General features: G+C 53.5%; 57 protein-coding genes (2 of these 57 cut by a window edge). 18 read left to right on the top strand and 39 right to left on the bottom strand.

Annotation, left to right across the window (positions count from 1 at the left end):
* A protein-coding gene (locus BQ5456_RS04160) for a phage tail protein (protein WP_071128887.1) crosses the window boundary here: on the bottom strand, positions 1-169 show its 5' end (the start). The gene continues 2513 nt to the left of window position 1, outside the view; 169 of the gene's 2682 nt are visible here — the first part of the coding sequence; its start codon is at positions 167-169; the stop codon falls past the left edge of the window.
* A gap of 47 nt (positions 170-216) precedes the next feature.
* On the opposite strand from BQ5456_RS04160, the gene BQ5456_RS04155 reads away from it, so the two are divergent.
* Entirely contained in the window at positions 217-744 is a 528-nt protein-coding gene (locus BQ5456_RS04155; protein ID WP_071128886.1) for a hypothetical protein, read from the top strand.
* 162 nt (positions 745-906) lie between these two features.
* On the opposite strand, the gene BQ5456_RS04150 is transcribed toward BQ5456_RS04155, so the two are convergent.
* Genes BQ5456_RS04150 through BQ5456_RS04110 form a run of 9 tightly spaced genes read right to left on the bottom strand, consistent with a single transcriptional unit; the run spans position 907 to position 6813 of the window.
* The gene (locus BQ5456_RS04150) at positions 907-1335 is read right to left on the bottom strand and encodes a polysaccharide deacetylase family protein (RefSeq protein WP_071128885.1); all 429 of its coding nucleotides are present in this window, start codon (positions 1333-1335) and stop codon (positions 907-909) included.
* Positions 1336-1350: 15 nt separating this feature from the next.
* The gene (locus BQ5456_RS04145) at positions 1351-1959 is read right to left on the bottom strand and encodes a major tail protein (protein WP_071128884.1); all 609 of its coding nucleotides are present in this window, start codon (positions 1957-1959) and stop codon (positions 1351-1353) included.
* Positions 1960-1971: 12 nt separating this feature from the next.
* Positions 1972-2319: a hypothetical protein gene (locus BQ5456_RS04140; protein WP_071128883.1), complete on the bottom strand. Its 348-nt coding sequence runs from the start codon at positions 2317-2319 to the stop codon at positions 1972-1974.
* Positions 2316-2753, bottom strand: coding sequence for an HK97-gp10 family putative phage morphogenesis protein (locus tag BQ5456_RS04135; protein WP_071128882.1), 438 nt, complete (start codon positions 2751-2753; stop codon positions 2316-2318). Before BQ5456_RS04135 ends, BQ5456_RS04140 begins: the two co-directional genes overlap by 4 nt.
* Positions 2753-3085, bottom strand: a complete 333-nt coding sequence (locus BQ5456_RS04130) for a phage head completion protein (protein WP_071128881.1) — start codon at positions 3083-3085, stop codon at positions 2753-2755. The genes BQ5456_RS04135 and BQ5456_RS04130 overlap by 1 nt, the downstream gene beginning before the upstream one ends.
* A gap of 15 nt (positions 3086-3100) precedes the next feature.
* Positions 3101-3418 carry a head-tail connector protein gene (locus BQ5456_RS04125; protein WP_071128429.1) on the bottom strand — a complete coding sequence of 106 codons (318 nt, stop codon included), beginning with the start codon at positions 3416-3418 and terminating at the stop codon, positions 3101-3103.
* Positions 3419-3447: 29 nt separating this feature from the next.
* Positions 3448-4668 (bottom strand): phage major capsid protein, encoded by a 1221-nt coding sequence (locus BQ5456_RS04120; protein WP_071128880.1) that lies wholly within the window; start codon positions 4666-4668, stop codon positions 3448-3450.
* A gap of 25 nt (positions 4669-4693) precedes the next feature.
* Positions 4694-5578, bottom strand: coding sequence for a head maturation protease, ClpP-related (locus BQ5456_RS04115; RefSeq protein ID WP_048707979.1), 885 nt, complete (start codon positions 5576-5578; stop codon positions 4694-4696).
* Complete coding sequence (locus BQ5456_RS04110; RefSeq protein WP_456243172.1) at positions 5575-6813, bottom strand: phage portal protein; 1239 nt, start codon at positions 6811-6813, stop codon at positions 5575-5577. The genes BQ5456_RS04115 and BQ5456_RS04110 overlap by 4 nt, the downstream gene beginning before the upstream one ends.
* Before the next feature lie 105 nt (positions 6814-6918).
* On the opposite strand from BQ5456_RS04110, the gene BQ5456_RS04105 reads away from it, so the two are divergent.
* Entirely contained in the window at positions 6919-7593 is a 675-nt protein-coding gene (locus tag BQ5456_RS04105; protein WP_143037018.1) for a hypothetical protein, read from the top strand.
* Between the two features lie 3 nt (positions 7594-7596).
* Here BQ5456_RS04105 and BQ5456_RS04100 read toward each other — a convergent pair whose 3' ends face one another.
* The 16 genes from BQ5456_RS04100 to BQ5456_RS04030 all read right to left on the bottom strand — a co-directional run bounded on the left by BQ5456_RS04100 (position 7597) and on the right by BQ5456_RS04030 (position 21927).
* Entirely contained in the window at positions 7597-9201 is a 1605-nt protein-coding gene (locus BQ5456_RS04100) for a terminase large subunit (RefSeq protein ID WP_048707993.1), read from the bottom strand.
* Positions 9202-9276: 75 nt separating this feature from the next.
* A complete protein-coding gene (locus BQ5456_RS04095; RefSeq protein ID WP_048707996.1) occupies positions 9277-9561 on the bottom strand; it encodes an Nmad4 family putative nucleotide modification protein in 285 nt (94 codons plus the stop codon).
* A 106-nt stretch (positions 9562-9667) separates the two neighbouring features.
* Positions 9668-10117, bottom strand: coding sequence for a virulence protein (locus BQ5456_RS04090; protein WP_071128879.1), 450 nt, complete (start codon positions 10115-10117; stop codon positions 9668-9670).
* Positions 10111-10326, bottom strand: a complete 216-nt coding sequence (locus tag BQ5456_RS04085; RefSeq protein ID WP_048708001.1) for a hypothetical protein — start codon at positions 10324-10326, stop codon at positions 10111-10113. Before BQ5456_RS04085 ends, BQ5456_RS04090 begins: the two co-directional genes overlap by 7 nt.
* A gap of 82 nt (positions 10327-10408) precedes the next feature.
* On the bottom strand, positions 10409-11935 hold the full coding sequence (gene dcm / locus BQ5456_RS04080; protein WP_071128878.1) for a DNA cytosine methyltransferase: 1527 nt from the start codon (positions 11933-11935) through the stop codon (positions 10409-10411).
* A 3-nt stretch (positions 11936-11938) separates the two neighbouring features.
* Positions 11939-13195, bottom strand: a complete 1257-nt coding sequence (locus BQ5456_RS04075; protein ID WP_071128877.1) for a site-specific DNA-methyltransferase — start codon at positions 13193-13195, stop codon at positions 11939-11941.
* Entirely contained in the window at positions 13167-14357 is a 1191-nt protein-coding gene (gene metK / locus BQ5456_RS04070; protein ID WP_071128876.1) for a methionine adenosyltransferase, read from the bottom strand. The genes BQ5456_RS04075 and metK overlap by 29 nt, the downstream gene beginning before the upstream one ends.
* A 133-nt stretch (positions 14358-14490) precedes the next feature.
* Entirely contained in the window at positions 14491-15063 is a 573-nt protein-coding gene (locus BQ5456_RS04065) for a P27 family phage terminase small subunit (protein ID WP_071128875.1), read from the bottom strand.
* Positions 15064-15307: 244 nt separating this feature from the next.
* A complete protein-coding gene (locus tag BQ5456_RS10090) occupies positions 15308-15685 on the bottom strand; it encodes an HNH endonuclease (RefSeq protein ID WP_083378349.1) in 378 nt (125 codons plus the stop codon).
* Between the two features lie 160 nt (positions 15686-15845).
* Positions 15846-16307 (bottom strand): ArpU family phage packaging/lysis transcriptional regulator, encoded by a 462-nt coding sequence (locus tag BQ5456_RS04060; RefSeq protein WP_071128874.1) that lies wholly within the window; start codon positions 16305-16307, stop codon positions 15846-15848.
* Positions 16298-17671, bottom strand: coding sequence for a DEAD/DEAH box helicase (locus BQ5456_RS04055; protein ID WP_071128873.1), 1374 nt, complete (start codon positions 17669-17671; stop codon positions 16298-16300). The genes BQ5456_RS04060 and BQ5456_RS04055 overlap by 10 nt, the downstream gene beginning before the upstream one ends.
* Positions 17652-17930 carry a VRR-NUC domain-containing protein gene (locus BQ5456_RS04050; protein ID WP_071128872.1) on the bottom strand — a complete coding sequence of 93 codons (279 nt, stop codon included), beginning with the start codon at positions 17928-17930 and terminating at the stop codon, positions 17652-17654. The genes BQ5456_RS04055 and BQ5456_RS04050 overlap by 20 nt, the downstream gene beginning before the upstream one ends.
* A gap of 139 nt (positions 17931-18069) precedes the next feature.
* On the bottom strand, positions 18070-20328 hold the full coding sequence (locus tag BQ5456_RS04045) for a phage/plasmid primase, P4 family (RefSeq protein ID WP_071128871.1): 2259 nt from the start codon (positions 20326-20328) through the stop codon (positions 18070-18072).
* Complete coding sequence (locus BQ5456_RS04040; RefSeq protein ID WP_083378348.1) at positions 20325-20723, bottom strand: hypothetical protein; 399 nt, start codon at positions 20721-20723, stop codon at positions 20325-20327. The genes BQ5456_RS04045 and BQ5456_RS04040 overlap by 4 nt, the downstream gene beginning before the upstream one ends.
* Positions 20723-21163, bottom strand: coding sequence for a DUF7768 domain-containing protein (locus BQ5456_RS04035; RefSeq protein ID WP_071128870.1), 441 nt, complete (start codon positions 21161-21163; stop codon positions 20723-20725). The genes BQ5456_RS04040 and BQ5456_RS04035 overlap by 1 nt, the downstream gene beginning before the upstream one ends.
* A complete protein-coding gene (locus tag BQ5456_RS04030) occupies positions 21163-21927 on the bottom strand; it encodes a phage antirepressor (RefSeq protein ID WP_071128869.1) in 765 nt (254 codons plus the stop codon). The genes BQ5456_RS04035 and BQ5456_RS04030 overlap by 1 nt, the downstream gene beginning before the upstream one ends.
* Before the next feature lie 228 nt (positions 21928-22155).
* Here BQ5456_RS04030 and BQ5456_RS04025 point away from each other — a divergent pair, with 228 nt between their 5' ends.
* The gene (locus BQ5456_RS04025) at positions 22156-22344 is read left to right on the top strand and encodes a hypothetical protein (RefSeq protein ID WP_083378347.1); all 189 of its coding nucleotides are present in this window, start codon (positions 22156-22158) and stop codon (positions 22342-22344) included.
* Here the strand turns inward: BQ5456_RS04025 and BQ5456_RS04020 are convergent.
* The 6 genes from BQ5456_RS04020 to BQ5456_RS03990 form a co-directional block, all read right to left on the bottom strand.
* Positions 22341-24353 (bottom strand): DNA polymerase, encoded by a 2013-nt coding sequence (locus BQ5456_RS04020; RefSeq protein ID WP_071128868.1) that lies wholly within the window; start codon positions 24351-24353, stop codon positions 22341-22343. The two genes, BQ5456_RS04025 and BQ5456_RS04020, sit on opposite strands and share 4 nt — an antisense overlap.
* Before the next feature lie 252 nt (positions 24354-24605).
* Entirely contained in the window at positions 24606-25163 is a 558-nt protein-coding gene (locus BQ5456_RS04010) for a DUF2815 family protein (RefSeq protein ID WP_071128866.1), read from the bottom strand.
* 18 nt (positions 25164-25181) lie between these two features.
* Complete coding sequence (locus tag BQ5456_RS04005; RefSeq protein ID WP_071128865.1) at positions 25182-26330, bottom strand: DUF2800 domain-containing protein; 1149 nt, start codon at positions 26328-26330, stop codon at positions 25182-25184.
* Entirely contained in the window at positions 26323-26733 is a 411-nt protein-coding gene (locus BQ5456_RS04000; protein ID WP_071128864.1) for a hypothetical protein, read from the bottom strand. The genes BQ5456_RS04005 and BQ5456_RS04000 overlap by 8 nt, the downstream gene beginning before the upstream one ends.
* Positions 26730-26981 carry a hypothetical protein gene (locus BQ5456_RS03995; protein WP_071128863.1) on the bottom strand — a complete coding sequence of 84 codons (252 nt, stop codon included), beginning with the start codon at positions 26979-26981 and terminating at the stop codon, positions 26730-26732. The genes BQ5456_RS04000 and BQ5456_RS03995 overlap by 4 nt, the downstream gene beginning before the upstream one ends.
* A gap of 5 nt (positions 26982-26986) precedes the next feature.
* Positions 26987-27733, bottom strand: coding sequence for a sigma factor-like helix-turn-helix DNA-binding protein (locus BQ5456_RS03990; protein WP_071128862.1), 747 nt, complete (start codon positions 27731-27733; stop codon positions 26987-26989).
* Positions 27734-28342: 609 nt separating this feature from the next.
* On the opposite strand from BQ5456_RS03990, the gene BQ5456_RS03985 reads away from it, so the two are divergent.
* On the top strand, positions 28343-30418 hold the full coding sequence (locus BQ5456_RS03985; RefSeq protein ID WP_071128861.1) for a YcaO-like family protein: 2076 nt from the start codon (positions 28343-28345) through the stop codon (positions 30416-30418).
* Positions 30419-30611: 193 nt separating this feature from the next.
* Here the strand turns inward: BQ5456_RS03985 and BQ5456_RS10765 are convergent, their stop codons facing one another.
* Positions 30612-30914 (bottom strand): hypothetical protein, encoded by a 303-nt coding sequence (locus BQ5456_RS10765; RefSeq protein WP_071128860.1) that lies wholly within the window; start codon positions 30912-30914, stop codon positions 30612-30614.
* A 437-nt stretch (positions 30915-31351) separates the two neighbouring features.
* On the opposite strand from BQ5456_RS10765, the gene BQ5456_RS03970 reads away from it, so the two are divergent.
* The 9 genes from BQ5456_RS03970 to BQ5456_RS03925 all read left to right on the top strand — a co-directional run bounded on the left by BQ5456_RS03970 (position 31352) and on the right by BQ5456_RS03925 (position 45526).
* Positions 31352-33217, top strand: coding sequence for a TOMM precursor leader peptide-binding protein (locus tag BQ5456_RS03970; RefSeq protein WP_071128858.1), 1866 nt, complete (start codon positions 31352-31354; stop codon positions 33215-33217).
* A 19-nt stretch (positions 33218-33236) separates the two neighbouring features.
* Complete coding sequence (locus BQ5456_RS03965; protein WP_071128857.1) at positions 33237-34856, top strand: nitroreductase family protein; 1620 nt, start codon at positions 33237-33239, stop codon at positions 34854-34856.
* Complete coding sequence (locus tag BQ5456_RS03960) at positions 34856-37612, top strand: lantibiotic dehydratase (RefSeq protein ID WP_083378346.1); 2757 nt, start codon at positions 34856-34858, stop codon at positions 37610-37612. Before BQ5456_RS03965 ends, BQ5456_RS03960 begins: the two co-directional genes overlap by 1 nt.
* 2 nt (positions 37613-37614) lie before the next feature.
* Positions 37615-38670 carry a thiopeptide-type bacteriocin biosynthesis protein gene (locus BQ5456_RS03955; protein WP_083378345.1) on the top strand — a complete coding sequence of 352 codons (1056 nt, stop codon included), beginning with the start codon at positions 37615-37617 and terminating at the stop codon, positions 38668-38670.
* On the top strand, positions 38667-39851 hold the full coding sequence (locus tag BQ5456_RS03950; protein ID WP_071128855.1) for a zinc metalloprotease: 1185 nt from the start codon (positions 38667-38669) through the stop codon (positions 39849-39851). The genes BQ5456_RS03955 and BQ5456_RS03950 overlap by 4 nt, the downstream gene beginning before the upstream one ends.
* Positions 39848-41179, top strand: a complete 1332-nt coding sequence (locus BQ5456_RS03945; RefSeq protein ID WP_071128854.1) for an acyl-CoA thioester hydrolase/BAAT C-terminal domain-containing protein — start codon at positions 39848-39850, stop codon at positions 41177-41179. The genes BQ5456_RS03950 and BQ5456_RS03945 overlap by 4 nt, the downstream gene beginning before the upstream one ends.
* A complete protein-coding gene (locus BQ5456_RS03940; RefSeq protein ID WP_071128853.1) occupies positions 41163-42059 on the top strand; it encodes an ABC transporter ATP-binding protein in 897 nt (298 codons plus the stop codon). The genes BQ5456_RS03945 and BQ5456_RS03940 overlap by 17 nt, the downstream gene beginning before the upstream one ends.
* Before the next feature lies 1 nt (position 42060).
* Complete coding sequence (locus BQ5456_RS03935) at positions 42061-42942, top strand: hypothetical protein (RefSeq protein WP_071128852.1); 882 nt, start codon at positions 42061-42063, stop codon at positions 42940-42942.
* A 406-nt stretch (positions 42943-43348) separates the two neighbouring features.
* Complete coding sequence (locus BQ5456_RS03925) at positions 43349-45526, top strand: ATP-dependent helicase C-terminal domain-containing protein (RefSeq protein ID WP_143037017.1); 2178 nt, start codon at positions 43349-43351, stop codon at positions 45524-45526.
* A 434-nt stretch (positions 45527-45960) separates the two neighbouring features.
* Here BQ5456_RS03925 and pgm read toward each other — a convergent pair whose 3' ends face one another.
* Positions 45961-47631 (bottom strand): phosphoglucomutase (alpha-D-glucose-1,6-bisphosphate-dependent), encoded by a 1671-nt coding sequence (gene pgm / locus BQ5456_RS03915; protein WP_071128848.1) that lies wholly within the window; start codon positions 47629-47631, stop codon positions 45961-45963.
* An 84-nt stretch (positions 47632-47715) separates the two neighbouring features.
* Between pgm and tadA the strand changes: the two genes are divergently transcribed.
* Positions 47716-48294 carry a tRNA adenosine(34) deaminase TadA gene (tadA, locus tag BQ5456_RS03910; protein WP_235858529.1) on the top strand — a complete coding sequence of 193 codons (579 nt, stop codon included), beginning with the start codon at positions 47716-47718 and terminating at the stop codon, positions 48292-48294.
* Positions 48295-48754: 460 nt separating this feature from the next.
* On the top strand, positions 48755-50257 hold the full coding sequence (locus tag BQ5456_RS03905) for a CoA-acylating methylmalonate-semialdehyde dehydrogenase (protein WP_071128847.1): 1503 nt from the start codon (positions 48755-48757) through the stop codon (positions 50255-50257).
* Between the two features lie 16 nt (positions 50258-50273).
* Here BQ5456_RS03905 and pdxT read toward each other — a convergent pair whose 3' ends face one another.
* On the bottom strand, positions 50274-50843 hold the full coding sequence (pdxT, locus tag BQ5456_RS03900; protein WP_071128846.1) for a pyridoxal 5'-phosphate synthase glutaminase subunit PdxT: 570 nt from the start codon (positions 50841-50843) through the stop codon (positions 50274-50276).
* A 43-nt stretch (positions 50844-50886) separates the two neighbouring features.
* Positions 50887-51801, bottom strand: a complete 915-nt coding sequence (pdxS, locus tag BQ5456_RS03895; RefSeq protein ID WP_071128845.1) for a pyridoxal 5'-phosphate synthase lyase subunit PdxS — start codon at positions 51799-51801, stop codon at positions 50887-50889.
* 410 nt (positions 51802-52211) lie between these two features.
* Here pdxS and BQ5456_RS03890 point away from each other — a divergent pair, with 410 nt between their 5' ends.
* From BQ5456_RS03890 to BQ5456_RS03880, 3 genes are all read left to right on the top strand, one after another.
* Positions 52212-53078, top strand: a complete 867-nt coding sequence (locus BQ5456_RS03890) for a sugar phosphate isomerase/epimerase family protein (protein WP_071128844.1) — start codon at positions 52212-52214, stop codon at positions 53076-53078.
* A gap of 252 nt (positions 53079-53330) precedes the next feature.
* The gene (locus BQ5456_RS03885) at positions 53331-54365 is read left to right on the top strand and encodes a LacI family DNA-binding transcriptional regulator (RefSeq protein ID WP_071128843.1); all 1035 of its coding nucleotides are present in this window, start codon (positions 53331-53333) and stop codon (positions 54363-54365) included.
* 41 nt (positions 54366-54406) lie between these two features.
* Positions 54407-54877 carry a PTS sugar transporter subunit IIA gene (locus tag BQ5456_RS03880; protein WP_071128842.1) on the top strand — a complete coding sequence of 157 codons (471 nt, stop codon included), beginning with the start codon at positions 54407-54409 and terminating at the stop codon, positions 54875-54877.
* A gap of 174 nt (positions 54878-55051) precedes the next feature.
* Here BQ5456_RS03880 and BQ5456_RS03875 read toward each other — a convergent pair whose 3' ends face one another.
* From BQ5456_RS03875 to BQ5456_RS03865, 3 genes are all read right to left on the bottom strand, one after another.
* Positions 55052-55876, bottom strand: a complete 825-nt coding sequence (locus BQ5456_RS03875) for a MetQ/NlpA family ABC transporter substrate-binding protein (protein WP_071128841.1) — start codon at positions 55874-55876, stop codon at positions 55052-55054.
* Between the two features lie 181 nt (positions 55877-56057).
* Positions 56058-56798 (bottom strand): methionine ABC transporter permease, encoded by a 741-nt coding sequence (locus BQ5456_RS03870; RefSeq protein WP_071128840.1) that lies wholly within the window; start codon positions 56796-56798, stop codon positions 56058-56060.
* Positions 56795-57105 carry the end of a methionine ABC transporter ATP-binding protein gene (locus tag BQ5456_RS03865; RefSeq protein ID WP_083378344.1) on the bottom strand. It continues 712 nt past the right edge of the window, so the window shows 311 of its 1023 coding nt (coding positions 713-1023); the start codon falls outside the window, past its right edge; it ends in the stop codon at positions 56795-56797. The genes BQ5456_RS03870 and BQ5456_RS03865 overlap by 4 nt, the downstream gene beginning before the upstream one ends.

The following is a 57105-nucleotide window of genomic DNA, read 5'->3' as shown; positions in this document are numbered from 1 at the left end:
TTTTGGCCGTCAAAGACGAAACCGAGACCTCGTTCTTATCAAAGGCTGACGCAGCCAGCTTCATCTCCGAACCGAGTACCCGCATCTCGCGGTTAATATCCGTGATCGCGCGCTTAAACTCCCGCTCACCCTCCAGGCCAATCTTCAAACCAAAAGACGAATCAGCCATGATCTATTCCTTAATATTGAGTTGCATATAGTTTTTAGGAGAGAAAAATGACAGAAGCGATCAAGAATCAGATTGATTTCGATGTGCGCGCATTTGCTGAAATGCTGACGGAGCTGCCGGCTAGGACGCCCATTGCGTCGCGGTTTGAAGACGCTGACCCGCAGAAGGACGGACATTGGTGGGCATCTCAGCGCGAGCACATGATCTTTTTCTTCATGGATAGGCTCTATCCCGAGGTGCACTATAGGAAGAACCTTGCACCCAGGAAGGTCAACTTGTCAGCACGCGAGGCTTATAATCGGATTAAACATGCGGAAGCACTTGTATGGATCGCAGAAGCGCTCCACGTTCTTCCTGACGACAAACTGGAATCCTTATGTCACGATGCACTCAAGATCGAACGTAATAAGCGTCCGAAGTTCTTTAGAGACCAGGGATTGGATTGGGATGTGGTCGCCCCTCATGCACGACATCGACCTGAACTTCTAGGAAGAGAACAGGCTTCGTCCGTTCTGAAAGAGAGCAGCGATAAGATTAACTGTTCTAAACTCCTGCTGGTATCACATCGTCGATAAACCAGATGCGTTTCGGTACGGCTCTGCCTGTTTCGATGCGCCAGCAGTCCACCAGATCTAATAGTTCACCGAATATGGTCAGGTCGATTTGCGTGCGGGTTAGTCCCAGGTGGGCGAGCCCGATATAGGTTAGGCGGGTAAAGATTGCCTCGTCACTATCTATTAGGTGTCCTTTTTCTTGGTTTGCCCTTTTGGGTCTGGGGTCTCGGTCATGATTGCTCGCCGGGTGCCGCGTTGGAGTGCCTGGGCGATAGCCTCTCGGTAGTCAGCTAAATCTGCAGGCACAGTTAGTAACTCCACTGCTTCTGCGGTCAGCTCTGGGCGCTTATCGTCTGGATGGGTGAGGTTGTGTATTTGTACGGACTGGTTAGCGAGCAGGGCGATGAGCCAGATTACCTCACCGAGTGACTTATCCATATCTTCGCTAGTTTCCAGGGCTTGACCTAAATGTTCTAGCCCTCCGTAACGTTGAGCTATAAGGCGGGTCGCGCGGGTAGTCAGAACGAGTTCGTATTCTTGACCTGCGATAGTGATTGTCGCGCTTTTTAAAGAGGGGCTACCGGCCGGGCTGGTTTGGGTTTTCGCTGTCATGGCTTACCTGCTGTTCTAGTTGTTTGTCGGTTTAATGCTGGTTGTAGCGGCAGGCTCATACACCTGCCTGTACCAGCTGGAGATCGTCTCAGCTTTCACGCCGGTGGCTCCTTCGGTGACTTCGGCTTTCCACGGGTGCTTGCCGGTAGCGTCTGGTTTGTTACGGCGCAGGATCGTTCCCTCAATACTCGGGGTAGAGAACGTGATCGAATCAGCTTTGGTCGCCAGCGTGGTTCCCGGCAGAGCAAATTTGACGCGGTAAAGCCAAAAATACTGGTACTTCCCGTTAGAGCGTGCAGCTCTAAAACCAATAGCCACGGGTGCGCCACCATCCTCAGAAGTGCTGATAAGTACCCCGTTGGCGTCCAGTCTCGCACCAGTTAAGGCAGCTGCAGCCTCTGCCCCGAGATCATCAACCCCAAGAGTGAGCGTTCCAGATTTGAATTCCTTGACAATCTCGGATGCCCCGTCATCGGCATACAAAATTGCCTCAGCCACCTCCACAGACAATTCTGCAGATATTGCTTTAGCGAGCGGTTTAGGTGTGGCATAGGTTTCCTCACCGCTGGTGGGATCTTCGCTAATGCTCGCGTAGTAGAGCTTGTCTAAACCAATAGTTGCCATGATGTTTCTCCTTTATAGGTTGTAAGAATGGTAGGTGGCAATGTCGATTGAATAGTGGTGAAAACCGGTATCCGCCTCGTATCCGATATAGCGGCGAGCAGCAACCGTCAGCCCTTCATCAATTAGGGCTCGGGTGAGCTGGTTACGCAGCCCCAGGTAGTTGGTTTTCGTGAACAGTGCGATGCGGACTTCTTCGACCTCAATACCGGGCTGGTTGTCGGCGAAGATGTCGAAAGAATCTGTTAACGGGGTGAAGACTAGATACGTGTCTGGGGCTGGGGAATCGGTGTAGCAGCTGACTGCATAGGCGAGCCCAAGTTGTTTAGCGATTTGGCTTAGGTTTTCTAAAAGCCCGCTCATGGTTTCACCTGCTGGATTCGCGCGGCTAGGGTTTGTTTCATTGCGTCTATTGCGGCTCGCCTGGTTTGTGAACGCGTGGGGGCTAGGAAGGGTCTAGCGGGCTGGTTGGAGCGTCCGTGTTCGAGGACGTTAGCGATTAGTGCGTTAGCTCTACCATCGTCTCGGTTCTCGGCGAAACCGACTTTGACGTTGTAGTCTCCGCGGCTATTGACTTTTACTGGCGCGGTTCCTAGCGCTTTGGCGAGCTGACCGGTAGAGCGGGAGGGCTGTTTCGTTGAGCTGTCGATTGCTGCAGAAAGGTTAGAGCGCATACGCGGCTCCACTATGTTAGCTCCGGCTTTAAGTACTTTCTCAGCGGAGTTATCAAGGATGTTGCTGGCTGAGTCGAGTGCGTCAATGAAATCGTTGGGAAGCTTGATTTGTACTCTAGCCATCAGGGTGCTCCTTCTGCTTCGGTGCGGTGAGCCAAAATCTCGACATAGCGGCCGAGGTATTCGACAGCATCAATAACGTACCTGCCACGTGCGGAGCTGATTTGCATCGCCTCGGTTATTTTTATGCCGGGTATTGCTCGGATCCTAAATAACAGGTCTGCTTTGGTGTAGGCGGCGCGGTTGACCCAAGCCGGGGAAGCATGGCGCACCTGCATAAATGCGCGCACCGAAGCAATAACCTCATCACGAGTCGTGGCGAACCCAGCAGCGTCTTTAGTAACCACTGGCCGTATCAAGTCGATATGCTCGCTCATTTTTCCAAGCGTTGCCACAGGGCGCGCCTTTCTTTAGATTTTCCAGTCCCGATCCAGACGAAGCAGGGTGTTAACCGCGTTCCACACGGCGCGGGCAGCATCGGTTTTGTCTGCCCAAAACCCGGCGGTTGCTCCATCTCTGGATTCGTAAAAATGGGTGGCGAGCATGATAATGCCTTGCCGGGTTGCCTGCGACATGGGCTGCGTTTGGTAGTAGCCCTCGGGCAAATGTTGGTAAGCGGTGGCATAGGAGGTGGCAGCCAAAACAAACGAGGCAATCAAAGAATCATCCTCGCTATGGTTGACCAGTAGATTCTGCTTGACTAAAGCCATGAGTTCGTCTGTTTTCATGGCTGCCACCTCCTAACTATTTTTATGGTTTACCCGGCGGTTTTCTGGGTAAGCACCTTGATCGCTTCGGGCAAGACGAGCTTGCCGTCTAGGCGTTGGGATGCGAGGAACCCGATCTGCCCGGTGGTTGCAAATAGCTCGTTTAGGCGTTTGAAGGAGCGGCCTTGCCGGTCAGCAATCCAATAGAAGCCGAGGTCACCGAACGCTACTGTGCGCGCCCCAGCTTTAAGCTCAGGCACAAACACGGAAGTGTGAACGGGTCGGCCAAGGATCATGTCGGGAGTCCCAGCAGTCAGGGCTGGCTGCCACAGGTACTGCCCATTACCATCCTTCAACTTCCGGACGGTTTTGACGGTTGCATCGTTCATCAGCCACACCGCACGTGCCCGGTACGGGGCACGCAAACTATAGTGCAGATCGATGAGTTCATCAGCGCTAATGTCGCTAGGCTTGGCACTGGTCACGCCAGTCTCCGCACCGCCGGTTGGGTTGAAGATGCCGGTGGGTTTACCCTTACCATCACCAACCAGGAACGCTTCTTCTTCAGCAGCCCCAATACGGCGAGCAAACTCGCTCGCTAAGTATTGTTCAACGTTAAACGCTGCATCGTTGAGCAGTTCTTCGCTGATTTTGAGGAAGGTACCCAGCTTGAACGCCGACAGAGAGATTTGGGTGAAGGCTTCATCGGATTCGCTATATGGCTTGCCTTCATCCAGCCAGGTAGCGGTGCCATGGGTAGACACGACAGGGATCTTGCGATCCCCGCTAGTGGTCTGAATAACCTTGGCCAGGGTGCGCATAATGTTTTGGTCGGCTAAAGACTGCACTAGGGTGCGTTCGAACTCGTCAGGCACTAGGTATCCGCCCTCAGAATCCACCCCCTCACTTAGCGCATTCCTTACTTCCACCGGCGAGGTGTTAAGCCGCATCGCATCCCAAAACGCCCGCTTGTAGGAAGCTGTAGCACGGGCAGGCTTCGCCTTGCCCACATTCTCGTCTGATCCAGCACCTGGTGTTGCTGTGATGGGTGCCCGAGTCGCCTGCGCGAGGTTGGCTTCTGTGCGTTCGGCCCGCTCGGATCGAGCGATCTCGTTAGAAAGCGCCTCGATCTCAGCCTCCATCTTCGCGTAAGCCGCATCGTCCTCAGCGCTCAGGCAGCCGGTCTCAAAGTTACGGCGCTCATCCAGAAAAGCCTTCGCCTTATTCCAGGTTTCGGCACGGCGAGCATAAAGATCAGTAACAGTAGTCATGATAAAAAGTTCCTCTCTTAAGGGTTTAGTGGGGTTGATCAGTTAGTTGGGCGTATAAATCAACAACCCGCCGACCACAAGAGACAGCGGGCTGCAAAGAACAACGGGTATCAGGAGATGGCAGTGAGCCAGGCGGAGCACTATCTTTTCGCTGGCCAGCTAACTGCGCGACGAGGCGCTGTTCCGCGGCCTTTCTGGAAAACACCACACCACCCTTGTTTTTGGGCGGCAACGGCGGCTTCTTACGGGCAGGGCCTTGCTCGTCATCCCCGCCGGAATCGTCCTCATCCGGCTCGTCTTCACCCGGCTCTTCAGATTCTTCGTCCTCTTTGTCTGGGGTTGGTGCTCGTTTACCAGTCAGCAGCTCGTCGGCGAACCCAAGTTCGATGGCTGCAGTTGCGTCCATCCAGGTCTCGGCATCCATCAACTTCGACAACTTCGCCCTGCTCAACCCAGTCTTGAGCTGGTAAGCATTGATAATCGAGTCCTTGACACTCTCAAGCATGTCGAGGGCACGCGAGAGTTCGGTTTTATCGCCCATCGCCAACGTTGCTGGGTTGTGGATCATCAACATCGACACCGGCGACATCGCCACATGACTTGCTGCCATGGCGATCACGCTCGCTGCGGATGCTGCGATGCCATCAATATTGACTGTCACGGTTCCTGGGTAGTCCAGAAGCATGTTGTAAATCCTGGCTGCCGCCACGACATCGCCACCGGGACTGTTGAGCCAAACAGTGACCGGTCCTGATCCGGCATTTAGTTCAGATGCGAAGATGGCGGGTGTTACGTCATCGTCGAGCCAGGATTCTTCGGCGATAGCCCCGTTGATACGCAAAACCCGAACATCCTCTTGGGTGTCCGGGTTGGTTGTTTCTGGTGGTATCCAGTTCCAAAAACGCTTCACATTCTCCTCCTCAAAATTTGGTTCTTTTCAGGTTGTTCTTCCAGCTGCTCATCGTTAGCTGCGACAGCGTCGGCTTGTTTGGTGGCGGCATAAGCGCCTGCCATATCGAGTGGCAGCATGTTGCCGTTGACCAGGTAGAGATCCCCGCCATCGGCCTCATCGATGCGGTCGAGATTCTCTAGCTCGCGGATGTCGTTGGCGCTCATCCACCCGTTCTGCCTGGCTACCGCGTAGCCCTCCATACGCGACTGGTAATCCCCGCGCAGCAGCCCCTCAACATTGAACTTCACAAACAACTGCTGCTTTTCACGCGGGTTCAAGAGAGTTTTCGTGATTGCTTGTTCCCAGCGGATCACCCACGGATCAAGCGTGTACTTCACAAACTCCAGAGACTGCTGCTCAATATTAGAAAAGGAACTCTTTTCCAGATCGCCGATCATGTGCGGCGGAATACGGAAAATCCGGGCAATCTCGTTGAGCTGAAACTTCCGTGTTTCAAGAAACTGTGCCTGCTCCGGAGACACGCTAATAGGCGTGTACTTCATGCCCTCTTCTAAAACAGCGACCTTATTGCCGTTCTTCGCACCACCAAAGGTAGCCTGCCAAGACTCACGCACCCGAGAAGGATCCTTAATCGTGCCAGGATGCTCCAACACCCCACCAGGAGCAGCACCATTAGCAAAAAACGACGCCCCGTAATCTTCGGTGGCTTGTGCCAGGCCGATAGCATTGCGGGCCATCGCAATCGGTGAATAACCCACTAAACCGTCGAAGCCGAGACCTGGGATATGCAAAACATCGGCTGGGGTCAGCCGGATGGTTTTGTATTCGCCTGCCGGCTCATCCCAGGAGGTCTGGTACTCGTAATACAAAGCCTTAGTGTCCAAGTCTCTGCCTACGCTCATGCGGTTTGGCTGCAACGGATAGAGCCCTATGATTTCACCTAGGCCGTTGCGTACAACCTGGGCGAACGCGTTACCCCACAAAAGCAGATGCGTCATCAAAGTTTCGCGGAAAACAAACGACGTCATCTCGGGGTTCGGCTCATCATGAAGAAGCCGATACAAACCATGATCGGTAGCTTTTTCTTTACCGCCACCTTCCGTATGCCGGTAAACATGCAGTGGCAAACCCGCGATAGCCTCAGCCAGGATACGCACGCATGAATGCACAGCGGTCATCTGCATCGCGCTGCGTTCTGTTACCGGACGACCAGAAGACGTAGGTCCGAACAAGAACGAGTAAGACGAGCCAATCGTATGGTTTTCGGTCTCGCGGGGTCTACCGCGTAGCCAGTTGCGTATCCCCATGGAGCACTCCTTGCATGGATAATTTGTTATGTGAATAAACGTAGATCACCGAAAGAACGCATAAACGAACCAGGCTCAATGCAGTCGGAACGAATCGATGGCTTTGAGAACATAGAAACGGGTACCCCAGTCCTGTACCGGTGGATTTATGACCGAATATTTTGGGATCTCGACCATGCAGAAGTCGAGCTGACAGGAAGTCGCGTCGATTTCGCTAATCTAATTCACGCAGCTGCTCACCTACGTCTCGTTTTGGAGCGCGTAGTTACAGCTTCCTTTGCCGCTAGCAAAAGGCTTTTCGACAAGGCACAGAAAAAGATGGAAAGCGCAAAAGACTTCGGAGAGATGCGAAAACGTTTGAAGGAGCTTAATCCAAACTATTGGCCATGTTCGTTCGGATATGTTACCCATGATGGAACTGTGGGGCAAGGCGTACGACCGGAAGTTGGACTCCAGGAATCCGAAGTCGGACGCAGTTTTGGTCTTGTCAGCGCGATCCTCCATGCACCTAATCCATTCAAAAAGAATGAGACTTCTCCTGAAGAGAACTTCGAAGCACTTAGAGCTTTGTGCCTATTTTTGCGAGAGCTGCTTGAATCCCACATTGTTCAACTTGCAGATTCCTCCGAGTTTCTTCTACTTCGACGTGACGGTAACGGAGAAATTCGAGTTCAAAGTATCAAGACTGACCGACCACTTTTGTAAGTATTAGAGCACAAGTAGTCCCCGCGAGTCGTAAACCGAACCACCACTAAGTGCGTTGCCACACCTGATAGCCCGATCCAAGGCCATGATGGTGGCGACCACCCCGTCGATTTTTTCCGTGGATTTTTGCTTATCTGGCTTGATGTTGCCAGCTGGGTCGGTGCGCACGTGAATGTTATCGACCATCCAGGCCAGCACCGGGTGCCCGCCGTGCGCGAGCTTGCCTTCCAACGCCAGCTTCATCAGTTCCTTGGATGGTGGGGACATGTCTTTGAAGCCTTGCCCAAATGGCACTACCGTGAAACCAGCATCCTCAAGGTTTTGGCTCATTTGGACCGCTCCCCACCGGTCGAAAGCGATTTCTCGGATATTAAACCGGGTGCCAAGATCCTCAATGAACTTCTCGATATACCCGTAGTGCACCACGTTGCCCTCAGTTGTGAGTAGGTGGCCTTGCTGATGCCATAGGTCGTAGGGGACGTGATCCCTAGAAACTCTGAGTTTGAGGTTGTCTTCGGGTATCCAAAACCAGGGTGCAACCGTGTATTTGTCATCGTCATCCGTGGGTGGGAATACGAGAACGAAAGCAGTGATATCGGTGGTAGAGGCAAGATCCAGCCCTCCATAACAGGGTCGTCCCTCGAGGTCGTCTAGATTGACTGGGGTATTGTTTTGATTCCACACGTGCATGGGCATCCATCGCACAGACTGTTTGACCCACTGGTTCAAACGCAACTGTCTGAAGGTGTTTTCTTCAGCCGGATTCTGCCTGGCACTATTACAAGCGTCCCTAACTTTCTGGATTGGCACCGTCACGTCCAAGGATGGGTTGGCTTTATGCCACACGGCTTCATCGGTCCAATCATCATCTTGCGCTGCCCCATATATGACTGGATAGAAAGTGGGGTCGATCTTTTTGCCATCCAGGATGTCTTGGGCTTTTTGGTGTTGTTCGTAGCAGATGCTGTGGGTGTCGGTGCCGGCGGTTGTGATCAGGAAGTACAGTGGCTGGGTGCGAGCATCCCCACTGCCTTTGGTCATCACGTCGAAGAGCGCCCGGTTGGGTTGGGTGTGTAGCTCATCGAATACCACTCCGGAAATATTGAATCCGTGTTTGGAATAAGCCTCGGCCGATAGTACCTGGTAGAAGGAATTGGTGGGGGAGTAGATGATACGTTTTTGGCTTCTAAGGATCTTTACCCGCTTGGCTAGTGGGGGACACATTCTCACCATGTCGGCTGCCACTTCGAACACGATGGATGCTTGTTGCCGATCGGCAGCACACCCATAAACTTCAGCGCGTTCCTCGCCATCGCCGCAACACAGTAAGAGTGCGACGGCGGCGGCAAGTTCACTCTTGCCCTGTTTCTTCGGGATCTCCACGTAAGCCGTAGTGAATTGGCGAAACCCGTCAGGTTTGACCACCCCGAAAAGGTCGCGAATGATTTGTTCTTGCCAATCAATCAACTTAAAAGGTTTTCCTGCCCACCGGCCTTTCGTATGCTTTAAAGCTTCGATAAACGCGACCGCAAAATCAGCTCGGCGCTTGTCATAGCGCGAGCTTTCAGCCATGAACCGGGTCGGGTGATAATCAGCTAGCTCACGCATACGAATCAGTTACCTTCTATTGGTTAAAAAATCAGTTACTACCAGCGATAACAGGCGCCCTCAAGCCTTGTGGGGCTAGGCTTCGGGCAGATTAGCTAACGCCCAGGCGAGCGCGTGACCGTCGTCAGGGAAAATCTGGTCGGCTTGCTTGATCAGTTCGAGGCCGCATTCGATGAAGGACTTACCCTGCCAGGGGTTCTCGGAGGGGGTTTCGGTCAGGTGGTAGATGCAGGCGTCGTTGCCATAAACCCCGCCCTTGTGCCAACTGTAGCTGGTGGCGATCACTAGGTTGCCGTAGCGCACCACCGCACCGTAGCTATCGGTGGCCATTTGCAGGCGTTCCATCGTTGTCGTTTCCATCGCTGTATTTCCTTTCTTCGCGTACCGTTTTGGTATGTATATACAGCCATAGACTTCGCTACTTATCCAGTCATTTTGCCACCTATTTTGCCTAATAAATAGTGGTTTACATCTCTTGGTTAGTGTTTATTAGTGGCGGGGTTTTCCACGCAGAATCACCGCTTAATGGTGCAAGTAAAATCTTGCGTACTTCCTTATCTTCTTTACCAGAAAGTCCGATGCGGTAAAGCAGGGAGCGCAGTTCATACTTCTCATTACTTACCTGTCTTGTACTGCGGGTTACGGTGCGGCGGATCCGTTTAGCGTACGCGATCAGCTTCGTTAAGAACTCGGTGTAGGCAGTGATCTTCTCAAACTCGGGCAGCTCATCCCACCACGGGAAACTCAGCCCCTCACTACTGGTGGTGATGTCGAGCCGGCTCGCGCCGAGCGCTTTAGCGATCAAGTCTTTCTTGGCTGCAATAAGTCCATGCAGCCTTGCCAGCTCAGTCTCATCAAGCGTGGCGGGCAGGGTGACTACGAGCCCGTAGTTTTCAGCCTTTTTGGTGTTCACCATTGCTCATCCTCCTCACCATCAAACTCGATGCTTTGAACGTCCAGCCATGTGCGGATGAGGCGCATGAAGTCGTGTGGGAAGTTGGAGACAATCATTTCTACGTGCTTGTAGCCGTGGTCTTCGGCTGCATCCCACACCGCACCAATATCGGTCAGGTCGACTCCGAGGTTTTCGATTTCTTCTAGATCGGCGTATAGCTGTCCCATCATCACCAAACCCTCTCTTTCTTGCTGGTTGTTTGGTCATGTACATACAGCCATAGGAACGCGTACTTATCCAGTCATTTTCGCCTTAAAATCCAGGAGTTTTAGTGGTCTCGGCGACTATCTGGGAAAGCACGAGTTTGGCGCACGGCAAAGCTATCCCGTTTCCCCACAGCTTGTAGAGTGCCCGGTCGGACGCTGGATTGGTGAGCCAAGAGCGTACTTGGTTGCGGGTTTTAGGTTTTTTCAATCCTTGCACCTTGGCCCAGCTGGCCCAGATCTGCCACCAGTAATCCAACTGTGAATCTGTAGGATCGCTGATTGCTAAATCCTGTGTCCAATCATCAGGGAATCCTTGTAGGCGGGCGCATTCGGTTGGGGTTAAGCGTCTCACGCGGTATTCGGGCATGCCAGGGTCAGTGACCAGGGGCGGCTCAGTTGAGTCCGAAGCCAACAGAGCACCAGCAATATTGACGTTTCCTCGGCAGAAGAAGTCGGACTTTGATGCCGAGATGACATCGGGTTGCATGATGGCGATGCCGCCTTGGTTGCAGGTCGGAGAAACACCAGACGTATCGAGCGTCTTTGATACCTCGGTGGGATAACCGTACCTGCCTACTGCTGCGCCGCGTCCCTCATGCAACGCATTGAAACCGTAGGCGGTAGCGATGATGGGAGTATTGCCTCCGCCAGTGCCGTAACGAGCGGTCACGGTTGGTGCTATCTGGCATGGTCCGCCCACTCTGGCATCATGAGGATGATGGTCAAATAGTAGCGGCTCAATAATACTCTGATCGTTACTGCATCCGAGCGTGCCCGACAGATTTGTTTGCACGAGCGGACCTTTACCACCACCTGGTTTACCTGCCCGCATCCGCAAGGCGAACACATCTAAAGATTTGCTTGCCTCGTGAGTGCCTGCTCGAGGATTGGTGGGAGGGTTTTGCTTTTCACTGCAGCCCTGCGCAAGATTCCTTGAGCTGCCCGTGGGCTCAAAGAGTATTTGTCCGGCACGCCCGCTTGCAAAATCTGCGATAAGGTAGATTCTTCTACGTCGTTGGGGTACTCCGAAAAATTGCGCGTCCAATACTCGCCACGCAATACTCCATTGGTCTGCCACGACCGCTCCAGCTTTTTGCCATTTGTTAGCTCGAGGTAGGTCAGCCGCTGCCGTTTCGTCGACAACCGAGATGAGGTTTTGCAGGACGCTGTGGAAGTCTGCCCCTTTATTGCTTGAGAAGGCTCCGGGCACGTTTTCCCAAACAGCGAATCTTGGATATAGACCATGACTTGCCTTTCTCATTTCCTTGATGACTCTGACAGCTTGGTGGAATAGACCGGAGCGTTCGCCAGATAAGCCTGCCCTTTTACCTGCCACCGATAGGTCTTGGCAAGGAGAGCCAAACGTGACCACATCCACCGGCTCTAGCTGACTGCCGTCAATGTCGCAGATGTTTCCCAGGTGTTGCATGTGTGGCAAACGCGTTGTGGTGACCAGAATCGGGAAAGGCTCAATCTCGCTCGCCCACACAGGTTCGATGCCAATCTTGGTGGCGGCGAGTGGGAATCCTCCTGAGCCATCAAAAAGCGAGCCGAGCCTTAAAGTTTGTGTCAAGGGTTAGCCTTTCTGCTTGGGGCGCTCGACTTCTTTCACCAGATCGAGATACGTGTATTCCTTGCCGTCTCGTAGGCAGGTAATTCCTGCTGCGTCTCCGGTTGCTTCGGCATAGCGGCGCAGGATCACGGAAGCGTATTTCTCATCTAGCTCCATCGCGTAACAGGTACGGTCAATAGCTTCTGCAGCCATTAGCGTGGAACCAGAGCCAGCAAAAGTGTCGAGGATGATTGCGTTGGTTTGGGTTGAGTTACGAATCGGATAAGCCAACAGGTCTAGTGGCTTCGAAGTCGGATGGTCACTGTTTTTGCGGGGCTTGGCAAAATTCCACACCGTGGTTTGTTTGCGGTCTGCATACCAAGTGTGAGAGCCGTCTTTCTTCCACCCATACAGCACCGGTTCGTGCTGCCACTGATATGGGGAACGACCAAGTACGAGGGAGTCTTTGACCCAAATACAACAGCCCGACAGGTAGAAGCCAGCATCAGAGAAAGCGCGACGGAAGTTGAGGCCTTCGGTGTCGGCATGGAAAACATAGGCTGACCCTCCCTTAGCCAGAGATGCCGCCATGTTGGTAAATGCAGCCAGCAGAAACTCATAAAACGCGTCTGCGTCTTGCTTATCACCTGCAATTTTCAGGCCGCTAGATGATTTGAAGTCCACGTTGTAAGGCGGGTCTGTGACCACCAGATTAGCCTGTTTGCCATCCATCAAGGTTTCGACATCGGCCGGGTTCGTGGCGTCCGCGCACATTAGGCGATGCCTACCAATCCTCCAGATATCGCCGCGTTGGACGAAAGCTGCTGCTTCAAGGGCGGCGTTCAGGTCGAAGTTATCGTCCTCGATACTGTCGCCGTCGAGAGAACCTATCAACTGTTGTATTTCGGATTCGTCGAAACCGGTGAGTTCAACGTCGAAATCGGAAGCATCCAGGTCGGCTATGAGTAGGGCGAGTTTGGAATCATCCCAATCGCCACTGATCTTGTTTAGAGCAACATTTAAGGCTTTTTCGCGGGTTTCGTCGAGTTCGACGACCACGCAGTCCACGGTTTTATAGCCCAGATCAGCCAGTACTTTTAGACGCTGATGCCCACCCACAACATTTCCGGTGGTTTTGTTCCAGATGACTGGCTCCACATACCCAAACTCGCTCAGGGAGCGCCTTAACTTTTCGTAGTCCGCGTCCCCAGGTTGTAGGTCTTTGCGGGGGTTGTAGTCAGCTGGGGTGAGATCACTTATAGCTATTTGCTTGATGCGCATGGTTTTTCACCACCTTGACAAGCTCACGGCTAGTAGTCCAGGTGTCTTCCCACTTGCGTGTGTAATCCCCGAAATGCCCATACGTCGAATAACGCACATAGCCGGGTGCTCGCAGCCCAAACTGGTCGATGATTGCTGCTGGCCGAAGATTGAACATATCTTGAGCTACAGCCGTGAGAATCTGGTCGCTGTATTGGCCGGTGCCGAGCGTGTCCACACTGAAAGCAACCGGGTCGGCTTTACCAATCGCGTAACTAATCGCCACCTGGCACCGGGATGCAAGATCCGCATCCACTATCGTTTTCGCGATCAGCCGCGCCATATAAGCACCCGAGCGGTCAACCTTAGAAGCATCTTTACCACAGAAAGCTCCACCACCATGAGAAGCTAGCCCGCCATAGGTATCAACCATCAACTTCCTACCGGTGAGCCCAGTGTCAGCTTTAGGGCCGCCCTCCACGAACCGCCCGGACGGGTTGATCAACACAACCGTGTCCGGGCCTACCGGTAGATATGGCTGACATGCTGGGCCAACAATCAGCGAAGTTATTTCACGTCGCAACACCTCAAAATCCTTGGATTCATCGTGCTGGACGGAAACCACCACCGTCTCTACGGCTTGCGGTTTACCTACCTCGTCGTAGCGCACCGAAACTTGTGCTTTACCATCCGAAAAGATCCCGGTAATGGTTCCTTGCTTGCGCGCATCATCTAGCCGCTTACAAATCTCGTGGGCTAAAACAAGAGGCAACGGTAAACGCTCAGGAGTATCAGTGCAGGCATAACCATAGACCGTGCCTTGATCACCAGCACCCTGAAGACAATAAGCAGACTCATCACCATGGCGAGCCTCTAAAGATGTGCTCACCCCGCCGTTAATATCGCTAGATTGACACCGCACCCATACATAAACTAAAAATCTCCACGGCTTATAGCCAGCTGCAGTAAGTGCAGTTCGTACAGATTCCCGGATTCGCACATGAGCTTTAGTGCTGATTTCACCGGTGACAATAATGCGTCGCCCAGTAGCCATGACCTCTACCGCGACGCGGGCGTTGGGATCAGTGTAGAGAATTTCGTCGAGAATCTGATCAGCAATTAAATCGCACAGTTTATCGGGGTGACCGATACACACTGCTTCAGCAGTTTTAACCACAGACATAATACGCACCTTTCATAGAGAGGAACTACAGGAAACAAAGAACGCGCCCCCAAGGCGGGGACGCGAAGAAAAACCAGAAATCATAACCCAGCAAAAATCGCTCAACGGTAACGACGGAAGCTTTTGCTGCCTGCTAAGACCGAGCTTTCAGCAACTGCTCCATAACCTCATCACCCGGGGCCGCACCCGAATAGTCACTAGTGCAGTTAGCTCGCACAATCTCAAAAATCTCATACCAATACACGTTTGCCTGCTTACCAAAAGACTGGCTCATCGCAACGAACGGAGACGCTATCGCGGCCCCCGTGGTCGGGTGCTTGCCGAGCAAACCGAACTTGGAGATTGCCTGTTCGCACTGCACATAGCGGGCGAACGCCTGGGCGTAGGCCTCAATCAGACGCTTAGAAACAAACCTCGTACAACCACGCTCATCCAACCACCGCCAGGTTTCTTTGTAGACAAGGTCAGCACCCAGCGGTTTGCCATCACGCTGGATATCGCTTAAGTATTCAGAGGGTTCGGGCATCACCTCACCAGCAAGTACCGTGCCCGCGCCAACATCTGCGCCCTCGAAATCAAAAGGGGCCGCTAGCGGATCTTCCAGGCGAGTAGCAGGCAGGCCCTTAGCGAGTTTCTCACTCAGCGGGTCGGGTTTCGCGCCAGCCCTCACGCGCCGCCCACCGCGATTGGTTCCGTCTTTCGCCATGAAATCTCGCCTCCTTCCAGGCGGTTAGCCCGGTGATGGAGGGCTTGCGGGTTAATACCCTGTTTGATTCGGTCTTTTTGCGTACGGTTGGCCCCGCCCGCTGACCTTCGCCGAAGCTGTAGAGATTTGAGGCCCCCAACCCCTAGCCGAATCCTTGACTGGTCCCGTAACTTGGCGTGGCAACAAGGTCAATATTTTTTAGGGTGGGGAAGTACCAATGGTTGTGTTGCGGTTTTCAAGAAATCTAGTAGGTGTAGACCTGAGGGGCTTGCCTCCATCTGTCACCGTCTAACGCGCTCTGCCTGGAGTGGCAGGGTTTGCACAGGCTGCGCAGGTTAGAAAAGTCGTGGCTGCCACCATGCTCTAAGGGCAGGACGTGGTGGACTTCTTGAACTGGGGTGGTTAGTCCTTTTTCCAGGCAGTCTTCGCATAGAGGATGCTGGGAAATGTATGCGGCACGGATGCGGCGCCAGCGTGCACCGTAACGCTTGTTGATTCTCGGGTCACGTTGAAACTTACGGTAGTTCTTGTCTGCCTTTTTGGCGTGGATCTGGCAGAACCTTTCGCGGGTTAGTTCGGGACAGCCAGGCGCAGAGCAGGGACGTTTTGGTTTGCTTGGCACCAGCCTCACCCTCCTTTGCTAGGCAAGACGAAACCCTCCGGGCAGTGATAACTGTTTGCCGGAGGGTTCGTTCCTATATTTTCAACCACCTACAGTATTTCAGGGTTAAGTAACGATTTCCATAGCAGGGTTCGGATACTTGCTAACGCATGGGTGCAAGTTAGCGTCTGCCATATAGCGCTACTGCCAGGCGATCTAATGCTCGGTTCTTTCGCCGGTAGACACTGTCTCGTTCAATATAGAAGTGGTCACCGATCATTTGGACTCGTTCGTCTTGGTTGCCTTCACCCAAGAAGAAGTTTTCCAACACGAACCTGTCGTCTTCAGCTAAAGATCCCCAGGCTGGTAGGAACCAGTCGAGGTAGTCTTGGGCTTCTTGTTTTCGGGCGGCCAGCAGGTCGATCTTGTCGAGGGTTGCGGCGATGCGGCGTTCACCTGCATGTGGATCTTTCGCGTGCGGCAGGCCAGTTAGCTTTACGCTCGAAGGGCTGGTCAGGTCGGCTCTTAGTTGGTTGGCCTCAGCGCTGGTGTCTTGACCAGCTGCTTGTTCCATCAGCGGGTAATCCTCTAGTGCGCAGATCGCGGCTTTGCGGGTATCGAGGTATTTGGTCATCACATGCATAATGAATTCTCCTTCGTGGTTGTTAGTTGGGTTTTGACCGCTTCAATCAGTGCGGCCTGCGTAACGTTCTTAGCTTCGAGTGCTTTAAGTACTGCTTCGTCGAGAGTGCCTTCAGCTGCTAGGTGGGTGATGGTGACTGGCTGGGTTTGTCCTTGCCGGTACAGGCGGGCGTTGGTTTGCTGATAAAGCTCCAAAGACCACGTGAGTGAAAACCAGATGAGCAGGTGCCCGCCTGCCTGGAGGTTGAGGCCGTGACCGGCAGATGCCGGGTGGATCAGTCCGAGAGGTATCTCGCCCGTGTTCCACGCTGTAATATCCTCGGCAGTCTTTAGGACTCGGGCTTGTGGGAAGCGTTCGGTGATTCTTTTCAGGTCGTGTTTGTACCAGTAGGCCACCAGAAGGTTCTGCCCGTTGGCGGCCTCGAGGAGATCCTCGAGAGCATCTAGTTTTGCGCTATGAACAGTAATTGCCTGGCTTTGCTCGTTGTAGATGGCTCCGGAGGCCAGCTGCAAGAGTTTTCCGGACAAAGCGGCTGCGTTCGCTGCATCCACGGTTTGTCCATCTAGCTCGATGACAAGGTCTTGCTTGAGTCGCTCATATACCGCCCGCTCCTTGCTAGCGAGTTTCACTTGCTTGGTTGTTACCGTCAGCTCCGGCAGCTTCAGGTGGTCGGTGGTTTTCATGGACAAGGTGATGTCCGAAATTGCCTCATAGATCTCGTCCTCAGCACCAGCGCGCGGCTTATATGTAAACACCTGCATTCCATTGCGTTTATCGGGGAGGAACCAGCGATCCCGAAACCTAGTGATATAGCGTCCCAGTCTGGTGCCGCCATCTAGCAGCCGGAACTGCGCCCATAAATCCATCAGGCCGTTGGCTGCTGGTGTTCCGGTCAACCCAACCCAGCGGGACACATAGGGCCGTATCTTTACCAACGCCGTGAAACGCTTGGCCCGGTGATTCTTGAAACTGGATAGTTCGTCAATGACGACCATGTCGAAAGGCCAGGATGTACCGTAGTGGGCGACCAGCCACGGGATATTTTCGCGGTTGATCAAAGTCACCATCGAGTTCTTCGCCAGGGCGTCGAGGCGCTCGGCTTTGCTGCCAACGGCTACCGCCAGCGACAGGCCCTCAAGGTGATCCCACTTGACTGCTTCGGCTGGCCAAGTATCACGGGCTACGCGAAGTGGCGCGATGATGAGGACTCGGGTCACAAGAAAGTAGTCGAGGACGAGCTGCCAGATAGCCGATAGTGCGATGACACTCTTGCCTAGGCCCATTCCCAGGAATATTGTGGCCTGGTCATGGCAGGTAATGAAGTCGGTTGCTAGGCGTTGGTAGTTATGCGGCTTGTAACGCATCACTCACCTCCGCAATCCCATCCAGGCTGTCTACCACAAAGACTTGGAAGCCTTGATCACGCAGTTGAGCCATCCGACGGTTCTGGATTGGCCTAGGTTTGGCTCCTTGTGCTTTTACTTCAGCGAAAACAACTCGTCCGGCCTTGAGGCAGATACGATCTGGGACACCTGCTACTCCTGGGGATACGAGTTTCCAGCAGATCCCGCCCAGGTTTTCAATGGCGGTTTTGAGGGCTTGTTCTAGGTATTTTTCTCTCATTGGTCTTCACCTCTTGTGGTTGGAGGTGCAGACCGGTGCAGGGTCAATCCATACTTTCCCTATAGCTATTTTTATTAAAATTTTTCCCTATAGAGAAAGTTGCTATACGGTCTGCACCGGTCTGCACCCTCGGCTGGTTTTAGGCACAGAATTCGCTTTTGATAGCTAATCCGAAGACGCGGATCCCGGTTTTAGTTTTCTTACGCACGTAGCCGGCTTGTTCGGTGGCGGCGTTGAAGTCGATCATGGGTCGAGCCCACCCGCTGGTGGCTTGCGCCCACGCCCGATATGTCTGGTAGAGGTCACCTGCCCGCTCCGATAGGCCCTCGCCGGTTTCGCATTGGTCTTCGAGGAATTGGGAAAACCAGTCATTATCGTCGCGGTAAGCGTTCGATGCTTCGATGACTTGTCGGGGTGGGTCCAGGTGGTAGTCATCGGCGTGGATCGCTCGCGCGCCTTCCATCACCCACGCCAGCACCGCACCACCGGCATGCTCGTAGAGATAGTCGGCATAGTTTTTGATATCTGCGTTTCCTTCGATTTTTGCTTCGAAAGGGATCACGATCAGGCGACGCCAAATACCTGTATCCATCGCACCAACCCTGGGCAGGTGATTCGTATACAACACCAGAGTGTGGGAGGGCGTGAATGAGAACGGATCCTTATATTTCTTTTCCGCAGTGATCTGGTCGGTAGAAGCGAGCTGTTTGACGTTCGAGGTTGAAAGGCGCATGCCTTCTTCTGTTTCGGCTGCGATCAGTAGGCGTTTGCCTCTGGCTTCGGCTAGTTCGGGTTTAACGTTGCGGCGCACCCCAACGGTGAGCGCATCGGCGGAGATAGTGCCCGCGTAGGTGCCGAGCACTCGGGCGATGGTATTCCAAAACGTGGATTTACCGTTACGGCCATCCCCGTAAGCGATCACGAGGGCCTCAACCATCACCCGCCCGATCACCGCCAGGCCACAAATACGCTGCACGTACCCGATCAGTTCTGGGTCTGCCTGGAAAAATACATCCAGCGCCTCCAACCAGATCCGGGCACCTTCCTGGGTTGGGGCGAGCGAGGTTTGCTTTGTCAGCAAATCAGCTGGATCGTGGTTCTTTCTCGCGCCAGTTCTTAGGTCGTAGCTGCCATCGGGGGTGTTGAGCAGGTACGCATCCTCATCCAGCTCGCTAACCGCAACCTGCAATATAGGTGCTGCTTCTTTCAATGTGGCACTAATGTTTTTCGACGTTCGCCTAGTAGTCACGAAATTTCGGTAGGCCTGTGCAGCCTCCAACTGATCCAGGGCATCCAGCTGACCTGCCTCTAATTGGGCTAAGCCTTTCTTTTTCGATGTTGCCTCAGCCATAACATCTTCGGCACCGCTATCGCTCATCTGCTGGCCGGCATTAGATAGTAGGGTTTTGGCTTCTTCGAGCTGGCGGGTTGTTAGCTCTTGAGCCACACCGCGAGCGGTGAGCTCGTTTTCTTCCCAGAAACTACCGTTGTAGACCAGCCATTTCGTTGACGGCGAGTACCGGATTTTATTCGCGTACTCGGCCGCAAGCAGGTCCGCTTGGCCGACATCGGAAAAATCTCCAGGCCGCAAACCCGACAACACCCGATACACCTCCGGCGACACATAATCCGGCTGGGCAGCAACCTTGGCAGCGAACTTACAAGCACTATCCCAAATCAGGGCAAGCTCACCGGCGGGTAGCGGCGGATCACAAAGGGCTGCTTTACGGTCGAACAACTCGCGGGCCTGCGTGGTGTTTCCGTAACGGATCAACACCCGACCCGCGAACCTAGACAATGTCGCATTTCGGGAGCCCTCACCAATTGCCTGTGTGGAGGCATCGAAGACTGCGAACATATCCTGCTCATAAGCTGCCGTAAGCCACGCGTCCAGCAGCTGCACACCTTCGAATACGGCGACCTCAGCAGCGGGGTTGCCGTAGATGAAACGGCCAGCATCCAAAGCATTCGCATCAAAAAAGCTGAAGCGTGCAGCCAAACACTTCTTGAGCCCCGCGTACTCGCTAGCATCGCTGATCTTGGTTATCGGGTAGTAGACGTGGAAACGCGGCCGTGCGGACTCCCTACCTTTGATTTTCATGTGGTTACGGCTGGTGGCGGTCATAAACGCCACACCCGCCATCAGCTCAGACAACGAATCGGGCGTGATCCATTCTTCGGGGTTTTCGGTGTGGTCGTTGTCTATATCCATCACCACACAATCCGAAACCAGGAAGTTCTCGTTCGAGCGGTGATTGTTCTTATAGGTGGCTACTACATGGTCGAGTTTTGCTACCTGCTGGAGGTCTGCTTTGCAGGTGACCTTAACCTGGTTCGGGTAGCGGCTATTGAGTACTTGGCCTGTGCTAGTTGATGTTGCGCACGTGAATGTCTTCACTTGGCATCACCTCGTCCAGATTGAGCCTCAAGCGTGTCTGCCGCGAACCGCAGCACTTTGATAAGAGTCCTCAGTTCGTCGTCTCCAGCAGCGACTAGGTTTAGTTGTTGAGTTCCAGGGTCGATAGATATCTCGAAACTTCCGCAGCCTTGTTCCTTGAAACTTAAGTAGGTGCGGCACCCGTGACCTCCGTCGCCGCCTTGGTAGCCATTCGTGCCCACGCAAACATTCATGATCGAGCAGCTAACTGAACTAAGCGTTTCGCATGATATGAGTCGGCCGTCGATATGAACGTTTTGTGTGCCGGTCTCGTCAAACCCATCGATACGCCATTTAGCACGATTGGCTTCTTCTATCCGTATCTGTTGATACTTATCTGTAGCGGTGCTCTCCATTAGTAAGTAACCTCCTGAAAATCGGCGTTGAAATAGTGGATTGGTAGTTCTAGGTCGCGGGCCCACTCGATTTCTGCACGCATACCCCGACTAACCCGGCCGGTGTAAACCCACACCGCCTCGCACTTACCGAGAAGAACTCGGTTAAATGCCATCGCTAGTTCGCGCTCATCAAGGTCGTGATCGTCCATGAACTGGGGAAACAACAGATGCGGCGCTAGTGGTATCTGCCCGGCAGAGACAGCGAAGGCGCAAAACTGGCGAGCCAGCGCCGTATTCGCCTGTACGTCGCCTGAGTAGGGTGAGCAGATATATGTCAGCGGGCGGGCCATGTTCTCGGCAAGCTGTAACTGCTTGAGGACCTTGTAGCTGGTCGGATCAGCATAGCCGTGGCAATTACGGCGTGATAGGCCTAGTACGTGATCTGTGGTGGCGCTCATCAGGCTTCCACCTCAGATTCGCGTTCGATGACCGGCAGGATCCCGCACCGGTTTTTCAAAAGATCGTAGATGAACAGGCGCCCGGCTTGAGTCCAATACATGTGGGTGCGCATCTTGCCCGGTGCGTATTCATGGGTCTTGGATTGGGCAAAGCCGCGCTGGGCGTAGTCGGCGTAGAGGAACCAGCGGCCCGCGCGGTGGAACTGGATCTTTTCGTCACGCAGGATTTGGTTGAGGCGTTTGGCTGATAGCCCGTAGTCTTTCGCAATCTCGGTAGCAGACAGCAGAGAATCGGATTGCAGCACGATGTCGTAGTAGGAAATCTTAGGGGTTGCCTCAGCCAACAGCTGTTCGGCAATCAAGCGTTTGGTGCGCTCGGCACGCAAATGGGCCAGCGCCTGCTCAAGGAACTCATCATCATCTAACAGCTGGTCGATGGCATAAACACCGTGGCGGCGAATAGTCGGTAGGACCTCGTCGAAAACCCACTTCTCAAACTGCTGGGCAGCTGGCAGTTTTGAGGAGACGATAAGCCGGTAGACATCACCTTCTGTTATGAATCTGGTCTGCTGGATTCCGCCTGGGGTTTGAAGGGGGTAGCGTTTCACGACCCCCTTGCAATGACGCGCCAGAGCATCTTTAGTATTCGCATACCCAAGTGCCGCCGCGATATCGCGACCGCAAAATAGGATTCGTTCTTCTTCGTTGATGGTGCGGATCGTGCCGAAAGCTGCATTAGTGAATGCTTGTAGTTGGTTACCCATGGGGGCTTCCTTCCTGAGAGCCCCAGGTAGGCGAAAAGTGGTGCGCCGGCGGCGCAGTAGAGTAAGGGCTCCTACTGGACTGCCGATGAACCTAAAAGTGTTAAATCGAGAAGCCCGAACCACCGCAACGCAGCCAGCAGAAGCAGGGATGAAAAGAACCTGTGTGCTGTGGCGATGCTGGGTATACTCCGTGGGCATTACCCCTAACCAATGGTGATGATTAGGGGTATGGAAAAGATTGATAAGGCGAGCGTGTGGGCGGTGTTTACGCAGATGCGGCTGCGCTGTTTCCTCGAATACGTGTGCGAGCTAGAAGACAACCAGCCTCGAGACAGCTTGCAAGAGCAGCTTTATTGCTGTGTCCGGCAATTCTTGGACGCTAGCCCGGCCGAAATACTAAAGACCATAGATTCTTAATCTTTGCGGTAGTAGGAACACTCGTATCCGTCAGCAGTCAAGGGCAGGCCTTCTGCCCAGTCTGGCAGCCTGGACATGAGTTGGCAGACGTTCTCAACGGTGAAGCCGGAATCTAGTGGTTCGTCGATGACGATTTCGTCGTGAACATGCATCACGATCCGATGGCCTGTTTCAGTGACGTTTTGCATGCCATTCACGAGTAGGTCGCGGGCGACTGCCTGGACGATATTCTCGACTAGTTTGCCGCCATAGGTTTCCAGGCGTCCCCACCTGCGCCCCGTGGTGATACCCCAGTAGGTGATCGAGGTACCACCAAAACGATTCTTACCCAGACCAGGTTTCACGTACGCCAACCGTCTACCCGATGGCAAAGTGATGAACAGGATCCCGGACTCAAGAGCGAAGGTGAGGTTACGCAGGCGCACTGGTCTACGAGTGGTGATGGCTTCAAGTGTTGCTTCTTCGACTTCCTGCCACAGCCACACAATGTTCGGGTTGGCTGCCCGCCAGGCATCCACTATGGGTTTTAGTTCGTCTTCGGCAAGCCCCATCCGCAAAGCACCCATTGCCTTCAATGCACCAACGGAGCCGCCATAACCGCAAGCCAGCACCGCTATCTTCCCTTTCTGCCGCAGCCCGGCATTGGTACCGTGTTTTTCGACTTTGACTCCAAACATGCGGCTGGCTGTCTCGCAATAAAGATCCTTGCCGTCACGAAACGCGGCGAGGGTAGATTCTTCACCGGCGAGCCAGGCGATCACCCGTGCCTCAATAGCTGAGTAGTCGGCGACAATAAACCTGTTACCGTGGCTGGGAATGAATGCGGTGCGGATCAGCTGGGAAAGCGTGTCGGGTACTGATTCGTAGAGCAGTTCGAGCGCTTCCAGGTTCCCGGCTCTCACGAGAACGCGAGCTTCATCGAGGTCAGGTAGATAATTCCTGGGCAGGTTTTGGACTTGGACGAGTCGTCCTGCGAAGCGTCCGGTTCGCCCGGCACCATAGAACTGCAGCAGGCCGCGTGCGCGTTCATCAATGCCTGCTACGTTTTGCATCGCCTGATACTTTTTCACCGAAGACTTGGCGAGGTCTCCGCGCAGCTCGAGTACTTCTTTCACCACGCCAGTGGCCGTTTCGAGAGCAGTCTCGACTTCGGCTTTCGCGAGCGATTCCAGTTGGTAGTCGTTTTTTGCGAGCCAGTCTTTGAGTTGGATCGGGCTGTTCGGATTCTTCAGGCCAGTTAGCTCTTGGGCACGAGCCAAAGTAGCCTGCCGATGTTTATCATCTAAAGTTACAGCGGCATTAACGAGGGTCGCATCGAGGTTGATTCCGGCATCGTTGATGCGCTGGTCGAGAGCGTAAGCCGCCCATTCGTCCTCTGGTACAGGGAAGCGAGCTAGCTTGGTGTGGATGGCTTGTTCAACCTCCACATCACGGCGGTTGTATTCCTTGAAGGCCTTCCAGCCTGCCGGATCAGATAAGGGCAGGTTACGGCACGCGCCTTCATTAATGAGAGACGGGGTGGCTGGGGTGCAGAACTGCTTAATCAGCTTCTTACCTGCCGTGTCTTTCTTCACCGGCAGATCCAGTACTTTCGCTACTTGGTCTAGGCTCATGGGCATCCCAAGATATGCTGCCCAGACCATAGAGCACCGCCACTGGGCCGGATCCAAAAACTCGCCTTCAGGCAATAGCTCTGAGTGGTGACGATGTAGCCATGCTGACAGGCAGATGCGCTCGAAAGTGGCGTTGAATGCCCACTTTGTAATTTGTGGATCCACCAGAGCGGCACGTATCTCGTCGGGTAGTTTTTCTCCGCTAGCCATATCAACCACCTGCACCGGCTCGTCGTCGATGGCGTAGCCGAACAGGAGTATCTGGAAGTCTGGGTGGGCGGCGTATGGGTAGACTCCGGTTTTTGAAAGATTTGTGGGGCTGTAAGTTTCTAAATCGATTGATATATGCACGATTTGTCCTATGTGTTTTGTAGCGGGGCAGGGAGCCAGCCTCATGGTTTGGCTGACTCCCTGCCTAGCTATGGTGCCCGGCTAACTCTGCTCTGAAGTTTTTAGGGCAGAGTTTTGGTATCGCGCCTGCCAGCGTTGAATCTCACGTTTCGATTGTCGTTTCCTGATCCATGCGACCAAGAGCAGGCCGAGGATATCCCCAAATAGTGCCCCTGTCGCGCAGGCGATGATTAGTGCGGTGCCAGCCATCAGGCAAGCGCTATAGCACTCAGACATTTGTATGCTCCTTTCTTTGTTCTAGTTGAGGAAATCGTCTCCACTGTTATTGGTGAAGGCGGAGAAGTCCTCCTCAGCAGACACGTGACCGCCACCTAAGGGTTCGCCGTCGCGAATCTTTTGGATGTTGCCTAGCCCGCAGGCGATACCCTTGTTGCCGTTGGTGTTGAACGCATAGAACGTGATCGAAGCACGCGCGTAACATCCGGAGTAGACCTGGGAGCGGTCTAGGATCGGAGCCAGGGTCTCATCAACTACCTGCGGCGGTGTCGTGGAGTTTGCGTTGACGAACATCGAGTTTGCGTATGCTTCGTCGTCGCGCTCGGTGTCTCCGTCGCGCAGTGGTAGCTTCAGCGCCGCTTTGTTAGGTCGCTTGCCACCAAACTTGGCCGTACCTGCCTCGATGGCAGCGTCAATGGCGGCCTCGATCTTCGCCAGCGTTGCTTTATCGGACTTCGGAATAATAAGGCTGACAGAGTATTTCGGTTTGGATCCTTGGATGGATTTGGCTTCGAACAGGTTTGCATACGACAGGCGTACTTCGCCGGTGATGACTCGAGTTGGATTCTTTACTGACATTGCTAGTTACCTTTCTGTTTATTTCTTGGTTTTCTTTATTTGAGTGAATTCTTCGGCCGCGCTCACGGTTGCCAGTGCGGGCCGTTTGTCGGTTTCAGGCACCAGGGTGGGCTTGCCCGGTGGCTTGACGATCAGGGTGCCGAGGAGTTCGTTGAAGCGTTTCTTGCCCAGATGTTTCTCCAGTGCCGTAATCGTCTTGAGCTTGCGCTCAAAAATGTCGCTGACACCTGCAGCCTCAGCCGCCTGCGCGACGGCGTTTTCGTCGGTGTACTTGCGAATCGAGCGTCCTTCGACGAGCTTGAAGCCAGCCCAGGTCTTGCCTTGATTAATCGCTAGCGAGAGTGCGTAGGCCTCGATGTCAGATGCCCAGGCTTTCAACTTCGGCAGCTTGGTGAGCACCTCAGCAATCTCCACATCGCTAAGCTGGGCTGGTGGAGCGAACTCCAAGCGGGCTAGCGCTAGATTCGCCTCGGCCCTAGCTCTACAAGTCGCTGCTAGCTTGCAGAAACGACACCAATCACCTGCCGCAAAGCAACCTTCACCGCGAGCTGCCTGCTTGGCCGTTGGGCGCACAACCTTCTCAGCCCACGCCCTCAGTTCGGTGACGCTAACTGTCCAGGTGTCCACGTTGGATCTGCGGGGTTGGAAGATTGTCACCGCCACCTCACAGATATCGTAGAGAGGATCGAAAGCAGCCAGCGCACCGAGCGCATACAGCATCAGCTGTGGGTTGCGTTCTGCCTCAACCAGCACACCTTGCCCGTATTTCAGGTCAATGATCTGCAATGCCGGTTCGGCGATGATTACGCAGTCGCCGGTACCAAACCCACCCGGCACCAGATAGGAGTAGTCCAGGCGCTGCTCGATCAACACTTGAGGGTCTGCACAGGTTTTGCGTGCCTCACGCAGCCGCTCTTGGATGAAGGCGACGTAGTCGTCGGTATGGGCCTCCATCTCAGAGTCGATCCAATTTGATACCGGCTTCATGGATGGTGCCTGATGCAAGGCGTGGCGTAGTTTCCACTCCGCCAACGCGTGCGCAACCGTACCCTGCTCGGCAGCAGCCGAAGACGAATCCGGCAGACCCGCCTCCGCTAACGCTGATGGTGGACACTTCAGCCACCGGTGAGCGCCAGAAGCACTAAGGAGTGCGTGTTGGTCAGGCATCAGATAGCCTCTTCGCCTGATCAAGCAGCCACCCATATTTGCCCGGGTTCACATCCGAAAGGCGCTGCGCACCCGCATCCAGGATCAGCTGGCGCACCTGCGCAGTCTTACCTGCCGAGGAAAGCTCTGCTAGCACCCCACGAACCTGTTCAAGTGAAACCACTGGAGGCGGGGGAGTAGGTTGAGGTGTTGACTGTGTGGTTTGCCGGCCGTGTTCAGCTACCGCATCAGATAATGCTGGCTGGGCGAGCTGGGCGGCAGCCATAGGACGCGCACCGCTCATGCCAGCATGATCCTCAAACCCCTCCCAGGCAGCAGACTCCACATCCGCCGCTAGAGCAGTCACCAACTCAGCAACATGATTGAGAGCAGAAATAACACTGTTTGCTTGCGTGACGTTCACTTCGCCTCACCTGCCTTGGTTACGCCGACCGCCTCCGCAAGCGCTATCAGCGACTCGTCGGGATTAGGTTTTTCGTGGATATCGATCTGGTCGACACTCTCACCGGGCACGATGATCATGAGTTTGCGCGGGGCACCGAACAGGAACCGGGCGATGCGTTCGCGTACTTTTACTGTTTTGGTGGCGACGATTCCCGGGTCGGCCGGGATGTGTTTAGCGATGGAAAGCTTCAAACCATGAGATGCCATGATTGCTACTCACCTTGCCTTTCGGTCATGGGAGCTACCTGGCTGGTTTCTCCCTCTAACTCACTGCCGACCGGTGCTAAAGTGTTAAATCCGGCCTCCACCAGTGCTGCGTGCAGCATCGCGAGCGCTTCTTTATAAAGCTGGGAAACACGTGCGCGAGTAAGACCAAGCTCGCGGGCCACATCAGCCTGCGAGACCGGCTTACGAACATAAGCGTCAGAGTTTTCGGTGCCGGGTTTCGGTCCGTAATCACCAGCTGGATGCATCAGCTCAATGACTTGGCGGTGCCTGACATCAAGTCGTTCGCGGGCCTTTTGTAAAGCATCCAGCATCCTTTCCCTATAGGCCGCATCGATATCAGTTAGAAGCTGGTTTTCAGCAGAAAGAGGCAAAACTTCGTCCCGAACCTTGGGCTCTTGCTTCATATAGTCGAGGGACCAAGGAAATGATTCTGGCGCCCGGCAGCCCTGACGCTCCTCGCAAGCACGCCCACAGTTACACTTCTTTTTGCCCTTGCCACGATCCCCACGCTTGGCATCGTGAGCAACCGCCTCCTCTGCCCGCCACAAATCGTCACAGATTTCCTGCGGGCTGCGCGGCGCAACCTTATCGAGTGGCAGGTTCTTTTCCTTAGCGCGCTGGCGACGGTCAGAATCAATCATGACCGCGAAATCGTCAGCATCAATATCGAAGCTTTTAACTTGGTAGTCGTTTTTGAACGTGTATCCTTCGGACTTGAGGTTGACCTTCACGGTCTCGTCTCCATCTCCCTGACAAAGTCAGGGCTTGTGGAGACCCGCGCTAAAGATTGCTCAGATCACTAGTGAAAACCGCTTGAGGAGACGACAAAGGCGAGTCACCCTCTTGCCCGAAGGCGTGTTGAGGGTGACCCGCCGAGCGCTCCCAGAGCAGGTCTCACTAGTGAACTTGTTTGTCTACAACCACAACCACGTACGTTGTGGAGGTCGCCTACCCGCCAGGCAGGCCCTCAAAGCCGAGCTTCGAGCTTGAGTGGGAAGATGTACCGTGGCCACCGGTAGCAACCACCCCTCACTAATAAGTCATGGGAAACCCCAAAACCGGACGGCCTTGCCTCAACTTGTGTTTGCTGCCATATCGCGAGCCCACTGCGGGGCCGTTTTCGGGTTGGCCTCCATCAGGTGCTTGATCGCCTCGGGAAGGACCTCCCCTATAAGCACCGGCTCGCTACCTGATCGTTGGTCTGCCGCCCAGATCACCTCCTTGTATCTCGTGCCGACACGCGTCAAGTGCCTAAAAGTTGACAGCTTCCCACTTAGTCAATTAGACTCCACACGGGCTTATTAATCACAAAGTCATTTTGTCGCCGCGAGGAGAAAACCATGTCCACGGAAGCCGGTTTTTCAGGGTCTATGCGTCCATTGTTGCGTCGAGATGTAATCTTCGGTGACACCGGGTTCGGTGTCTATATTCGCGGGGAAGATGAGGGTTTAGTCCTTAAGGGTAAGACGGTCTACAAGTGGCTTAAGACCGTTGCTCCGCTCCTGAATGGTAAGAGGACGTTAGGTGAACTGCGTACCATGTTGTCCGAATCTCAGGCAGAGATGCTCGAGAAGCTGGTTTTGGCTCTGGCCAACCGTAATCTGGTTCGGGATGACGACCCCGAAGACGAGTCCGTCCTGCCGGCTAATATTTCCAAAAAGTACGCCAGCCAGATATCTTTGATTCACCACTTCGTCGGTGGTCCACGTAGGCGTTTTGATAAGTTCCGGAACGCCAGGGTTGTTGCAGTTGGTGACACCGCGATGATTCGCGCTGCGGTCAAAATGTTGCACGCCAATGGTAATGAGTCAGCTGAAGTTATGAACTCGTTGGACGGTTTAAATCTCGATGCCTTTGATGCTGTTCTGATTGACTGCGACGCAGTTGGCGCCTCGTGCATCTTCCAACTAGAAGAGCAGGCGAAGGGTGCTGAAGTTATCATCATTCCTGCAATGACTATCGGGCAGCGTTCTTTTGTTGGACCTGCCCTGGGCACCCCAACGTCCCCGCGCTGGGCCACCGTACTTGCTAGGTTGGCTGGCGGTTTGCCGCTAGAACAGGCAGTTCAGTTACACCAGCGAGTACTATTTGGCCAGCTGCTACCATACTCAGCTCCAAGTCACACTCTAGCCGGCATGCTTGGAACCATGCTCGGCTTCGATATCTTCCGTTACTTCACTGGGTGTCTGAACCCTGAGGTGTCCAATCGACTGATCATCCAGAACCACGAAACTATGGATTTGACCGCCGAGGCTATCCTCGAGCATCCCCTCAGTTACGAAGATGAAGCTAAGACTCCTGAACTCTTCGATATAGATGAGTTTGTTGCCGAACTTGATGCCGCAGCTATCCCTTGTGATCTTCGTCAGGGTCCTGAGCAGCATGACGAGGTTAACGACTACATGCCGATTCTCGGTTTCTACACCGGCCTTATTCCCAAGCTGACAGATGACGACTCTGAGCAGTCTCCGGTCAAGGTATCCTCGGGCACGGTTGTTCAGATCGTCCAGCCTGGCATGACCGCCCCGGATCGGTGCTCACTGTCAGCCTACAATCTGCATACTCCTCTTCAGGCTCGCTGTACACTGGTGATGAACGCGGCCATCGCCCACGCTGACACTTGGGGTAACTTGGAGTATGGTCAGGACATTGAGGCCGAAATTCAGCCCCAGCAGTTGGTTTCCTGGCTCGGTTCCGCCCACGATGATTTCCCTGTCCGTAGTGTTGCCGGTGTCAGCTTGAGGTCTGGCGGAACGATAACTGTCCCTGCTGCCGCGGCCTTCCCCCTGTCACCTGAAAATCGCAACGTATGGTTCGAAAATGACTATGTAGGCACCGGAGCCGGCCGTAGTCTGGCTAGCGCTGCCCGAGAAGCGATCTTGTCGGTCATTTCTGATCTGGCGCTGCGTAAGGCCCTTAAATCCGCTTCAGATCTGCCTACAGTAGATTTGTCCGCCGCCGCAGATGAATCTGATCTTGGCTTCTTGCGTAACACCCTCAACATCATGAAGATGTCCTACACCTTGGTTGATATCTCGCAGCCCGGTCTTGGGGTAACCGTATTGGGGTTCTTGCCGGGAGTCGCACCCGAGGTGCGGACAGCCCCAACTTTGCGTGAGGCTGTTGTGGAAGTCCTGACTAACTTGGTTGGCCGAGTGCAGACCAATGATAATAGCGCTGCCTTCGGTCTACTCACCGACCTCGACACGACGGGTTTGCCAATAGGCTCCGAAACTATCCCCCACGACTTCTCGAGGCACGACTCGAAGATGAGTGAAATAGTGTCCGAACTGAAGACGAGCTTCGACCCGATATTGGTTGAAACCACCACCAATGATCTTGCGCTGTGCTCGCTGCGGACTGTACGCGTCCTCTTGGTCGCTGACTCCGCATCGCCAGACAAGGGTGCCAACTAAGGCAGCAAGTCCATTAGCTACCTGAAAGGAAGAGTCAATGTATAGCAACTACGATTCGAACGTAGCCACTACTGAGCTGGATTCTCTGGAAGTTGATACTTCGAGGTTCTAGAGCTGGATGGGGGCACTATGAACGCTTGGTCCTCTTGCTCCACTAAGACCACTTCCAACTGCACTTAAAACTCTGCGCATATTAACAGAAAGGTTCCGCAATGAACAAATTGTCTGCTCCGAATGAAGTATCTACTCTGAACGAAATGTCCGCTCTGAACGAAATCGCAAACCTTGAGGTCGATACCTTCGAGATCCTTGAAATGGTTGAACTCGACGAGGCTGCCATGAAGGCCTGGTGTTCCTGCTCCACATCCAGCTGCTGCGGCTGCTCCTCCAGCTCCTGCGGTTCCACCACCAGCACCTCTTGCTCCTGCGGTTCTACCTCTAGCTGCGCATAACTAACTATCAGCAAAACCAAACTTAAATCTTCGAAAGGAAACAATAGTTATGGAAACTCTGACTCTCGACGAAATTGCCGACCTGGAAGTTGAGACCTTCGAGGTCATCGATCTGAAAGAGCTCTCCGAGGATCTGGCTAACTGCTGCAGCACTACCTCCTGCGCTTGCAGCACCACCTCCTGCTGCTCTTGTAGCACCTCATCGACCTGTAGCACTTCTTGCTCCTGTGGTTCAACCTCCAGCTGCGCGTAATTGGTAGGTCGCCAGTGGGAGGCTGAAGCCTCGACCTGAGTCAGGATTTGAGCTTCTCAGGTCAGAGGGTCTTGCCTCCGGCAGCTACCCCTTGACAGTACAGCCCATTCCTTCGTGTTTGGCTTCAGAGTCCCAACCTGACCTGCCAATCTCGAAGGACGGGTCGTCTGTCTAAGCGTAGGAAAACGCTGGGCGTGCCCCGAGAGCACTTATATTGAGGAGTTACGAATGACTACCGCACCATCCTTTTTCCCTGTTCCGCTGGGGTTGGATAATTATTTGGACGATACGGTCCTAGGCCGAATGATCGAGGACGTTGAATCCAGCGGAGCTGATGTGGTTGCCTTTTACGTATCCCATGGTGTGGTCCTCGCTCCAGTTACTCCTCCTCACGAGGGCGTAGGGGGATGCTTCGCTTGTTTAGCTCGCCGGTGGCAAATCCTACGTGTGGAGGAGGAGAGAAACACTCTCGAATCTGGCGGTGAAATGCTGGCAGTCGATCCGCTGTTTCTCACTGAAGAGCCTTTCAAGTCGATTATTGATTCCACCATCAATGCGATGCCCTCTGAGTGGCCCAGCAGTCCTAAGGGCTATACCAAGGTCTATAGCTTCAAGGCTGACTCAGTTGAATTCAGCTCCTTCCCCTTGATCGCTGACAGTGGCTGTCCGCGTTGCTTCTCGATGAATGCATGCCCCGAAAATGCCTCCGAGATACGCCCGCAGCCTCGACTCAAAGAGTCAGTTGATGACAGCCGCACCACGAAGGTGCGTGACTACGGTATTGAACCCGATGCTTTCGCTAACCCGATTTGCGGAATGCTGGGCCCGGTGGCCGGACGGGGTTACGACTCAACTTCGACTGCAATGGTCACTGGCTACCATAGGGTTCGGGGAGATTTCAATGAGTTACATGAGTTTTTCTGGAGCGGCCACGCCAACAATTTTGAAGATAGTACTCTCCTAGCAATTCTCGAGGGCCTGGAGAGGCACAGTGGCCTGATTCCAAGGCGTTACGAGCCTGCCATGGTGGCGAGTTACTCTTCAGTCAAGGATAGGGCGATTGACCCGAGGGCAGTCACTTTGTATCCCTCTGAGTTCTATAAATATCTGCCCCACCGCTTCACTGAATTCACTGAGCATCTTGAGATTCCCTGGGTTTGGGCCTGGTCCCTCCGCGACTCCAGACCACTCCTCGTTCCCCTGATCTTCTCTTATTATCTCAATGCCGATGCCAACACCAATTTCGTAGCTGAGTGTTCCAATGGTTGTGCCACGGGGGGCTCACTCGAAGAGGCCGCACTGTTTGGCCTAATGGAATTGATTGAGCGGGACGCATTCGTAACAGCCTGGTTTAGTAAGGCTCCATTACCCGAAATCGATGTAGCAGCCATTCGTGAGGACGATGTCCGATACATGATTAACCGGCTGGCGATGCAGGGCTATGACGTTAGGGCTTTTGACAATCGAGTGGACCTCCCTTTCCCAGTAGTTTCAGCTGTTGCGGTCAGACGAGATGGTGGACAGGGGGCCTTGTGCTACGCGGCGGGTTCGGGATTCAACCCGATTGATGCCTTCCGTGGTGCTCTGTGTGAAATCGCCTCATATGTTCCGGGATTCGAGGATCGAATCATCGCCAATAAGGAATTGATCGATTCTATAATGAAGGACTACAGAAAGTGCACGGAGTTGAAGCACCATGCTCTGCTTCACGGTGCACCTGAAATGCGTTGGGCTTCTGACTTTCTACTGAATCAGGACCGGCCAGTGCACAGTCTGGATGAGCTGTATGCGGATTGGAATGATTCTAGACCTCGCACGTTAGATTTGGCTGAAGATCTCAAATTCGTTGTGACTACCTTGGCCGACAAGGGCTTGGACACCTTGATTGTGGACCAAACCTCGCCAGAGCAGGAAACTCTAAATCTATCCACTGTTAGCACCATTGTTCCGGGCCTAGTCCCGATCGATTTCGGTTGGACTATGCAACGTGGTCTCTTTATGCCCCGTGTTCGAAATGCCCCGGTAGAGGCAGGCTGGTTCGACGCTCCCCTGAAGTACGAAGATCTCAACCCGGTTCCCCACCCATTCCCGTGATAGCTGAAAGGACAACTTCATGACTACTGATTCTAAGGATGTATTCATGCCATCAGCAGCCTCCGCCTATATAAGGAACGTCTTGTGCCGTGCTCAGATCCCTTTGGAGCCTGAGAATCACAAGACCAACTGGGAAGACAAGCCTAGGACGCACAAAGTATATTCGGGTGCAAAGACTGTCCGCTTCCATGGTGGTTTTCCTACTAATGACATGACCCTTGAGCAGGTCTTAATGGATGGGAAGGCGGCTGAATTTCGCCCTTATGATCTCGATTCGCTCATTGAATTGTTGTGGGCAGCCTATGGTATTAAGCTTCGCAAACTTCACATCTACCGCAACGAAGGTGTCAGCCACATCCATGAGTACTTGCGTCCGGTCTGGGGTAGAGGGGCTTCCGGTGGTGGTTCTCTGTACAGCCTGGAGGTCTACCTGGTCTGCGCAGGGGAGCAGGGTCTAGTACCTGGCATCTATAACTGGAACAGTAACCGTAACGAGCTCCAGCGGCTCGTCGTCGGGAATGTCACCGACCGCGTTCGCCAGACGCTGCCCGATCCTGTAGAGGGAGCAAGCTCCTTCCTCATTATGACTGTCAAGATTTGGAAGAACTCGTTCAAGTATTCAACCTTCGCTCCTCATGTGACCGCTACCGATATCGGTACCGCCTGCAGCTCATGGGTATTGTGGGCACGCTCTCGCGGTCTGGACTTCAAGCCGCAGCTCTGGTTCGATGAGCCTGCGCTCAATGAGTTACTCTCACTCGATCCCGACCTAGAGTCGGCCGTCGCAGTTGTTCCGCTGAATTTTGGCGCGGATCGAATCAGTGCCGGGTGGACAGGCAACGTGCAGCGTGAGGAGAGCGAGAGATCGGTTAACCTTCTCCGCTGGGACAGGAATGAGCTAGTTGTTCGAGAAATGCGGGAAGCTGGTCAAGGAACTATGCCCGTAGCTCATAACAGTCCGTCTAGGAAGTCTGGCCACCAGGTTTTGGAGACCATAGATTTGCCGGCACCTACACCGCTCGATATGCCCCTCGTCGATACGCTTCGTACTCGACGTAGCACATTCGGCATGCTATCCAATTCTGTTGGCCCAATGACCCAGCAAGACCTGCACGCTATGCTCCTGGCTGGACTACGCGCCAATGAAGGTGTGGACTTCGCCGGCTTAGCTCCGCACGAGACAATCGGCGCCTGGGTACTAGTAAATAATGTTGAAGGCCTGAAGCCAGGTGCTTATAGGTATCATGACGGCAAACTCGAATTGATGCTTGAAGGAACCCTATACGATTTCCAGCAGCGCACCTATTATCTGAAGAACTACGACTTCGGCTCAACAGCTGCCGTCATCACCCTCACTGGTTGGCCGGATCACCTGATGAATCAAATGGGACCACGAGGCCTGCGAGTTCAGGACGCCCTATTGGGGGCTGCATGCCAGTACATCTACCTCGCTGCAGCGAGTCTGAAACTTGGCTGCGGCGCTGCCCTTGGTTTCGCCTATGACGCTTACGCTGAGTTGTTTGATACTGCACGGGTTGAATCGAAGGACCCCGAGGATGAGTGGCCAATGTTGATTATGGCGGTGGGGCCGGAACAGTTAGATATTGCCGAAGTGCAAATGGAGTTGGAGTCAGCCTAATGACTAGCCCGAATCAGACACCTGTAAAGCGCTGCGCTGATTTCACACCCTTCTTCATGTGTCGCACCACTGGCCTACCTTATGACGCTGTTAAGGGTTTAGAAAGCCCCTATATGGCCGATTGGGTCAGGCGCGTCATAGAAATGGAAGAGAAGCTCGTCTCTGCCGAAATAGTCCTGAATACCGCTCTGGAAAATGCCATCGGCGGGAATGAAGACCAGGACAATAGGCGAGCACTGCTCCGGCTGCGGCGAACCGCCCACAAGTTGAAGGCTCCGGAAGAACCTAACGATGCCATCAAGGCTGTAGAGCGTCATGGATTCGCCGAGTTAGTCGAGGAATGGTGCGCTTTAGTCGGGGACTATGAAGATCTAGTTGCCCTTGGCTCCCACCTGGTGGACGCGGATGAGGCGGCTACATCTGATTACCTGGTTGAGCTTTCGCAAAGGCCAGAAATCCGAGGGGCCCTAGTCCTTGCGAATACTCGAACTGAGAATGGCTTGGATAAATTTGCAAAAATGAATCTGTCCCAACGCCGCAAGAAACGTCCGCGACGAGAGTGGCGAACGCTGCTGACTTATGCCTATCGCGCAGCATGCAAGACCAGCCCTTTCTCAACCTTAACCCCAATCAGCCTGGGCGAATTTGGGGAGCAGAGTTCGCTTATAGGCTCACGAGGCGGAACTAGGATAAAATCCAAAGTACGCCTGAACGTGGCCTTACTGCCGCGCATCACAGAGTGCCTGGTAACCCATCGCACTTATGCGGCTGACCTGCCGGTGGCACTAGTTTCTGGCTGGGAGATTAAGTCTGAGCGGTTAAAGTACATGCGCCGTAGGCGAGTTGTCGACAAGTCTGAATCAAAGATGTCTTTGGACCGTATGCAGGAATCGATATTCTACCTGTCTGCAGGTGAGATCATGCAAGCTCTAGTTACGATAATCGGGTCTAATCCTGAAATTCGATTGGGAGAGTTGGAAACTGCGCTTGGCGATCACCTAGCCTTGGAGGCTACGGGTGAAGACATCTCGCGATTCCTGTCCATCCTTCTTCGGTTGGATTTGCTGACCACACCTCAGCTTGCCGTGGACATCCACGCTGACGACCCCGTCGGAAGATATGTCGAGTCTTTGTCGCAACTCGGTCGCCCATGGGCAGAGGAGCTGGCAACGCAGTTGGGTGAGATTAACCGACTGGCGCAATCCACTGCCAATCAGGAGCCAGTTGTCCGTCGAGACACCTTGATAGAGATCCAGGGTAAGCTCGTTAAGCTCTTTGAAGGTGTCGGTGAGGAGGATCCGGTTTTGCCTGGCACCTTGCTGTACGAGGACTCGACAACTTCCGAGCTGGAGATTGTCGCCTCAGATAAGCTCTGGAATGATTCCCTGGCAAAGGATTTGGCTCGGCTCAGCTCAATTCTTGACATTTTTGATATCTTGATCCCTCAGCGGATTCTATTGAAAGGCTTTTTCCTTGCCCGCTTTAAGTCTGATGGGCAATGTTCCGACTTTCTGAAATTCGTGTCCGACTTCCACATGGACCTGTTCGACGAGTACTTGAAGTCTAGCATGAGGCCAACAGCGTCTGGCCCGAATGGAATGCCAGGCCCACCGCACAATTGGCTCGATATGCCGGAAATTGACGCTATCTATGCGGCTCGAGTTGAGCTCGTCGAGAGGATGCGCAAAGCCTACGCGGAATATGAGGGCGGGGTGATGCACCTCGATGATGAATTCTTCGAAGCAGTCAGCTCGTTACTGCCGGAAACCCCCGGTTCTATCCATAGAAGTTTCTTCGTTCAGGTGGCGGGTTCCGATCCGGGCCGACTCGTGATGAATCAGACCTATTCTGGGTTGGGTCTGATGTTTTCGCGGTTCTTGCATGTCTTGGACGATAGTGAGGTTGGACCTGGCCACGTGTCTCCGCGGGTGGCGGAGCGGTTGGATGAGCAACAGCCTGAAGGCGCAGTTTTCGCCGAAATGACTGGCGGTGTTGATTCGACCAATTTGAATCTTCACCCTGCAGTGACCAAATACGAAATCGTCTCCCCAGGTGAAACATCCTTCCGGCCTAAGGAGTTTCAAATTCCCGCCGAGGATTTGCGTGTGCGCTACGACTCGCAGGCCAATGAACTGTACCTATACTCGGAGAAGTTGCGGAAGAAGGTTATACCTGTGTATCTCGGCTTCTTGATGCCACTGGCCCTGTCAGATGTTCAAAGAGTCCTGCTGCTGTTCACCACCAACCGAATGGCCAGGTTAGACATGTGGACTGGCATTGACAAGCCGTTGGGTGATCGAGTAATTGCCTCTCACCCCAGGTTATGCCATGGGAGCCTGGTACTAGTCAGGGAGACTTGGAAAACTAACCCGTCAAAACTGCCGCAGCGTAGGTCATTCTCCGAAACCTCTAGCTGGTATCTGGCATGGCAGCGATTTTGCAAGGAGCACGATTTGCCGCGCTTCGTGTTCGCGACATTGGGCGGTGACCCCGATTCAGAGGAGCAAGAATTCGACGGCAAGGACGACAGCAAAGATGAGGGCGGCGCCGCAGGTTTTGGTAAGACGAAGCCACAGTACATCGACTTTGAATCGCTTTCGTGTCTCTGGCTGCTTGACGAGATGATTCGTCAGGGAACCACCAGGTTGGTATTCCAGGAAATGCTGCCGTCTCCCGACGACATGTGGTTGAAGGACTCGGAGGGCAGGTATGTCTCAGAACAAACAATTGAGGTTCGCTTCGATCAGGAGAGTTAATCATGACAGAAGTTAAGCCTGTCGGTTACGACGAAGCTGATTTCCCAGAGCCACCGGCTCGTGAAGATTGGTACGCTTACTACATTTTCTACACCAGCAACAATAGCCCGCTCCTCATTGAGTGCATCAAACCATTAATCGACGAGTTGCGCAGCCGGGATCTAATCGAGCGGTGGTTCTTCATTCGCTACTGGCAGGAGGGTCCGCATCTAAGATTTCGAGTTAAGCCACGCCCTGAAGCCTTTGACCAGGTTAAGCAGATGGTTAACGAACAGGTGGCGACATTCCTTGAAGTGCGACCTGCGCTTTATGAGATGAAATCGGAGATTGTCGGGGGCATCTATAAGGATATGTTCCTGATGGAGGGCACCGAGGAAGAATGGAATGAACTATATGGCGACGACGGTATGCCGCTTCGGCCTTCCAACTCCACCTCTGTTGAGGTGTACGAACCCGAGTACATAAAGTATGGTGGCCCGAATGGTATTGAAATCTCCGAGCAGCATTTCGAGGATTCCAGTGACCTCGTGTTGACTTTGTTGGATACCACTAATGCCCATGTGCGTTCAGTTCTGTTTGGCCTGGCCTTGCAAATTATGGTTGTCACCATCGCAACCTTTCTGCCGAAGATGACAGATCAGCTGGAGTTTCTGAAGGCTTATCAGGCTTTCTGGGACACCATGATGCAGCAGGCTCCCAAAACGGACCAGTACGACTCTAATTTCGAGAAAATGGGGGAAAGCTTAGACAAGCAGATCCCTGGCATAATTCAGCTCGTCGCTGGTGATCGTCAGGAGGAACTCCCGAGTTTCCTTAGCGATTGGGGCGTCAAGGTGCGTCGAACTCGGGACAATCTGGACAAGGCCACTCGCGAGGGCAAGATCTTGCTTATTTCTCGTGAGGACGGTACTCGCAGGGTAGCGGATGATGAAAATAGGGCTAGGTGGTCCCTGCTTATCCCATACATCCACATGACTAATAACCGGATTGGCATCAGTATCCCTGAAGAGACTTATCTCTCATACCTGCTGCAACGACACCTTGAGGCTCGTTCATGACATTTCAGAATCTAGACCTCACCGTTCGTCCTGGAGTCATCCTGGGGCCTGCGATTGCTCGCGACGGAGTACCGGTACATGCAGTTTACAATGTTGAGGAGGATCGCTATTACCAAATTGGTGAGCGAGAATTCTTCATTATTGACAGATTAAAGCGTGGGTTGGAACTCGATCAAATCAGCCAACTATACGCGGATAGATTTGGTAAGGTTTTAGGTGTGCAGTCGTGGCATCAAATGGCCATACTGTTGGGATCTAAGCGCCTTCTATTGGAGGATGGAATCAAGCATGAGTCCCGGGCTCGCGAGAGAATGTTATCCAGGGACTGGGGGCTATTTTCCGGAAAGTTTGGTCTCTTTGACCCCAGCCCATTAATAGCGAATATCCAGCGTAAATGTCCTTGGGTGATATCCAAGGGAGCCTTGGTTTTAGGTCTGCTAAGCTTTGCCGCCCTATGTGTGGTAGTCGGATTCAACTTTAAGACTATGAAGGGCGACACCGTTCGTGTGTTTACCGAAGTTCCATCAATCGCGGCTCTTATTGCCGTAATCCTGCTTTTTTCAATGTTCATCCACGAGATGGGGCATGCCTTAGCTTGTGCGGGCACGGGCGGGGCCTGTCATGAGATTGGTTTCGCATGGCGTATACCGATGTTCTATTTCTATGCGACCACTGACGATGTGTACCTAGCTCCAGCTAACCGACGTGTTGTGGTGTCCGCAGCTGGAATGCTGGCTGGCTCGCTCCCCCTATTTCCATTTGTGGTTGCCTATCTGTTCTTAGGGGAAGGTTTTGGGGCGGAGGTTGTTGCATCCGTTCTTTACGTTGGATTTTTCGCTACAGCTATCAATTTAGTTCCTCTTTTTGGGCTTGACGGCCACAAGATTTTGAGTCATTCTCTGGGCGTCTGGGACATTTCTTCTGAAGGGCGAAGCTGGATAGTAAACGTCTTTTCACATAAGAGTCCGCACAAACATTTTGGTTTTGGCGTTAAGGCTTTTGCAATATTCGAGCTGCTTGCTATGACCGCGATGACTGTGGGTAGCACCTTGTGGTGGGTAGCGTTGTTGGCCCCCAAGGTCGGCGTAATGTGGGCGATCCTAATTGTAATATTGATCTGGTTTGTTGCTGGATCAGTATTTATCTTTTTTGTTCTACGCAATCGGAAGAAAAAGCTATGAACCCAGTTTTAAAAGTGACTCCTGAGAGATCTCGAATAGATAGTCCGATTCAGATAACGGCAGGAGGTCTCGTTCCCGGAGAACGGGTTACCATTCGAACTAACGTTATGGATGGCGCACTTAGAGAGTGGGAGTCCATAGCCATTGTTAACGCTGATTCTGCCGGCGCGGTTGATCTGTCTCAGATGGCCCCTCTTGAAGGCTCGACATACCAGGGCATTGATGGGGAGGGGCCGTTGTGGTCAATGCTGGGCCCTGATCAGTCGAAGTTTTTCACCCGCAACCTTCCTGTCGAGTTGGAGTACCATTCTGAGCTACTCCGCGGTGATAGCGTCATCGCTTCAACTCGATTTCGTAGGCATTTCGGTGATGGCGTCAAATGCGGTCAGGTCCATGAACCTCCTGTTGTGGGCACATTCGCCCATCCTAACGATGATTTGCCACATCCAGGCGTTCTTTTACTGCACGGTTCTGACTCTGTCGACTTGGCTGGCGCCTCTAAACTACTCGCGTCTGAAGGCTATTCCGTTTTGGCTCTCAGATGGTTCGGGATTGAGGATCGTCCTCCACACTTGGTCAACATCAACCTGAATGATATTGATCGTGTCGTAAAACATATGCTCAATGACGATTTTGTGTTGGGAGACCATATCGCCGTGATTGGGCTGTCTCGCGGCGCGGAGCTGGGGCTAGAATTGGCTGCAAATAACGCCAACATAGGGCTGACTATTGCCCTATCGCCCTCATCTATCAGACAAGCTGGGATGGGTGAGAATTTCTCATTCAAGGATCCCGCATGGGTTCGAAACGGGGAACCTCTTGAGTGGGTACCTGGCGGCAATGGATTTGGGATGATGATTTCGTGGCTATCGGCTGTCATTCGAAGAAAACCCATGCGCCAGAAGCGCAGCTTCCTTAAAGACCTAAATAAGAAGGATGAGGCTGTCGAAAAGTCAACTATTCAGGTGGAAAACTGCAAGGGCCCCATTACCCTGATTTTTGGGGACGATGATGGGCTGTGGCCATCTAAAGAGTATTCTGACCGCATTGCTGGCAGGCTGAAGAATGCCGATTGGCCGGGCAATCTGAGGATTGAGTGCCTACCTGGTGCTGGGCACTTTGTTGGGTTTCCCTATGCTCTTCCCACCTTGCCGCCAATGCGTATGCTCAAGCCCACTTCATTTTTCTCCATTGACTTTGGCGGCTCAGCTGAAGCGAATGCCGAGTCGGCAAAAAAGGTTTGGCAAATAGTTCAGGAAGAGTTATCTCGGTGGAGTATGTCGTTAATTACTGAAAGCGATAGGAGGGGCAATGGGAAAGGTTGTTGACTGTCATGGTCTGAGTAAGACCTACCGGACAGGAACGGTGGCGCTTGATGGTCTCGATTTCTCTGTAGAAAAGGGTGCCATTCATGGGCTAGTGGGTAGGAATGGGGCCGGTAAGACTACGTTGATGAAGTGCCTATTTAATCTGATTCGACCCACATCCGGCACCGTTAATGTATTCGGCCAGCCTGCCGGGCAGATGGCCCACAAGGTGGGTGGGTTGATTGAAATGCCTGCCTTCTATAAACACCTTAGCGGAAGGCAAAATTTGGCCCTATTTGCCGGATATTTCGGTGTGAACACTGCCGAGTGTGGGCGCATCCTCGATCTTGTTGGATTGGCCAATCGAGCTGAAGATAAGGCCTCAGGTTACTCTCTCGGCATGAAGCAGCGGCTCGGAATAGCCATTGCCCTCCTAGGCAAGCCTGAGTTGCTGATTCTTGATGAGCCGGTCAATGGCCTGGACCCGCAGGCGATTGCGGAAACCAGAGATTTGATAAGGACCCTTCGGGACTCTGGAACCACAATCTTGCTTTCCAGCCATCTGCTAGGGGAAATTGAGCAAGTTTGCGATACCGTCACCGTCCTGGAATCTGGAAAACTTGTGGCTAACGGTACGCCAGAGCAGCTTCGCCAACAGTTCAACGGTCAGGCTCCATTAGAGCTGCAGGTGGGGGACCCGGCTAAGGCTTCACAGCTATTGGAGGGCATGGGCGTCAAGGTTAAGGTCGAGGGGTCAAGCCTCCTTGCCTATCTGCCGGAGGATGTGACTGCATCCGATCTGGTCAAGGTCCTAGTCAAGGAGGATATCGAGGTCAGGGCTGTCAAAAAACGAGACTCCCTAGAGGCCGCCTATCTGTCGATGACTCAGAAGGAGCAGTGAAATGAGTACTGTTAGTGTCCAGAAAAGCTCGTCAACAGATTTATGGCAGATCATTCGCACAGATGTGAAAGCGGCGACCCTTAGACCGGCGATTCGGATAGCTGTGCTCATCTGGGTTCTCCAGATCGTGATTTTTGCTTATGTAATTCCGTACATCGTCTACCACACCGCGACCGATGCCATCGGGCCCGAAGCTGCTGAAGCTCTACAGGCAGGCCTCGAGCTGTCGGTGTTGGGTGAATACGTGACTGCTTCTGTCCCTCTTTACGGCATTCCCGTTGGCGTGACAGTGGGAGCCATCCTGGTCTGCAGTGACTACGAGTCAAGGACCTTGGGTATCCTGTTGGCAAGAATCCCCAAGCGCTGGTGGCTTGGAGTTAGCCGATTGGTCACCATGGCGGTCGTCTCCTTGGTTATGGCCTTGTGTTCTTTTATTGCAGCGGCTATTTGCTCCACTATTTTCACTGCTATCCGAGGTGCGGGGTTCGGCTTTGATTTCGGCGGAACGGTGTTAGGCCTTGGTGCCACGACTCTCGGGCTCTTCTCATATGCAGTCTTGGGGTCTCTATTCGGGTATCTGACCAGGTCGATATTGGGTGCTGTGATGCTCGGTCTTGGCTGGACCTTCGGCATTGAAACGCTTGGCATTGGAATGTTGTCCGGCTCTTCTGGCTTCTTCAAAGTCTTGCACGGGTTCACCTTGACTGGGAATATTGGTTCACTTCCGGCAGCTTTAGACAGAACTGAAGTGCTTAGCCTCCTGTCTTCGCCCGGGGTTAACACGCTGCATTCAGGCTTAGTCGCTTTCATTTTCATAATTTGCTGGCTGGTGGTTTGCGCGTCTCTGGGTATCTCTCTTCTGTGTCGAAGGGACGTAGCCTAGCAAATAACTTCCACTCCCAATGCCGGCTCTGCTACTCATCAGGGCCGGCATCATCGTCCTCCAGACGCTCATCTCGGTTATCTCAATTGGTGCGGAAGGGGCGCAGCAGGCCTTCCCTTGGTACGTTGGCGGACGGGTTGAAGAGCAGCTCGGTAGAGTCAGTCTGACCTATGAAGTCCGCTGGCCCGATGTAGGATGAGCGTTGCCCCCTTTGAGTGGTACCCGCTAACGGAAGGCAAAAATCACACCCCCTCTGCCGCAGAGTGGGGCATAGATCGAGCAAGAGGATTACTCGGAGGTGAGACGCAAAAGGAAAGACAACTCACTGAGCTCACGCCTGGAGCAACGAAGCCCCTGCTCAACAGGGGTTCTTACGCTCACGCAGCAGTTATCAAATCCGACGTCTTTGTCTCAGTTACGCCCGGAGCTGCGAATAGTGGTGATGTCGGCGACTTTAGATAGTGAACTGTTCCGCAAGGTTTTAGGGGAAGATACCCCCGTTTTAGAGGCGGAGGGCAAACTTTTTCCTCTGCAAGAAGTGTTCGCGCCGCCGCCAGCGCGGGTGCGGCGGATTAGTGAGCGGGGAACTTCCCTAGAGTTTCGCTACTATTTGGCTGATTTGGCGTTAAAACATCGCATACAGGCTGACACTTTGCTGTTTGCTCCCGCAATCGCGGATGTAGAGGCGATTGCCTCCGCATTGCGATCCCGCGCTAGTTATCCGGAGCGAATCATGACCCTGCACGGGCAGCTATCTGCCCGCGAGCAGGCAAAAGTGCTGTCCCAGGGTGCTTCTTCCACTAGTGGGGACGCCCTTAAGCCCGGGGAGGGCAGGATTATTGTGACCACTTCGGTGGCAGAATCGGCACTGACAGTTCCCGGGGTTCGCCAGGTGATTGACAGCGGATTATCGCGGGTTCCCAGTCGCCGTCTGCGTGGAAATGCCGGGGGATTGAGCACTTTGAGTTGCTCGCGAGCCGCGGCAACTCAACGCGCAGGACGCGCCGCACGCCTGGGACCCGGATTTGTGATTCGCGGCTATGACCAGCAAACTTATGCGCGTATGGAACCCGATACGCAGCCGGAAATCCTGCGGAGTGACCTTGCCCAGACCTATTTGCAGCTGGCGGATTGGGGGCAAACCGATCTGAAAGTTCTGGCGCTGCCTACTTCCCCTCCGCCTGCTGCCTGGCAGCAGGCGGAGAAGGATTTGCAGGCACTCGGCGCTTTAGATAATGATTGCCGGATTACCGCTTTTGGACGCCAATTGGTACAAATTCCCGCTCACCCCCGCCTGGCACGCGCCTTGATTTTGGGGGCGCGTCTGGTGGGTGAGCGCCGCGCCGCCCAGGTAGTGGCGGCTTTACAGACGGATTTACGCAGCCCAGACGGTGATTTATGGGCTGCGATTCGCCGCGCGGAGCGCCAAGGAGATAGAACTTATCGCACTGAGCGCAGCCGTTTTGAAAAATTGGCGCGGCGTTATCAAGGTATTGATACTGTTAGCGAGAACTTTATGTCGTCGTTGTCTGCTAGGGGTGGGCGGCTAGGGCAAGGCAGCGCGAATAGCCAAGCTGCAAGTGCACCAGCTAATTTTCAAAAACTCGCAGGCGATTTAAGCGTTGGATTAGTGGTAGGGATGGCTTTCCCCGATCAAATAGGGCGTCTAACCAGTAACGACGGGGTGTATCAGCTTTCTGGTTCGGGAGCGGCTCGCCTAGACAATGACAGTTCTTTATCCACCAGTAAATGGCTGGCGATTGCAGAAATCGGGTTGCGTCAAGGCGGTGACGACCTGATTCGTTTAGCCGTGCCCCTCACCGAGGAACTGGCGTTAGAACTGGGAAGTCATCTAAAACAAGAAAAGTATTTTGCAGAATTTCGGGACGGAAAAATCGTTGCTTGGAAGCAACGGTGTCTAGGAGAAATCCCTCTGCAGCGTCAAAAAACGATAATCCGGGAACCTGAGCGCGTCCTCGAAGCCGAATATCAGCGGGTGGGGCTAGATTTTCTGACTTGGAACCCTAAAGCCACTCGCTTACGTGCCCGCCTGCGTTGGGGGTCAAACTATTTGCCGGTTATCCCCCCGGTTAGTGACCAGGATTTATACGATAATCCCCGCTTCTGGCAGGTATTGATTAGCTATTTTGCAGACGGTAAAAACGCTGCAAACGCCCCGGTAACAACCTGGTTGGAGGGGGTACTCGACTATGACACTCGGCGCACCTTGGATCAAGAGGCACCCAGCGAGTTTTTACTTCCTTCTGGCCGGCGCGCCGCTATTAGCTATCCAAACGATATCAGCAGCGGCCCGCCTCGGGTACAGGCGAAACTACAAGAGTTCTTTGGACTGCAGTCCGCGCCAAAAATCCTGGGAGGTCAAGTCGATCTGGCGATGGAGATGCTGTCACCGGCAGGTCGCCCGCTGGCGTTAGTGACCGACTTGGCTCACTTCTGGGATGAAGTTTATCCGCAGGTACGAGCGGAAATGCGGGGCAGATACCGCAAGCATCCTTGGCCGGAAGATCCCCGCGCCGCCCTCGCCACTGCCGCCACCAACCGTCAACTCCGCTCCCGCCGTTAAAAGTGCCGATTACTTTTTATCTCCCTTAGTAGGGGCGGAACCTAGATTTTTCCTCCCTAAATAAGGGTGAGGATTACTTTTGTCTCCCGCCCAAAGAACTTGGGTAATACCCGAGGTATTACCCAAGTTCTTACGCCCGCCTAACCTGATCGACAAAAAGTAATCCTCACCCTTACCGTTTTGCGGGAATAGTAGTAAGTTTGCGCAGTAAATCAGGTGTATCCGCGCAGAGTTGTTGCGGGGTGGGGCTAGGTTTTATCCGAGTGGGCGCGGTGGGCATAAGAATTCGGTAAATACCTTTGGTATTTACCGAATTCTTGGGCGGGAGGAAAAACCTAGCCCCCCAACGCTTACGGTCGGCGGGAGACAAAAGTAATCTCCGCCCGGACGAGAATAAGCCCGCAGTGGATCGGAAAACAAAGGGCTAGAGTCGATTACGAGAGGGCGGCGCCTACTACCTCTTGCGCTTCGGAAATCACTTGATCAACGTGCTGGTCGCCCTGGAAGGACTCCGCGTAAATCTTGTAGATATCTTCGGTACCCGAGGGACGCGCCGCAAACCAGGCGTCCTTAGTGACTACTTTCAGTCCACCGATTTCAGCGTCATTACCGGGGGCGCGCACCAGTTTGTCGGTAATCTCTTCCCCGGCGAGTTTCTCGGCGGTTACGTCCTCGGAAGAAAGTTTCTTGAGTTTAGCTTTCTGCTCCGGGGTGGCGGCGGCCTCGAAACGCTTATAACTGGAAGCCCCGAAACGTTCCACCTGCTGTTTATGCAGCTGCGAGGGAGAAGTTCCGGTTACCGCCAGGATTTCGGAAGCTAGTAGCGCCAAAATAATGCCGTCTTTATCGGTTGTCCAGACAGACCCATCTTTGCGTAAGAAAGAGGCACCGGCGGATTCCTCGCCCCCGAAACCGATAGTTCCGGAGAGTAATCCCGGCACGAAATACTTAAAGCCCACTGGCACTTCCACCAGTTTGCGCCCCATATGGGCAACCACCCGGTCGATTAGCGAGGAGGAAACCAAGGTCTTCCCAACTCCGCAACCCTCGCCCCACTCCGGCCGGTGGGTGTACAGGTATTCGATAGCGACTGCCAGGTAATGGTTGGGGTTCATTAGTCCATCCGGGGTGACAATCCCGTGGCGATCCGAATCTGCATCGTTACCGGTAGCAATATCGAAAGGCGTAACCCCGTCCTCGTCCGGTGCCATCTTTTCCCGTAGCGAAGCCATCGCATAAGGGGAGGAGCAGTCCATTCGGATCTTTCCATCCCAATCCAAGGTCATGAAACTGAAGGCGGGATCCACATCCGGGTTAACTACCGTCAGGTTTAGGTCGTGACGCTCAGCAATCATCCCCCAATAGTCCACGGAAGCTCCGCCTAAGGGATCTGCGCCGATACGTACTCCCGCAGAGCGAATCGCATCCAAGTCGATAACGCTGGGCAGCGCATCTACGTATTCATGCAGATAATCATGGGGGTGGACACAGTCGGCGCGAGTTAGATCTGCCAGAGTAGAACGCGGAACATTGCGCCAGCCGTCCTGGAGAATCTGGTTAGCGCGATCGGCGATCCAGCCGGTAGCATCCACGTCTGCCGGGCCGCCAGTGGGGGGATTGTATTTGAATCCGCCATCGCGCGGTGGGTTGTGTGACGGGGTGATTACAATCCCGTCGGCCACATCCGCGCCCGAGGTGCGCACCTTGCCAGGAGCCCCATTTGCCTGCAGGATCGCTAAGGATACTGCCGGGGTGGGTACGTAGGAGTTGCGCGAATCTATCCGCACGTCCACCCCGTTAGCTACCAGCACTTCCAGGGCGCTGCGGTGGGCAGGCTCCGAAAGGGCGTGGGTGTCACGCCCCATAAATAGTGGTCCGTTAATTCCCTGGTTGCGGCGGTATTCCACAATCGCCTGGGTGATGGCCACGATATGGGCTTCGTTAAATGCGTGGTCGAAGGCGCTGCCGCGGTGTCCCGAGGTGCCGAAACTGACCCGTTGGCTAGGCTCGTTGGGGTCTGGCTCCAGGTCATAGTAGGCGGCTAGGAGGTCATCGACATTGATTAAATCTTCTGGTTTGGCTTTTTGCCCGGCTCTTTCAAACATGTATTCAGTCTTTCACTTATTTCCCTTTTTGTCTGCAAAAAGCACCAGGTTTTATCAGTGCAAAATGCCAGGTAAATTGAGGGCATGAATCGCTTTGACGAGGTAATGCGCCACGCTATGGATTTGGCTACCTGTGCGCAAAAGCAGGCAGATGTGCCGGTGGGGGCGCTTTTGCTCGCGCCCCGCAGCGAAAATTTGGCGCCAATTGGCGTCCGGAATGCTGATATTTTTACCGGCGAGGGTGCGCTGGCTTCCGCGGGCGAGGGCGCGCCCACTTCCGAGAGTGATTCCCCTCCCTACCTGGGAGACTGGGAAATCATTGGGCGCGGCTTTAACCAGCGTGAAACCTATCCTTTTGATCCCACGGCTCACGCAGAGATTATGGCTTTGCGGCAAGGAGCGCGCCGCCTGGGTGCTTGGCGACTCACCGGCACCACCTTGGTGGTCAACCTGGAACCTTGCACTATGTGTGCCGGAGCCCTGGTGAATGCCCGGGTTTCGCGGGTAGTGTTCGGTGCTTGGGATGACAAAGCGGGAGCTGCGGGCTCTGTCCGTGATGTCCTGCGCGATAGCCGCCTAAATCACCGTATTGAAGTAATCGGTGGGGTACTAGAGCAGGAATGTTCCGCGCAACTAAAGGACTTCTTTGCTCGCCGCCGCTAGGGCGCTGCCGTTCGCCGCGCCCCGTCACGTTCGAGCCCTGCACTTGCTGCACTCCCTCCTCGAAAATTCCAAATTCCGGCAAACAGGAAGATAACTCTCCGGCAAACAGGAAGATAGGACAAATGAAAATGAGGCTTATCAGCTTAAATGACTTTCCTCTAAAGCCATGCTAACGGGCGGAAAAGAAGTTTAGGATTCCTTGGGCGAGGACGGCGTCGTACTGCTAGGGGAGGGCGCATTTGCCAGGGCTCTAGTAGTTTTTGAGGGCGGCGCAACTCTATTTTCTAAAGACTGCCATTCAATTGAAACTTTGAGGACGCTCAAACAAGTGTGTCCTTGTGTCTGGGACTTAGGTCGACTATAGTGGCTATTGTAAGGACAATTTGGTTAATCAAAGGGGATGCCTACAACCTGGCATGACCGGCGATAAGGTCAGCAACATTCTGAGGAGAAACTGACAATGGTAAAACAGTTGCAGCATTGGATTAACGGTGAATACGCACAGGGGAAACCTGCAGGACACATCGATATTGAAGATCCAGCGCTAGGAGAGGTCGTAGCTACGGTTCCCTCCGCATCGAGCGAAGATTTGGATCACGCAGTAGCGATTGCCAAAAAAGCGCAAAAAGAGTGGGCAAAACTTTCGCTCGCAAAACGCGTAGACATCATGTTCAAGATGCGCCACCTGGTTTTGGAAAACCAAGACAAGATGGCACGGCTAATCGTCCAGGAGCACGGTAAGAACTACTCGGACGCGATTGGCGAGATTCAGCGCGGACGGGAAACCCTCGACTATGCTTGCGGAATTAACGCCAATATGAAGGGTGAATATTCCTACCAGATTTCGACTGGCGTTGATATTTACACCGTGCGGCAGCCGGTGGGAGTAGTAGCGGGGATTTGCCCGTTCAACTTCCCGGCAATGGTGCCCATGTGGATGCACCCCTTGGCTATCGCTACTGGTAATGCCATTATTATTAAGCCCGCGTCCTCCACTCCTTCCGCTGCCCTCTTTACCGGCGAACTCTACAAGCAAGCGGGGCTGCCGGACGGGATTTACCAGGTATTGACCGGTAACCGTAACCTGGTTACCTCGATTCTGGAACACCCCGGAATTGATGCGATTTCGTTTGTGGGTTCTACTCCGGTTGCTCATATCGTGCAGAACACCGGGGTTGCTCACGGCAAACGCGTCCAGGCTCTGGGCGGGGCAAACAACCACGCCATCGTGATGCCGGATGCGGATATCGATTTCGCCGCCAAACATATTTCGGCAGCGGCTTTCGGAGCGGCTGGGGAACGCTGCATGGCGCTACCGGTGGTAGTAGCTGTGGGAAGCGCTGGTGAGAAACTAGCCGAGAAAGTTAAAGCCCACGCTGACCAGATTCACGTGGATCAAGGCATGGTTGAGGGCTGTGAGATGGGACCGGTGATTGACAAGAAAGCGCAGGAACGCATCGAAGGTCTGATTACTGACGCTGAAGAACGCGGTGCGACTATTGTGCGTGATGGTCGCGGATTCCGGCCGGAAGGTTACCCCAACGGCTACTTCGTAGGGCCCACCATTATCGATAACTGCCCCAAAGATGCGCCCGCCTATTACGAGGAAATCTTTGGTCCGGTGCTGGTAATTACCCGCGCTGAAACCTATGAGGAAGCTATCGAAATCGTTAATTCCTCTCCCTTCGGTAATGGCTCTGCCATCTTCACCAATGACGGCGGGGTAGCGCGCAAGTTCACTCTCGATGTTGAGGCCGGAATGGTGGGCGTTAACGTCCCGATTCCGACTCCGGTTGCCTACTACTCCTTCGGTGGCTGGAAAGACTCGCTACTGGGTGACACTCATATCCACGGCCCCGAGGGCGTGAAGTTCTATACCAAAGCCAAGGCGATTACTACCCGCTGGCCGAGCGAATCCGGACACTATGAAGCCACTATGAGCTTCCAGCGCGAGGAAGGCTAAAGGTAGCTAAAGGAACCTATAGGTTCAAGAACATTTGATGCAGGCGCGGGTCGCCGGTCAGTTCGGGGTGAAAAGTAACCCCGATTTGATTGGCGGCTCGCGCTCCCACAATTAGTCCATTTACTCGTCCGAGTTCTTCCACTCCCGGTCCCACTTCGCTAATCCGCGGAGCTCGAATAAAGGTCATCGGCAGATCTTCCATGCCCGCAAAGTCAGCTCGGGTATTAAAAGAACCGAGTTGGCGTCCATAAGCATTGCGTTCCACGGTAACGTCCAAGGTGCCGAGCGCGGTGCGATCCACGCTACGCTTACCCATAATCCGCTTGGCCAGCAAAATTAGTCCCGCGCAAGTACCCAGCACCGGCATCCCGGCGGTAATCATTTCCCGTAGCCGGTCCGCCATCCCCAGTTCAATCAGCAGTTTTGATTGCACCGTGGATTCTCCGCCCGGCAGCACCAGGCGGTTAAACCCGCTGCGCAAATCGGCGGCTTCCCGCAATTCAACTACCTGAGTCCCCAGAGCCTCTAGGCACTGTTCATGCTCAATGAATGCCCCTTGAACTGCGAGGACGCCAACTTTTTCCATCTGTCCTTACTGACCGTTTCTGTTTTTTTTGGGGGGGGGGGGGTTACTTTCCGCGCTCTGCCATTAGCAGGTCGATTTCGCTTTCGTTAATCCCCACCATGGCTTCACCTAAGTTTTCGGACAGCTGCGCGATCAGCTTCGCGTCTTTGAAGTTAGTGACCGCCTTGACGATGGCGGCGGCGCGTTTGGCGGGGTTACCGGACTTGAAAATACCGGAGCCTACGAACACGCCCTCGGCGCCTAGCTGCATCATCAAAGCTGCGTCTGCCGGGGTGGCCACCCCGCCCGCGGCGAAGTTTACTACCGGCAGGCGCGAGGAATCGTGTACCTCTTTGAGTAGTGATAGTGGCACCTCTAGTTGCTTGGCGGCTTCAAAAAGTTCATCTTCGCGCAGGTTTGAAACCCGGCGAATCTCGGCATTCATCTCGCGCATATGGGTAACTGCCTGCACAACGTCACCGGTTCCCGGCTCGCCCTTAGTACGGATCATAGTTGCGCCCTCGCCGATACGCCGCAGCGCTTCACCCAGGTTGCGCGCCCCGCATACGAAAGGCACTTTGAACTGGGTTTTATCAATATGGTAGATGTTGTCGGCGGGAGAGAGTACTTCCGATTCATCGATATAGTCGATTTCGATGGCCTCTAGCAGCTGGGCTTCTACGAAATGCCCGATTCGGCACTTTGCCATTACCGGAATCGAAACCGCTTCTTGAATTCCCTTGATCATTGCCGGGTCGCTCATCCGGGAAACGCCACCCGCTGCCCGGATATCGGCGGGGATACGTTCTAGTGCCATCACCGCCGCCGCGCCGGCGTCCTCTGCAATACGCGCCTGCTCTGGGGTGGTGACGTCCATAATCACGCCCCCTTTTAGCATTTGTGCTAGTTGGCGATTCAGCGCCACCCGTTCTTTCGGGTCGTTTGATTCCTGGACGCTGGAAGCGTTGCCGGTTTCCATTTTCCGTTCCTTCTTTCTGTGACTGACCTTCTGGGTTGGCGGCGCTAGGCGACGCATTTTGCCCTCTAGACATCTACTTTACAAACTAACTTAGGGAAATAGGTATTTTTTTGGGCAAACACTCATCTAGCGAACAAGAGCAGACTAGAGGCGTTTCTTGACGCGATAAAAATTAAATTAGCAACACTCTTGACAGCCTGATTTAACACGTGTTAAATAAAGGTGGACAGACTTTGGCAGTAGCAAAGTCTGAAAAGGGAAACCTCGGCAAAGTCTCGATATAACGAAACGTTTCGGCTAAACTGAGGATATCCAGTAAAATGAGCGGAGCAAAGAGGCTGCTGCCTGCGGGAGAAACCTCGAAAACCGCTCTGAGAAATAAAGTCACCGCCAAGTATAAGGAATGAATAATGGTCAAGATTGCCCTCGACCCCAATATGTATTACTGGTTTATGTCGGTTCCGCAAACCCTACATAAAGCTCGGGAGCTGGGTTTTGATTACGTGGAACTGTCTCCGGCAGCAGATTTTCACTTCTGGCATCACTACCCCAAAGCTGATGACGCTTATGTGGCGGAGCTTAACAAGGCGCAAAAAGAATCCGGGGTCAAGATTGCCACTTTGAATCCGGTGTTTAACTGGGCGTGTGTTGATGAGGAAGAGCGGCAAGCCCAGGTGCGTAACTGGCGGCGGCTGCTGGAGATTGCCGATCAGCTAGACGTGCGCGAAATTGTTTCTGAATTTTCCGGGGATCCCAACACTCCCCGGCGTTGCGAGCATCAGTGGTACAAGTCGATTGAAGAGCTGACTCCCGATTTTGAAAAATATGGGATTCAGCTGAACATGGAGGCTCACCCCTATGACTTCGTGGAGCTTCACGATCCCGCCATCAACTTGATTCGCGGAGTCAATAAGCCCTGGATTGGCTATGAGTACTGCGCCCCGCATACCTTCCATCTTTCAGACGGCAAGGGAGACGTAGAGCGGATGCTGCGCTCTGCCGGTGACCTGCTGAAAGAGGTACATATTGCTGATGTTTATAACCACAAGGCGTTCGATGGTAACCGCTACGTAATTAATCCTCCGGGAGTTGACGCCCGGGTACACCAGCACAATGAAATCGGTATGGGTGAAGTTCCCTGGGACGAGCTGTTTGGCACCTTGCGGGATATGAACTTCGATGGGGTATTATCTCTGTGTGTATTCGGTTGGCATGACCGCGCTGACGAAATCAATAAGAAGATGATTGCCCGGGTAAAGAGCGAGTTCGGACAGTAGCTTTATCGCGTAAAGAACGCAGGATTTGGTTTTTCGAGGGCGCAGGTGGCGTCCTCGGAAAACCTTACTTCAGGGAAAGTGTTCCTCTAAAACCAACTGTAAAAAGATAACGTTAACTATACTTTTACCTGTGAATACTCGGACGGATTTTAGGTGTGTTTTAGTTAGCTATCGGCTTATTCCCAATTGGATTTCAACCGTTGCGTTTTTTAGCGGTAGCCAGTTATTTAGCGATAATCTAAGAGCAACGCTATGAAACAAAAAATAACTATCTCCGATGTTGCCAAGGAAGTGGGAGCCGCCATTTCTACGGTGTCCGTTGCGTTGTCCGGACGACCCGGAGTTTCGGAAAAGAGGCGCGCTGAGATTCAGCGCGCCGCTTTTGAGATGGGATATCGTCCTGACCGGCAGGCCGCCCTCATCCGTCTAGACCGCAGCTATTTGCTGGGTGTGGTTTATTATATGGAGCAAGAGTTCCAAACCTCGCTGATGGATCCGCTCTATCGTTACGCTGAAAAACAAGGGTATCGCTTGGTAGCGGCGGGTTGCGTGGGGCTGCGCAGCGAAATGGATTGCATCGAATCCCTGCTGCAAGACCGCTGTGAAGGAATAATTCTTATCGGTACAAAACTCTCCGGTGAGTATTTAGAAAAAGTTGCATCTACCATACCGCTGATTACCCTGTGTCAAGAATCTGGGTCAAAGAATGTTGACGCCGTGGTGTCCAATGATGCCTTAGGAATTGAGGAGGGTTTCCAGTATTTACAAAAGCAGGGTCTTGGCGACATTGTGCATATTTGTGGCGACAATCAGGCTAACGCCCGGGTGCGGGAAGCCGCATTTCGCCGCTGCCTTAAAGAATCGGGGTTATCGTCCAGCGAAAGTGTAGCAAATCGTATCTATCAGGGCGGACAAAATCCGGGTGATGGGGCGCGCGTCGCTGACGAGATATTGCACCAGGTCAGCAGGGGGGACAGGGAGCTACCACGTGCAGTGATGTGTTTTAACGACCTATGTGCCCAAGGATTCATGATTCGAATGTGGCAAGAAGGTATCAAAATCCCGCAGGAAGTTGCGGTAGTTGGTTTCGATGACACCCCGATTGCCGCTGAGCCTTATGTGGAACTAACTACCGTGCGGCAAAATCGGGAACAGCTGGCAAGACTAGCAGTTGAGCGCGTGGTAGAACACATAGAGTTCTTTTTGGATGAAGAAAACTATGCCAAGAAATGGGACGTCAGCGAACGCCAAGTGGAAACCCGTCTAATTGTGCGCAAGACCGCCTGAAAACTTGGTCGTTTGTCCTGGAGAAAACCTAGAGGTAGCTGATGACAGTCCTTCCGATATTAGCTCCCCTAAGCGGTGAAGTTGTCCCCGTAACTGCGGTTCCAGATCCAGTTTTTTCCCAGAAAATGATGGGGGAGGGCGTGGCGATTCGTCCTTTACCGCAGGTACAGCCAGTCTTGGCTCCGGTGGCGGGAAAAATCGTAAAACTTTTTAACACTGGGCATGCTTTCGCTTTGGTAGGCGAGGTAGGCGCCCTAGAAGTGCTGGTACACGTGGGTCTAGAGACAGTGGGGCTTAAGGGCGAAGGCTTTAAGCTGTTGTGCGCCCAGGGTGAGCAGGTCAGCGCCGGGCAGCCGATAGTCGAGGTTGATATCCCAAGGTTGCTCGCGTTAGAAAAAGATTCGATTACCCCGGTGGTTTTTATCGGACGTGATCAAGTGGAAACGCTGGATTTTACTCCTGGATTGGTGCAGGCAGGAACCCCGCTTTGTCAGGTAACTTTACGCAAATAACTGTGCGCAGTAATACCTTGACAATCTGACAGTTATTCTCGTTGCCATAGGTAACTGCAAGTTAAAGACCCTAAGCACTTGAAAACATAAAAAGGGGCGGGTTCGAAGATTTTCTTCGAACCCGCCCCTAAGATTTCAGGCGATTAGATTTTCAATATCACCAGGTGGGTCGGATTAAAAACCAGGGAGTACTGCCTTATCCGCCCACTCCTTTTCGATGAACGCCTTGACTTCCGGAGAGTGCAGCAAAGCGTCCAGCTTCTTAATCGCTTCCACTTTTTCGGAATCCTTCTTCCAAACCAAAATATTTAGCGCAGGATTATTCTTGGTAGATTCCAAGATCAAGGCTTCAGAGGGCTTTTTGCCTCCAAGTTGAGCAAAGTTACCGTTGATCACCGCGATATCCAGGTCAGCTAGGGCGCGCACTAACTGCGGACCTTCCACCTCAGGCAGCTCAAAGCCGCGCGGATTGTATTCTTTAGACTTGGCAATTACCGATACCTTCTGCTGTTTTTCATCCTTCGGTAACTTAATTAAACCATTGTCAGCCAGTAGTTTTAGGGCACGAGCCTGGTTAGTGGGGTCGTTGATAATCCCAATCTTGGCGCCGTCCTGCAGCTCCTTAATATCTTTCAGCTTTTCGGAATAAATTCCTAGTGGCTCTAGGTGGATTCCCTTGCCGTGATCGAACTGCCAATTGTTCTTGGTGGTCTGATCATCGAAGTAGGGAACCGTCTGATAATAGTTGGCATCCAGATCCCCAGAATTCAGGGCTTCATTCGGTTGGACGTAGTCGGTGTACTCTTTGACTTCTAACTCGATGCCCTGCTTTTTAGCCAAGTTATCGGCTACGTAACGCAAAATCTTCGCATGCGGATCAGGGGAAGCCCCTACGATCAGTTTATTGTTGTCACCAGCGGAGCTACCGCCGCAAGCAGCCAGACTAAGGGCTAAGCCAGCAGCTCCCGCTGCGGCCACAATTTTCTTCCAAGTTTTCATTTTCTTTTCCTTTTAATTGGTTGTTTTTTAGGTAGTTTACAAAGTTTTCTTGCCCGTCCTCGCCGGCGTCTACCAAGCGGACGAGAACAGAGCCTTCCCCAGCTAGCTAGCATGGTGCCAGGGAATAAAAAGTTTTACCGAAAACCGCTAAGAGCGGTAAGAATCTCCGGCTGGTTTTCCCTTAACGGTGATCTACCAGCCGGCTAAGCATATCGCCTAGCCACTGTACGATGACTACAATCAACAGGATGTCGATAACCACGATTAGCATCACGTCACCCATAAACTGGTTGTAACCATAGTTTATGGCAAGAGCGCCCAGGCCTCCGGTACCTAAAGTGCCGGCCATTGCGCCGTAACCAATCAGCGAAATCAAAGTAACGGTAACTGACTGGATTAGGGCGGGTAGTGCCTCGCGCACCTGCACCCCCATCATGATCTGCCAGTTAGAGGCACCGGCCATTTTCGCGGCCTCTAGTTTGCCACTTTCTACCCCTTGCACATTGGATTCTACCAGGCGGGCAAAGAACGGCGCGGCCGCCAGGGTTAACGGCACTACCGCCGCTTTCCACCCCAAAGTGGTGCCTACCAGTAGGCGAGTAAAAGGAAGAATCGAAATCATCAAAATGACGAAGGGTAGGGAACGCCCCACATTCACGATAAATCCCAGCACCGCATAGAGGACCCGCGCGACTTTAGAACCTGAAAGTAGCCCCGCGGGAGCGGTAGCCACCAACAGCAGACCGATAGGCAATCCCAGCAGGATTGAGAATAATCCCGACCAAATCGACATATAGATGGTTTCTAAAGTGGCCTCCAGCAGATTATTAGTAATCACCGGATTGGAAAACCATCTGCTGGAAGCATCCGCAGACATGGGCATCATGGTCACAACCTGTGAGGTAGTAGCGATAATACTCATGAGCGCACCTCCGTATAGATGTGATGATTTTCCAGTTCCCGAAGAAAGCCGTCCAGTTCCGCGGTTTTAACACCTAGAGCCAGGCGACCAACCTGCGTAGTTCCCACGGTTTCAAAAGTTCCGGCCACAATATCGCCGCCCAGGCTGGCTACCAAATCCATAACTTTCGACCCGGTGGGCACGCCCGGCGAGGAGGTGAAAGCAATATCCACTACCGAGGCGGGCTCGCCGTCTAAAGTTACTTCATTGTCAACATTGGGGGGCGGAACCAAGTCTTTTGCCAGCCGCGAGGAAGGATCCTTAACCA

It is taken from the genome of Varibaculum massiliense (assembly GCF_900106855.1).
Taxonomy (GTDB): Bacteria; Actinomycetota; Actinomycetes; order Actinomycetales; family Actinomycetaceae; genus Varibaculum; species Varibaculum massiliense.
The sequence above is the reverse complement of the archived record's forward strand: the minus strand, read 5'-3'. Positions and strand labels throughout refer to the sequence as shown.

Bases quoted from the DNA above. Each gene is read 5' to 3' on its own strand.
- BQ5456_RS03955 (WP_083378345.1), top strand. From the start codon at position 37,615: ATGACAGAAGTTAAGCCTGTCGGTTACGACGAAGCTGATTTCCCAGAG.
- BQ5456_RS04125 (WP_071128429.1), bottom strand. From the start codon at position 3,418: ATGAAAACAGACGAACTCATGGCTTTAGTCAAGCAGAATCTACTGGTC.
- BQ5456_RS04100 (WP_048707993.1), bottom strand. From the start codon at position 9,201: ATGCGTGAGCTAGCTGATTATCACCCGACCCGGTTCATGGCTGAAAGC.
- pdxS (WP_071128845.1), bottom strand. From the start codon at position 51,801: ATGGAAACCGGCAACGCTTCCAGCGTCCAGGAATCAAACGACCCGAAA.
- BQ5456_RS04055 (WP_071128873.1), bottom strand. From the start codon at position 17,671: ATGCGTTACAAGCCGCATAACTACCAACGCCTAGCAACCGACTTCATT.
- BQ5456_RS03880 (WP_071128842.1), top strand. From the start codon at position 54,407: ATGACAGTCCTTCCGATATTAGCTCCCCTAAGCGGTGAAGTTGTCCCC.
- BQ5456_RS04030 (WP_071128869.1), bottom strand. From the start codon at position 21,927: ATGGGTAACCAACTACAAGCATTCACTAATGCAGCTTTCGGCACGATC.
- pgm (WP_071128848.1), bottom strand. From the start codon at position 47,631: ATGTTTGAAAGAGCCGGGCAAAAAGCCAAACCAGAAGATTTAATCAAT.
- BQ5456_RS03905 (WP_071128847.1), top strand. From the start codon at position 48,755: ATGGTAAAACAGTTGCAGCATTGGATTAACGGTGAATACGCACAGGGG.
- BQ5456_RS04155 (WP_071128886.1), top strand. From the start codon at position 217: ATGACAGAAGCGATCAAGAATCAGATTGATTTCGATGTGCGCGCATTT.
- BQ5456_RS04075 (WP_071128877.1), bottom strand. From the start codon at position 13,195: ATGCGCATCAAGCAAATAGCTATAAGTGATCTCACCCCAGCTGACTAC.
- BQ5456_RS04145 (WP_071128884.1), bottom strand. From the start codon at position 1,959: ATGGCAACTATTGGTTTAGACAAGCTCTACTACGCGAGCATTAGCGAA.
- BQ5456_RS04035 (WP_071128870.1), bottom strand. From the start codon at position 21,163: ATGAGCGCCACCACAGATCACGTACTAGGCCTATCACGCCGTAATTGC.
- BQ5456_RS04060 (WP_071128874.1), bottom strand. From the start codon at position 16,307: ATGCATGTGATGACCAAATACCTCGATACCCGCAAAGCCGCGATCTGC.
- BQ5456_RS04150 (WP_071128885.1), bottom strand. From the start codon at position 1,335: ATGACAGCGAAAACCCAAACCAGCCCGGCCGGTAGCCCCTCTTTAAAA.
- BQ5456_RS03985 (WP_071128861.1), top strand. From the start codon at position 28,343: ATGTCCACGGAAGCCGGTTTTTCAGGGTCTATGCGTCCATTGTTGCGT.
- BQ5456_RS03965 (WP_071128857.1), top strand. From the start codon at position 33,237: ATGACTACTGATTCTAAGGATGTATTCATGCCATCAGCAGCCTCCGCC.
- BQ5456_RS04095 (WP_048707996.1), bottom strand. From the start codon at position 9,561: ATGGAAACGACAACGATGGAACGCCTGCAAATGGCCACCGATAGCTAC.
- BQ5456_RS04040 (WP_083378348.1), bottom strand. From the start codon at position 20,723: ATGGAGAGCACCGCTACAGATAAGTATCAACAGATACGGATAGAAGAA.
- BQ5456_RS03890 (WP_071128844.1), top strand. From the start codon at position 52,212: ATGGTCAAGATTGCCCTCGACCCCAATATGTATTACTGGTTTATGTCG.
- BQ5456_RS04050 (WP_071128872.1), bottom strand. From the start codon at position 17,930: ATGAGAGAAAAATACCTAGAACAAGCCCTCAAAACCGCCATTGAAAAC.
- BQ5456_RS04020 (WP_071128868.1), bottom strand. From the start codon at position 24,353: ATGAGGCTGGCTCCCTGCCCCGCTACAAAACACATAGGACAAATCGTG.
- tadA (WP_235858529.1), top strand. From the start codon at position 47,716: ATGAATCGCTTTGACGAGGTAATGCGCCACGCTATGGATTTGGCTACC.
- metK (WP_071128876.1), bottom strand. From the start codon at position 14,357: ATGTCTGTGGTTAAAACTGCTGAAGCAGTGTGTATCGGTCACCCCGAT.
- pdxT (WP_071128846.1), bottom strand. From the start codon at position 50,843: ATGGAAAAAGTTGGCGTCCTCGCAGTTCAAGGGGCATTCATTGAGCAT.
- BQ5456_RS03995 (WP_071128863.1), bottom strand. From the start codon at position 26,981: ATGGCATCTCATGGTTTGAAGCTTTCCATCGCTAAACACATCCCGGCC.
- BQ5456_RS03940 (WP_071128853.1), top strand. From the start codon at position 41,163: ATGGGAAAGGTTGTTGACTGTCATGGTCTGAGTAAGACCTACCGGACA.
- BQ5456_RS03885 (WP_071128843.1), top strand. From the start codon at position 53,331: ATGAAACAAAAAATAACTATCTCCGATGTTGCCAAGGAAGTGGGAGCC.
- BQ5456_RS03960 (WP_083378346.1), top strand. From the start codon at position 34,856: ATGACTAGCCCGAATCAGACACCTGTAAAGCGCTGCGCTGATTTCACA.
- BQ5456_RS04065 (WP_071128875.1), bottom strand. From the start codon at position 15,063: ATGGCGAAAGACGGAACCAATCGCGGTGGGCGGCGCGTGAGGGCTGGC.
- BQ5456_RS04140 (WP_071128883.1), bottom strand. From the start codon at position 2,319: ATGAGCGGGCTTTTAGAAAACCTAAGCCAAATCGCTAAACAACTTGGG.
- BQ5456_RS04005 (WP_071128865.1), bottom strand. From the start codon at position 26,330: ATGCCTGACCAACACGCACTCCTTAGTGCTTCTGGCGCTCACCGGTGG.
- BQ5456_RS03875 (WP_071128841.1), bottom strand. From the start codon at position 55,876: ATGAAAACTTGGAAGAAAATTGTGGCCGCAGCGGGAGCTGCTGGCTTA.
- BQ5456_RS03870 (WP_071128840.1), bottom strand. From the start codon at position 56,798: ATGAGTATTATCGCTACTACCTCACAGGTTGTGACCATGATGCCCATG.
- BQ5456_RS04120 (WP_071128880.1), bottom strand. From the start codon at position 4,668: ATGACTACTGTTACTGATCTTTATGCTCGCCGTGCCGAAACCTGGAAT.
- BQ5456_RS03950 (WP_071128855.1), top strand. From the start codon at position 38,667: ATGACATTTCAGAATCTAGACCTCACCGTTCGTCCTGGAGTCATCCTG.
- BQ5456_RS03935 (WP_071128852.1), top strand. From the start codon at position 42,061: ATGAGTACTGTTAGTGTCCAGAAAAGCTCGTCAACAGATTTATGGCAG.
- BQ5456_RS03945 (WP_071128854.1), top strand. From the start codon at position 39,848: ATGAACCCAGTTTTAAAAGTGACTCCTGAGAGATCTCGAATAGATAGT.
- BQ5456_RS03970 (WP_071128858.1), top strand. From the start codon at position 31,352: ATGACTACCGCACCATCCTTTTTCCCTGTTCCGCTGGGGTTGGATAAT.
- BQ5456_RS04025 (WP_083378347.1), top strand. From the start codon at position 22,156: ATGGAAAAGATTGATAAGGCGAGCGTGTGGGCGGTGTTTACGCAGATG.
- BQ5456_RS04085 (WP_048708001.1), bottom strand. From the start codon at position 10,326: ATGATGGGACAGCTATACGCCGATCTAGAAGAAATCGAAAACCTCGGA.
- BQ5456_RS04090 (WP_071128879.1), bottom strand. From the start codon at position 10,117: ATGGTGAACACCAAAAAGGCTGAAAACTACGGGCTCGTAGTCACCCTG.
- BQ5456_RS04135 (WP_071128882.1), bottom strand. From the start codon at position 2,753: ATGGCTAGAGTACAAATCAAGCTTCCCAACGATTTCATTGACGCACTC.
- BQ5456_RS04010 (WP_071128866.1), bottom strand. From the start codon at position 25,163: ATGTCAGTAAAGAATCCAACTCGAGTCATCACCGGCGAAGTACGCCTG.